The sequence below is a fragment of the Flavobacterium zubiriense genome (assembly GCF_041729725.1).
Classification (GTDB): Bacteria; Bacteroidota; Bacteroidia; order Flavobacteriales; family Flavobacteriaceae; genus Flavobacterium; species Flavobacterium zubiriense.
In genome coordinates this window covers 57,672-115,342 of sequence record NZ_JBCFQL010000003.1, presented here as the reverse complement: position 1 = coordinate 115,342, position 57,671 = coordinate 57,672, and the positions used below count along the sequence as shown (strand labels likewise).

The window sequence follows — 57,671 nt, the reverse complement described above, 5'->3', positions numbered from 1 at the left end:
AAATGATGAACCAGTTGAGGGCTATGGATCAATTCAGTCAACTAAAATGGTTGAAAATGATAATGGTGACTTAGTTCCTGGAACTGATTTAATTCGTCAAAAGTGGTTAGACAATGATTTTTATGGAACTACTTTTTCTGTAAAATATAAAGAGGAGAAATTAGATGTTATCGTTGGCGGAGGCTGGAATAAGTACGAAGGAGATCATTTTGGCAAAGTGATTTGGGCAAGAAATTCTGGTCCAACAGAATTAGGAGATCATTATTATGATGATTTTTCGTCAAAAACGGATGGAAATATTTTTGCCAAAGCCAATTATCAAATCACACAACAATTAAGTTTTTATGGCGATTTGCAATATCGAAATGTAACTTACAAAGCCAATGGTGCGGATACAGGACTAGTTGATGATTCTTTCAATTTCTTTAATCCAAAGGCTGGTTTAAATTTCGAAATAAATCAAAAAAACAATCTTTACTTTTCTTATGCTAGAGCCAATCGTGAACCAAACAGAACTGATTACGAAGGCGGAAACGTAAAACCTGAAAAGCTAAATGATTTTGAATTAGGATGGAGATTCAATTCAGATAAATTCCAGTTGAATTCTAATTTCTATTATATGGGTTATAGAGATCAGTTGATTTTAACGGGAAGATTAGATGATGTAGGAGCGCCAATTCGTTCCAATACAGATAAAAGTTACCGTTTAGGTTTTGAAGTTGATGCAACAATTGCAGTTTCAGAAAAATTTATTCTTCGCCCTAATTTTACTTTAAGTAGTAACAAAAATGTTGATTTGGCTGTTGAAGGTCAAAATTACGGAACTACTAAAATTGCCTATTCTCCAGAAATTATTGCAGGAAATATTATTGTTTACAGTCCGATTCAAAATTTACACATTTCGTTATTGCAGAAATTTGTTGGCGAGCAATTCATGAACAACATCGAATTGCCAGAAGCAAAGTTAGCGGATTATTTTGTTAACGATTTGAATGTTTCTTTCGAAATAAAACCAAAATCCATTTTCAAATCTATAATGATAACTGGTTTAGTGAATAACTTTCTAGATAAAAAATACGTTTCAAATGGCTATATGTGGGATGTTTATCCGTACTATTATCCGCAAGCAGGAATTAACTTTTTAGCGGGACTAACATTGAAGTTTTAATTTGTAGTTTTTTATATTTAAAAAAGCTTGAAAATTTAATTTTTTCAGGCTTTTTTGCTTTAATTGTATACTCGAAGGAGGTTTCCGTTTACTTCTACCCGATATTGTTTTAAAGGATATTGTAGTTTTCCCTGACCGGTAAATAAGCTGTATTCTTCTTTATCGCAAGGGCAAACAACAGTTGTTTTATCAACTTTTAACGGATCTGATGAGTCGAGCTTTTTGAAAGCCACTGTAGAACAATCACTCAAAGTCTGGTTTGGACAGGTGGCATCAAAAGCATTGTAGCCACTACCTGTGTTAAACACATAAATTCCTTTCACCCCTACGCCAGGTTGGCCAATATAAACAGCATTACTTACAAACTTAAGATCTGAAAATTGGGCTAAATTAAGATTGATGGTTGTGCTAAAAGTATAGTTAGGAATGTAAGGATTATTATTGCTAAAATTATCGCTACAGCTATAAAGCAAAATTGTAAGAAGGAGTATCAGGCTTGTTTTTTTCATTTTAAAAAATATCAAAAGAATTGTTTAAACAAATTTAATTTATTTACATTTGAAATATTATATGGTTAACATATAATTATAGACTATAAAAAAATATATTATCTTTGTGGAAAGAAATCCCGTTCCGATGGGATTTTTTCTATTTTATAAAATGATGAAGTTATGAGTACAGTATCTTATTACACGGCAGAAGGATTAAAGAAATTAAGAGAAGAATTAGATTATTTAAAAACGGTGATGCGTCCTAAAGCATCTCAAGATATAGCAGATGCAAGAGATAAAGGTGATTTATCTGAAAATGCAGAATATGATGCTGCCAAAGAAGCACAAGGAATGTTAGAAATGAGAATTGCCAAACTAGAGGAAGTTCATGCCAATGCTCGTTTGATTGATGAAACACATTTGGATTTGTCTAAAGTGTTGGTATTATCTAATGTAAAAATTAAGAATCAGGCTAATGGTATGGAAATGAAATACACCTTAGTTGCCGAAAGTGAAGCCGATTTGAAAACAGGAAAAATATCGGTTACTTCTCCTATTGGAAAAGGACTGTTAGGGAAATCAATAGGTGAAGTTGCTGAAATTAATGTGCCTAATGGTGTTTTGAAATTTGAAATTTTAGAAATTTCCCGAGACTAAGTCAATGCGAGGAACGAAGCAATCTCACGATATAGATTTTTTAAAATTAAACTATGAGTTCGATATTTACCAAAATAGTAAACGGAGAAATTCCATGTTATAAAATTGCTGAAGATGATAACTATTTTGCTTTTTTAGATATTAATCCTAATGCAAAAGGACATACTTTGTGTATTCCAAAATTTGAAGTCGATAAGATTTTTGATATGGATGAAGCCCATTATTTAGGATTAATGCACTTTTCACGAAAGGTGGCACTTGCTTTAGAAAAAACCATTCCCTGCAACCGAATTGCAGTATCCGTTATTGGCATTGAAGTTCCGCATGCTCACGTTCATTTGATTCCATTAAATACAATGGATGACATTCGTTTTCAGAAAAAAGAAGTTTTAAGCAAAGAAGAATTTGAAAACTTAGCTCAGGAAATTCGATCTAATCTATAATCTGTTAAATGGCATAAAATAAAAGCACGAATTTTTTTCGTGTTTTTTTATATAAAAAACTCAACTAATATGAGAAAAATTGTTCCTTTTATATTTTTGTTTTTATCTGTTTTTAGTGTTGCTCAAACTAAAACAATTTATACTGATATTGATAATAAGATTTCCAAAATTCCAGTGGATTTGACTACTTCAACAACAGGAATTGCAAAATATATAACGGATAATTTTAAAACAGATACTGAAAAAATCAGAGCAGTTTTCTATTGGACAGCTACTAATATCAGTTATGATGTGCCCAATATGCTTGCGCCAAATCAATTCGAATCAGCACAGCAAAAAATAGATAATACATTAAAATCCAAGAAAGGAGTTTGTATTCATTATGCTGAGGTTTTCAACGATATTTCAAATAAAATTGGAATTAAATGTCGAATAATTGAAGGCTATACCAAACAAAACGGAAAGATTGATAACTTATCTCATGCCTGGTGTGCGGCTCAAATTGACAATAAATGGTTTGTGTTTGATCCTACCTGGGGAGCTGGTGGTGTAACCAATGGCAAGTTTATAAAGAAATTAAATAATGCTTATTTTAAAGTCGAACCTTCTAAAATAATTGCTTCGCACATGCCATTTGATTATTTATGGCAATTTTCGAATTATCCTGTTACCAATGCAGAGTTTTATGCAGGGAAAATACAAGTAGATAAAACTAAAAAGTATTTTGATTATGAGAAAGAAATAGCTCTTTATTATAAAATATCCGACAACGACCAGTTGTTTGAATCGGCTGTACGAGTAGAAAAAAACGGTTTGAAAAATGCCATGATTATAGAATACCATAACGTTAAAAAGAATCAGTGGAATAATGTAATCCAAAATGCAAATATTGAGAAATTGAATACGATTGTTAATGAACTCAATGAAGCATTGATGCAGTTGAATGATTTTATAATGTATCGAAATAAAAAATTCAAACCTGCTTTTTCGGATGAAGCGATTAGTAAAATGATTCAAACTCCAAGAGAGAAATTGGCAAAATGCCAAAACGATATTTTTAAGATTGGAACTGTTGGAGCAGAAAATGCATCTAATTTAACTTCGGTAAAAAAGACCATTGCACAAGCTTTAGTTCAGGCAGATGAACATGCTGCATTTGTAAAAGACTATTTGAGTAAATCTAAATTGATTAGAAAAACAATGTTCTCAAAAATATCTTGGTTAGGAATACCTTTAAACTAAATTAGTTTTTTGAAACTAATTTGCATGGTGGTTCCTTTGCCAATTTCAGAATGTAAAACTTTGATGTTCCCTTTGTGGTATTCTTTTACAATTCTATTGGTCAAAGAAAGTCCTAATCCCCAACCTCTTTTTTTAGTAGTAAATCCGGGTTCGAAGACAGTTTTGAATTGATTTTTTGGAATCCCAATACCTGTATCGCTAACATTTATTTTTACAAAAAGCGCATCTTCTTCTATCTTGACAGCAATTTTGCCTTTTCCTTTCATGGCATCAATGGCGTTTTTAATCAGGTTTTCTATGGTCCAACTGTGCAAGGTAGGATTCAGCATCGTATAGATTGATGATGTTGGACTTTCAAAAGAAAATTCAATTTGTTTAGAAAACCGCGACTGAAGGTAGTTGTAGGTTTGTAAGGTTTCTTCAATAATATTTCTTTTTTCTAAAACAGGTTCTGAACCAATTTTTGAAAAACGATCGGTAATGGTTTGCAATCGATCAATATCTTTTTCAATTTCGGAAGTCGTTGATTCATCAATGTTTTCAGATTTTAAGATTTCGACCCAACCAATTAATGAAGAAAGGGGCGTGCCTATTTGGTGTGCCGTTTCTTTAGCCATTCCTGCCCAAAGTTTGTTTTGAGTAGCAATTTTTGTACTTCGGTAGAAATAATAAATCAATGCCGAGAACAAGAAAATAATCAACAACAAAGCTATAGGATAATATTTCAGTTTATTGAGCAAAGCCGAATTACCGTAATACCATTTTTGGAATTTTTTTGGAGCATATTCAATGATAATGGGTTCGTTTTCTTTTTCTAAATTCGATAAAAAAACTTTTGCTTTTTCTTTATCGTTTACAATGTTTTCGTCAATATTAATAGTATTAATAATGCTGTCATTTTCGGTAAGAATAACCGGAATAGAAGTGTTGTCTTTGAAAATTTGGAGTGGAAGTTCTACATCGGTATTTTCATCAGCATTGATAAGCGTTTTTTGGGCTTTGGCCAAAAGATTCATTTTCAGACGTTCTTCATTTTTAAAAATCTGAAAAAAAGTATAAGTGTTCCAAAGAATTAAGGAAATGATAAGAAATGAAGCAAAAATTAGAATCCATCGTCCTGTATTTCTTTTGTCAGAAAATTGCATAAATGATATTTTGAGCCATAAATATAACGAAATAGTAGTAGTATTATTTTAGTTTTTTTAAGTTTTTGGGTTGATTTGTTGTCCAAAAAGGATTTAACTTCGCTTGAAACTTCCTTGTTTGACAGCAATTAAAAATTAAAACTGAAATTGTAAAACAAACGTTATTGTCAGATAGAAGAAGTTACTATATTTGTATATTCAATATTTTTCTGTAAAAGAGTTTTGCTTTCTAAGTTAAATGGCTTGAATGAAAATGATGTGTTTCTAAAAGAAATACTATTGGGAAAAATAATAATCAAATAACAATTAAAATAACGAAGATGGAAGTTACAGGAAAAATTAAAGTCGTTAATCCAGAGCAACAAGTTAGTGCCTCATTTAGAAAAAGAGAATTAGTTGTTACTACAGAGGAGCAATATCCTCAACATATTTTAGTTGAGTTTACACAAGACAAATGTGATTTGTTGAACAATTACAATATTGGCGAAGCAGTAAAAGTTTCTATCAATTTAAGAGGTAGAGAATGGGTAAATCCACAAGGAGAAACAAGGTATTTTAATAGTATCCAAGGCTGGAGAATCGAGAAAATGGCTGCTGAAGCACCTTCTGCTCCAATGCCAGCTGCTCCTGCTTTTGCTCCAGCAACAAACTTAAACGAAGACGAGCCAGATGATTTGCCTTTCTAAGAATTAAATTCTGAATTTATAAAATTCCAAATTCCAATTAACTATTTTTTAATTGAAATTTGGAATTTCTTTTTTTGATTTGATTTTTGTCATTGCCATTGAAATTTTAAAAATGTTTTACTTATCCGAAGACTTATTTTTTCCGTCAGTTCATTTAGCTCATTCTTCTGGAATTATTGGGATAGGAGGCGATTTATCTCCTGAACGTTTACAATTAGCTTATAAAAGCGGTATATTTCCTTGGTTTGAAGATGCTGAGCCAATAACGTGGTGGTCGCCAAACCCAAGAATGGTTTTGTTTTTAGACGAATTGATTGTTTCTAAAAGCATGCGAAATATTCTGAACAGAAATATTTTTAAGGTAACATTCAATCAGAATTTCAGAGAGGTGATTTCGAATTGTCAGAATGTAAAACGTGACGGTCAAAACGGAACTTGGATTACAAATGATATGATTGAAGCTTATTGTAAATTACACGAATTGGGTATTGCAAAGTCAGTTGAAGTGTGGCAAGATGACATCTTAGTCGGCGGTTTGTATGGCGTTGATTTAGGACATGTTTTTTGTGGTGAAAGTATGTTTTCTTTGGTTTCGAATGCTTCCAAAGTGGCTTTTATTGCTTTAGTTAACCAATTAAAAAAGGAGAATTACAAACTGCTCGATTGTCAGGTTTATAATTCTCATTTAGAAAGTTTAGGTTGTCGCGAAATTGAGCGCGAGGAATTTATGGCGATACTTAAAAATAGTATTTAATCTGTGTTACTTTTTTTACCGCAAAGGGAACAAAGTTTTTTCGCAAAGATTCACAAAGAAATTTTTAAGATTTTTTGAATTTCTTAAATCCGTGTTCTTTTTTAAAGTTACTTCTAGAAATTCAACTTCACAAAACTCCAATCCAAAGTTTTAAACAATACTAATTCATTTTTTAAACTGGGTAAACCAATAATTAATTTCAAAGTTTCGTGCGCCATCATCGTGCCTATCATTCCAGGTAAAGTTCCTAAAACACCATTGAAACTGCAATTAGGTACATCTTTAGGGTTAGGCGGTTCCGGAAATAAATCACGCAAATTTTTACTTCCCTGATGATTGAAAACAGCAATTTGTCCTTCGAAACCTAAAATACTGCCATAAACCAGTGTTTTTTCTAGAGTCACACAAGTATCATTGACTAAATAGCGGGTACTAAAATTATCAGAACCATCGACTACAATATCAAAATCAGCTATTATTTTGGAAGCATTTTCTGTGGTTAGTTTTTCTTCGAAAGCCTGAACTACAATTAACGGATTTAGCTTTTCAACAGTCGCTTTTGCTGTTGTCGCTTTTGGTAATCCTATTTGGTCTTCGGTATACAAAAGCTGGCGATGTAGATTATGAATTTCTATTTTGTCAAAATCAATAATGCCAATAGTTCCCACTCCTGCGGTCGAAATGTATTGTAAAATAGGACAGCCTAAACCGCCTGCACCAATGACTAGAACTTTGGCTTTTTTTAGTTTTTCTTGTCCCTCATCGCCAATTTCAGGTAAAATCACTTGGCGATTGTATCTTAAGAAATCTTGTATTACGCTCATTATATCTGCAATCTAAAATCGTTAATCTAAAATCTAGAATCAAAAGTTCTATCCCAATCTTTCCAAACGGGTTCGTATCCAGTTTTTGAAATAATATTTGCAATTTCAAAAGAAGTGCGTTCGTCACTAATCTCAAATTGTTCCAAAGATTGCGGATCCACTACATAACCGCCAGGATTGGTTTTGGAACCAGCACTCATACTCGTTGTGCCAAGCGGAATAATATTATTTCTGAATTTTTCATTCTCGCGAGTCGATATGGAAATCTCTAAATCCTCATTCCATAACCGATAAGCACAAATCAACTGCGTCAAATCTTTGTCGTCCATGATAAAATTAGGTTCAATAATTCCTTCGGCAGGACGCAATCTCGGGAAAGAAACAGAATATTTGGTTTGCCAATAGGTCTTTTGCAAATAATCCAAGTGTAAAGCATTAAAAAAACTATCGGTGCGCCAATCTTCTAATCCTAACAAAACGCCCAAACCTATTTTGTGAATTCCTGCTTTCCCAATTCGGTCTGGTGTTTCTAAACGAAAATCGAAATTGGATTTTTTTCCTTTAGTATGATATTGTTTGTAAACTTCCTTGTGATAGGTTTCCTGATAAACCAAAACGGAGTACACTCCAGCTTGGTGCAATTGTTCGTATTCTTCTGTGGTTAAAGGCTGGACCTCTACAGAAATAGTCGAAAAATCATTTTTTATTTGTTCAATAGCATTCAAGAAATAATTTATGTTTACAGTATAATTAGCTTCTCCCGTTACCAATAAAACATGATCAAATCCTGCTTTTTTCAAAGCTTCGATTTCTAATTTTATTTCTGAATCCGTAAGGGTTTTTCGTTTGATTTTGTTGTCCAGACTAAAACCACAATAGGTACAAATGTTCTGACATTCGTTACTAAGATACAGTGGAGCATACATTTGGATTGTTTTCCCAAATCTTTTTTTGGTCAATTCATGACTTAGCTGCGCCATTTGTTCCAAATACGGCTGAGCAGCAGGCGAAATCAAAGCTAGAAAATCATCGAGATTTCGTTTGGTTTTCGTTAAAGCATTTTCTACTTCCTTTGCGGACGTTTGAAAGATCTTGGTTTGAATTGTATTCCAGTCGTATTTTTCAAAAACCGATTTGAATGTGTTCATTGGATTTGGTTTTTTACTACAAAGAGTTTTTACCTATAATTTTTTCACCGCAAAGGGAACTAAGATTTACGCAAAGTTTGTTAAGCGGAGGTTTTTATTTCTGACTAAAAAGTTCGCAAAGCTTTGTGAACTTTGCGAAAAAACCTTGCGAACTTTGCGGTAAAAAACTCTTTGTGGTTAAATGATTATTCATATAAAAATGCCGTCAAAGGACTTGAAGCCACCGCTCGATTTACCTTTTGTGCTAATTGGGCTTCGTATGCTTTTCGTCCTGCAATTACCGCTGCTGCAAAAGCTTCAGCCATCAGTTTTGGATTTCCCGCTACAGCAATAGCAGTATTAACTAAAACAGCATCAGCGCCTAATTCCATTGCTTTTGCGGCATCAGAAGGTGCTCCAATTCCTGCGTCGATGATTACAGGGACTTTAGATTGTTCGATAATAATTTCTAAAAAATCGATTGTTTTTAATCCTTTGTTACTTCCAATTGGTGAACCCAAAGGCATTACGGCTGATGTTCCGGCATCTTCCAAACGTTTGCATAAAACAGGATCGGCATGAATGTATGGCAAAACGATAAATCCTAATTTTGCTAATTCTTCGGTGGCTTTTAAGGTTTCAATCGGGTCTGGCAAAAGATATCTTGGATCGGGATGGATTTCTAGTTTAAGCCAATTGGTTTCCAAAGCTTCTCTAGCTAATTGTGCTGCAAAAACAGCTTCTTTCGCATTTCTTGCTCCCGAAGTATTGGGTAATAAATTGATTCTCGGATGTTTTAAATGCGATAAAATAGCATCGGTATCGGTTTCTAAATCGATACGTTTTAGCGCTACGGTAACCAACTCGCTCCCAGATGCCAAAATAGCTTCTTCCATTTGTTGGTTGGAACCGAATTTTCCTGTTCCTAAAAACAAGCGTGATTCAAAGGTTTTATCTCCTATTTTAAACAATGACGTTTCCATATAATTTCTCGTTAAGTGCGGTTATTAATTTTGTTTTATTATCACTTTTTGTAATCAACCCAGAAACGGCAATACCATGAATTCCTGTTTTTATAATCGAATCGACATCGTCAGTCAAAATGCCTCCAATTGCGTAAATTGGTGTTTTTATTTGATGTTCTTTTAATAGTTTCAAAATGTTTTGGTAACCATCTAAACCTAAAATCGGACTTAGTTTTTCTTTGGTTTTTGTAAAACGAAAAGGACCTAAACCTATATAATCACAACCCTTTTGTACATGATTTTGGATGTCTTCGAAGGTGTTGGCTGTTCCGCCGATGATTTTTGAATTTCCTAAAATCTCTCGGGCCTTAGCTATTCCCATATCGTTTAATCCTAAGTGTACGCCGTCAGCATCAATTTCATTTGCTAATGCTACGTTGTCGTTGATGATAAAAGTGGCTAAGTATTCCTGACACAAGATTTTTAAGGCTTCCGCCAAAGTGAAAGTGTCTTCGGAAGTAGCATTTTTGAAACGCATTTGAATCCAATCGCAACCGTGATCCAAAGCTTGATGAATGTTATACAATTGTTCTTCAACTGTATTTCCTTGTGATATGTATTGTAAACGATTAAACATAATGATATCCTATTTGAGTTGGGTTTGACAATAAAAAGTTCTCAGTATAACTTTTCGCATTTTTACAGGCTGTTAAAAGCTCTTGGTCTAATGCCAAATTAGCGGTAATTGCTGCTGATAAAACACAGCCCGAACCGTGTTTTGGGTGAATTTTGGCGTTTTTAGACTCTAGTCTAAAAAATTGATTTGATGTATGTAAATAATCGGTACCAATTTCCGTGGGATGATGTCCTCCTTTTAATAAAATAGTACAGTTTTTGGATAGTTTTTCGGTAATAACCTCGATTGATTTTTCTTTAGAATCTAATTTTAAAATTTCATCATAATTAGGTGTTATTAAATCTATTTCGTTTAAAATAGCAACCAAATCGTTTTGATTTTCAATTTTCAAAAGATCAAATTCAGTGGTGGATTTTAAAACGGTGTCCCAAACTATTTTTGTTTTTGGCGAAAGCTTTTTGATCAAAAAAACAACTGCTTTTAAATAATTTAAAGAAGGAACAATACCAATTTTCACGGCTTTTATGTCGTAAGAACTAAATATTTTTTGAACAGATTGCAAAACAAAATCCAAATCCGTCCATTGTATGGCTACAAATTCATTTTCGGTTTGAATTGTGTTTGCCGTATTAATGGCAAAACCATACACCTGATGTTGTTCGAAAGTTTTAATATCTGCCAAAACTCCAGCGCCAGCCGAAGGATCAAAACCAGCAATGCTTAGTACAAAAGGACGATTTGTTGACATAATTCGAAATTTTTTATGGGTTGGTTGGTGTTCCAAATAGTGCCTAAAAGGGCTACATCATCAAAACCAGCATCTAGTGTTTTTTTTATATTCTGAGCTTCGTTTCCTCCTAGCGCTACGAGTTTTGTGTTGAAATTGGTTCTTTCTTTTATTGCTTCTAATAAATCAATTTTTGAGCTGTAATTTTCTTTTGAAATACTTTTATAAACAGGGCTTAAAAAAGCATATTCGTAGTCGTTTGATAGTGAATTAAATTCATCTATCGAATGAGTTGATGTTGAAAAAGTATTTTTTTGAGGAATAACCCTGTCAGAGTTAAAAACTCTGACAGGGTTCATATGAATTCTATTTATTCCTAATTCTAGCGCTAATTGATGATGGCTGTGTAAAACCATTTTGTAGCTATATTCCAATCCAATTGCAGTGACAAAAGTTTTGATTTCTTCCGCTGAAAAATCAGGTTTTCTGATATGAAGCAACTCCAATCCAGACTCAAAAAGAGCATGAATGGTTTTGATTTCGTTTGCTATTTGAATTGGACTTGTGATTACAATCATTTTTAGATTTAAAGATTTAAACATTTAAAATGGTTTAAATTCAAGAATTTTTAAATTGTTAAATCATTTAATTTTTCAATTATTCTAAATATAAATTTCTTTTCCCTGTTCCACAAACTCTTCTGATTTTGCTGCCATTCCTTTCTCGGCTTCGGCAACGTCACGAATTTCCTGAGAAATTTTCATAGAGCAGAATTTTGGTCCACACATCGAGCAGAAATGCGCTACTTTAGCACCATCCGCAGGTAAGGTTTCATCGTGAAATTCTCGAGCAGTATCTGGATCCAATGATAAGTTGAACTGGTCTTCCCAACGGAATTCGAAACGGGCTTTGCTCAGCGCATTGTCGCGGTATTGTGCTCCTGGGTGACCTTTGGCTAAATCGGCAGCGTGAGCTGAAATTTTATAAGTGATTACTCCGTCTTTAACGTCTTTTTTGTTAGGTAAACCAAGATGCTCTTTTGGTGTAACATAACACAACATCGCACAACCATACCAGCCAATCATTGCTGCTCCAATAGCAGAAGTAATGTGGTCATAACCCGGAGCAATGTCAGTAGTTAATGGACCCAAAGTGTAAAATGGAGCTTCGTCACAATGTTCCAATTGTTTGTCCATATTTTCTTTAATCATGTGCATCGGTACGTGACCTGGACCTTCAATAAATACTTGTACATCATGTTTCCAGGCAATTTTTGTCAGTTCTCCCAGTGTTTCTAATTCGGCGAATTGTGCGGCATCGTTGGCATCTGCAATAGAACCCGGACGTAAACCGTCTCCCAATGAAAAAGCAACGTCGTATTGTTTCATAATTTCGCAAATCTCTTCGAAATGAGTGTACAAAAAGTTTTCTTTATGGTGGAACAAACACCATTTGGCCATAATCGAACCGCCACGAGAGACAATTCCGGTAACACGATTAGCTGTTAAATGAATGTAACGTAATAAAACACCCGCGTGAATAGTGAAATAAGAAACGCCTTGTTCTGCTTGTTCGATTAAGGTATCGCGGAAAATTTCCCAAGTCAAATCTTCGGCTACACCGTTTACTTTTTCTAATGCTTGGTAAATTGGTACTGTTCCAATTGGCACCGGAGAATTACGGATAATCCATTCTCTGGTTTCGTGAATGTTTTTTCCTGTGGATAAATCCATAATGGTATCAGCACCCCAACGACAAGCCCAAACGGCTTTTTCTACCTCTTCTTCGATGCTTGAAGTGACTGCGCTATTCCCAATATTGGCATTAATTTTCACTAAAAAATTACGACCCACAATCATTGGTTCGCTTTCCGGGTGGTTGATGTTGTTGGGGATAATAGCACGTCCTGCTGCAATTTCGCTACGAACAAATTCGGCTGTAATTTTGCTTTTTGGTGTATTCGCTCCAAAACTATGTCCTGCGTGCTGGCATTGCATCGCTTTGGTTTGATTTTCTAATAGTTCAATACGCTGGTTTTCACGAATGGCAATGTATTCCATTTCGGGAGTAATAATTCCTTTTTTTGCATAATGCAATTGGGAAACATTCGCTCCTTTTTTGGCACGCATTGGTTTGTGTAAATATTCAAAACGCAAGTGATTTAGCTTTTCGTCAGTCAAGCGTTCTTTACCATAATTTGAAGTGATTTCGGTTAGTTCTTCTACATCATTACGGTCTAGAATCCATTGTTCACGGATGCGAGGCAATCCTTTGCGAACATCAATTTCGATATTGGGATCGGTGTAGGGACCAGAAGTATCGTAAACAGTTACGGCTGGATTTTTTTCTATTCGGCCATTTGATAGTTTAGTATCTGCAAGCGAAATTTCGCGCATAGCGACTTTTATCGGGTGAATTTCTCCATCGATATACACTTTTGTCGAATTTGGGAAGGGTTGTCTTGATATTTTTTCTTCGTTGTTCATATTTGTGAAGTTATGAGTTATGTGTTGTGAGTTATACGTTTTCGAGTATTCTCTAGTTTCTAGGAATAAATTGGAATTTGGAGTTTATCCCGAGGCTTCGGGATTGGAATTTAAAAATGACTATCCTCCTTGTGTAGCAGAAATAATTAAAATATCGTCAGTTTCGGATAGGAGGTGGCTATTCCAGTTTGATTTTGGAATAACGTTATTGTTGATGGCTACGGCAATACCGTTTTGTTTTTGTGGAATTTCAATATCGAGCAAGGCTTGAATGCTTAGTGCATCTGCTTGAAATTGTTTGATTTTGTTGTTGATTTTTAGTTCCATTCCTTTAATTTTTTAGATAAAAATACTTTAGGAATGGCTACAGAGTGCCCAAAAAATGGGACTATGGAAGTCATCTTACTTTTCCCTACGCTAGTATGAACTAGATCAGGTTCAGAGGGTAAAATCTCAGCCTGCGATTGCAGACACCCCTAAAGTTGTTTGACAAATGTAATGAAAAAGTTAGAAAAAAGATTTTAGAAGTTAGAAGTTTAACAATTTTATACTGAATACTTCTAAACTGAACACCGTTTGCTATTTTCTTGTCCAGCAATCGGCTATATGGTCGTTAACCATTCCAGTGGCTTGCATGTGTGCATAAACTACAGTGGAACCAACAAATTTAAAACCACGCTTTTTTAAATCTTTGCTAATAGCATCCGAAAGTGGTGTAGTGGAAGGAATCTCTTTTAGGCTTTGGAGTTTGTTGTCAATGGGTTTGCCATCTACAAAGTCCCAAATGTATTTCGAAAAGCTTCCAAATTCTTCCTGAATTTTCATAAATGCAATAGCATTAGAAACTGCAGAATAAACTTTGAGTTTGTTTCGAATAATACCTGAATCCAAAAGCAATTCCTGTATTTTGTCCTCAGAATATTGAGCTATTTTTTTGTAATCGAAATTGTTAAAAGCTTTGCGAAAATTTTCTCTTTTGGATAAAATCGTGTACCAACTTAAGCCTGCTTGAAAGGTTTCGAGTATTAAAAATTCGAATAATGTTGGGTCGTCATAAACTGGAATTCCCCATTCTTCATCATGATATTTTCGATATAAATCGTCTTTTTCGCACCAAGGACAACGTGTTTTGTTTTCCATATTATTTACTATGAATGTATTTTTCAATAATTGAACGGCCAAGGTATATTAGTGGCGTGAGTAAAATAGCAATGATTAATTTTACAAAATACCCAGTAAATGCCGAAGCAATGTAATCGGATGTAGAAATTTTTCCGGTCATCCAAAAAGCAATTCCCAATACAATAAAACTATCAAATAATTGTGAGATTACTGTTGAACCAGTACTTCTTAGCCAAATCATTTTGTTTCCTGTTCTGTTTTTTACAAAATGAAAAATGCTAACATCTATAAATTGAGAAACTAAAAATGCAGTAATACTTCCTATAATAATCCACATACTTTGACCAAAAACACCATTGAATTGGGTATCCGTAACAAGTCCTTCGCCTTTTACGGCAGGAATTTGCAGCGCAGCATACAACAGCATAAAACAATAAGCGATAAGACAAGCGGTGATTAGGGATAGTTTTTTTACTCCTTTTTGACCAAAATATTCATTGATTAAATCGGTGGTTAAAAAAACAACGGGCCAGGGTAGAATACCGACACTCATTAAATAAGGTCCTATGTAAATGAGTTTTCCGCCAATTAATTCGGCAACAACGGCATTGGTGATAAATATTCCAGCGAGAATTAGATATACCATGTCTTTTCTGGATTGAAACATACTTCTAGTTTTGGTTCAACCAAATTTAGTTTTTTATTTTTAGAAACTAAATTATTGCATTCTGTAGAAATCAAATAAGTCAGTTCCATTTTAAAGTAATATAAAATGAGACTGACTTATTTAGTTTAAGTTCTATAACCCGTTGGGTGAAATTATCAAAAACGTCAGTTCGAGTTTTTTTTGCGTAATGAATGAAGCGAAAAATGTATCGAGAACCGTTTTCTATTCAATATTTTCTTGTTCTCGATACAAATTTTCCGAAAAAGCTGTCGCGTTTTCTGAAAATTCACTCGAACTGACGAAAATTTAATATCCAAAAACAATTTCACCCAACGAGTTTCTATAGTATTTTTCTACATTATTTTGAACTATTCAAAGGTGATTGGTATTCAATGGTCTTTAAAAAATCATTGTTTTAGTATTTTGGTTTTCGGTATGCTGTATGGTGAATTTATTGGTTTTAAGGTCGGCTTCTAAGTATGCTATGGTAGTATTGTTGCTCCACTTGATAACCATTGAATCCTCATTTGAATCCTCAATTTCTACTTTGCCTAAAAATGCACTTGAAGTGTTTCTTAAACGAATGATCTCCAATTGTTTTTTTACAACATCTGTTTTTAGTCCATGCTCAATGTCTTGTAGACTTAATGTGGTACGGTTGATTTCTTTGTGACCTGCACTGCCACCCTGATCTGCTGCTTCGTAATTATTTTTTCCAGCAAAAATATCGAGATACCAAACTTGAGGTATTCCAGGCATAAACATTTGGATAGCTCTGGCCAACAGTAATTTTTGTTCGTCTTCGCCTAATGCACTAAAAAATGTTGCATTTACCTGATAATAGGATATCTTTTTCCCCGATGGATCATAAAGATTTTTTACACGACCACCACGTTCTATGATGGTACTCATGATGTTTTCTATAGCCTCATCTTCTAATAATCCTTTGTAGTGCACACCGTTTATGTCCTTTCCTTTTAAATCTAGAACAGGAATACCGTCGTGACAACCCAGCATGTTAACGGTCTTGTATCCTTTGGAAATAATTTCTTTTGCCCAGCTGAGTAAAGCTTTGCTGGATTTATTTTCTATGGTGTGTATGGTCAATCCCGGCAGGAAGAAATCATATATAGTATAGCCTTCGTTCGCTACTTCATCGTGTAGATGTAAACCATACTCTGCATGAATTTCAGGCAAGAGGATTAAATTATTTTTGTCTGCAATTTGTTTGATTCGCGCTAAATATTCCCAAGTGCCCGGTTTGTTAAAGAAGTTCGATTCGCCAATTTGCTTGTGTAAATAAGCAAAAGCATCTAAGCGAAGGATATTGCAACCATAGTCGTTTAGTTTTTTTAGGGTTTCTTCGTAAAAATCCCACACTAATGGCGATGCAGCATTTACATCCATTTGTCCTAAATAGGACCGATTTTGTTCAACGATTTCCAGAATTCCCTTTTTAAATGGAGTGTTATTTTCGAAATCAATAGTGCTTATTTCTTGGTTTTGCTCAATGGCATCGTTTATTTTTTTAGCAATAATGATGCGTTCCTCTGCTGTAAGTTGCTCTATGTTTTCTAAATCAGAAACAGCAATTTTATTGTAGCTTATTTGTTGATAAAAGGTATTCCAATAAGGTTGTTCTGTTCCATCTGGAAAGCGTACTTTCAAGATAGGCAAGCCTGATTTTCTCATAAAAAGTTTGTTCAGAAAATCTTCATTTGGAATGATGATACCTTCCTCGTTTTTTTCTCCGTTTCCTTCCCAGAACTCGTTCCAGTTAATGAAGAAATCTTTATACAGAGATTGATTTCCATTTTTAAGCAAATCTTTAAATTGAGGTGATGCAACCGACAGGTGGTTCAATACAATGTCAAATTTTAATTTAACATTGAGTTCGTTTAAGGCATCTAAATCTGCTGACGTAACTAAATCAGTATTAATGTTGTAATCTATAATAGAAAAACCTCTGTCTAAATCGCTATTAAAAAATGTAGGCAACACATAGAATAAAGAAAAAACATCTTTAAACTCTGGTTTTTGAAGCATACTTATAGTGTCACACAGCTTGGTTCCAATACTGTCAGGATAGGCGTTAAGCATAACACCATTAGTTATTGTTTTGTTATTTTGCTCCATGATGCTTTATAATACTTTATAATAGTTGAGATAAGATATTGATATTGTCTGGTAATCTACCTACATTTTGCAGTTTTAGTGCAGCTAATTTTAGAGCAATATCAAGACATTCATTAATTGTTTTTTTCTTAATGTAGGCAAATAGAAATCCGGACCAAAACGCATCTCCTGCACCAGTTGTATCAATCACTTTGTCAATTTTAATTGCTGGTAATTGAATAATTTCTTTTCCTTTTTGAGACAGTTTGACACCTTTGCTTCCTAACGTTAGACAAACGATATCAACACCAGCATTGTGGAAAAAGTTAAATATTTCTTCGTGTGCTAGTTCTTTTTCAAAAAGGCGTAACATATCATCTTCACTAATTTTTATTAATGGATTGAATTTACAATAGTTTTTGATTACTTGAAGTGCTTCTTCTTGACTGTTCCAAAGTTTTTTAGCATAATTGACATCGATGCTCAGTTGACAACCTAAGTTAAACGCTTCTTCTGCTTTTTTTAAAATGGTTTCTTGTGCTGGTTTCTTGCTTAAAGCAAAACATGTGGTATGAAATATCTTAGTTTTAGATAATGTTTCTTTAGATATTTGTTCTTCATCAATACAATAATCGGCCTCTCGATACGGAATAAAATCTGGGGTTCCTTCGGATCTTGATACAAAAATCACGCTGGTAGATTTATTATCAAGGCATTTGATATGATCTGTATTTAAACCAACGCTAGATAGTCTGTCAAAAATGTAAGTTCCAAAACCATCTTTTCCTACCGTTGCTACCATGGTGGCATTTAAACCTAATCTAGAAGAGTTCATAGCGACATTTGTAGGAGAGCCTCCTAAATAACGGTGGTAATCTCTAGTGTTATCAATCATAACTCCAGATTGATGCCCAATGAAGTCGATAAGAACTTCACCCACACAAAGGATATCTATGTTATTCATAATTGTTTTTTTTAATGGTTTTTCTAAGTAATTTTTAAATTGCGTCGTTTTTTTTGTTTTTAATAAAAAGCGTAGCAACTGCACTTAATAATAAAAGTACTCCTGAAAAAGTGATAGCCAAACGTGCATCATTGTTTAAAAAATGTTTTAAAACATAACCAAAAGATATATTTTGAAAAATCATTGGTATTACTATCATCATATTAATAATTCCCATATAAACTCCATAGCGTTCTTTAGGGATATTGGTCACCACCATCAGATAAGGAATTCCCATCATGCTGGCCCACGCTACTCCATAGCCTATAATTACTGGTAGGAATAAATACTGATTTTGTATGTTTGGGAAAAGAAAAAAGGAAACTGCTCCAAACAAAAGACAAACAAAATGTACCATTTTAGGACTATACTTTTTAGCTAATTTTGCTAAATAAAATGCTACTGAAAAAGTTATAATAAATCCAAAAGCGCCAATCAATCCCATCCATTCTACTGCTTTTTCATAGCCTACTTTATTTGCTGGTGTAACGTCCCAAACTGATAGCGCGATACTTTTAGAATTGTTTTGCCAAAAACACATTAAAGCATACCATTGGAATAAATAAACTAAAAAAAGTTGCCACATTACTTTTGGCATTTCTAATACGGCATGATAGATATCTATAAATGGTGAAAAGAGATTTAATGGCTCCGATTTCATTTTTTCAATTTCTTCTTCTGTAGGCGGAATTTCTGCCGTTTTTTTCATGCTCCACCAAATTGAAGATACCGAAAGCACTGCTCCAAGAAAGAAAGAGGCATAGATCCAATTTGGCAATTCGCCTGTGTAACCAACAAAAACGATTGGGAAAAGAAATAAAGAAATGTAAGACAAGAACTGCCCAAATCCAGTAAAAAAACTTTGTGCCTGAAAACCTATAGGTTGCTGTTCTTCATTAAGTTTATCAGCAATAAACGCTCTGTACGGTTCCATTGCTGTGTTGTTACCAACATCCAATATCCAAAGTAAACCTGCGGCCATCCATAGCGAACTACTAAACGGAAAAAGAAATAATGCAATGCTACAGATTATAGCACCTATAAAAAAGTAGGGTTTTCTTCGTCCCCACCTTGGATGCCAGGTTTTATCACTCATTGCTCCAATTATAGGCTGGATTATTAGACCGGTTAATGGTCCTGCTAAATTTAATATCGGAATTTGATCTGGACTAGCGTTTAAAAAATCATAAATAGGATTTACGGCACTTTGTTGCAAACCAAAACTATATTGGATACCAAAAAAACCTACATTCATATTTATAATTTGCCAAAAACTAAGCTTAGGTTTTGAGAAAGTCATAATTGTATTTTTTAAATTTTAAAAATCAATTCCTGTACTATAAAAGTACAGGAATTGGTAACCAACTAACATTTATGAACCAACTTAATTAAAATCGATATGCTAAAGCCATAGATATAGATCTTCCTGTCATTGATCTTGCTCTAACATAATTTACTGTATTTTCGGTGATGCTTGCCTCTTCTGCTTCAGTAATTGCTATGGTATTAAATAAGTTGTTTCCAGAAACATTTAAGGATAAACCTTTCGCAATACCTACTTCAACAAATCCATTTACAATTACAAATCCATTCATTACTAATTGATTAGAATCTTGTGCAAATGCTTTTGTTTGCCCAATAAAACTTAAACCTAATGTGTTTTTATCTGTGAATTTATAGGTTGGTAAAAAACTGTACATTAACTTAGGTTGTCTTCTAGGTTCATTTCCATTGTTGTTTCCTGAAGTAATTTCGGCTTTAGTGTATGTCAAAGAACTTCTCACGTTCAATTGCTCAGTTACATCATAAGCAGATTCTAATTCTAGACCCATGGATTTGTAATTATTTTGGATAATACTGTTTGAAGTTACTTCATAACCACCTTCCTCGTCAGTTTTAGAATGAAAAGCGGTAGCATAAAGATATCCTTTATTGAATTTTTGTTTAAAACCAATTTCTGCTTGTGACAAAAAGTCTAATGCGTTAATTCTATTTCCATTTAAATAATCCAACCCACTAAATAAAATTCTATCTGCTTTAGCCGAAGCACCTCTACTGATTCTAGCAAAAACTGATTGTCTGCTTGCTAAAAGTAAATTGGCTCCTAAAGTGTATGAATAATAATCGTAATCATAGTTTACTGCTGTTGGGTTAGTATTGTCAACTGCATAAACATTTTGTTCAGGTACAGAAATCATTCCGTCATTATTGATATCAAAAGCAGTTGAATTTCCTCCTGCAAACGATCCTGTAACTTTTCCTTTGTCATAACGTAAACCTCCTTCTAAGGATAGATTATCTGTTGCGTCTACAGAGATGTTAATATATGGTGCTGAAACATTGTATTGTGTATCGTAATTTCTAGCTAAATTACCCCATGCAGGTGTTCCGTATGCGTACAATCCGTTATCTGATAAAACATCTCCTGCTGAATTGCTAATATTGATTAATCGAGGATTAGTATCTGAAACTTCTTGAAGGTAGGAATTCCATAACCAAGACATTGAAATATTTTGCATGGACTTGAAGAAACCAGCTGTAATACCTACTTTATCAAACTTTTTAGACAAACGTAGGTCGTTCATAAAGTTACCCATGTTGTTTAATTGCGTGTCGAACATGTGGATTCGGGATATTAACGTATTAGCCTGAACATTATCTCCGTTATTTGCATATTGTAAAGAAACATTTGGATAGTCTATTAATGCATTTCCATTTGTGTCTCTAACTAATCCTGTTGAAAATCCGTTATTTAATATTTGTGTTGAATTTAAAATTTCAGCAGGGAATGGTGAAATGAATCCGCCTGAATTAGAAGAAAATCTAATATTGTTAGTTATTTTCCAATCGTTTTCTAAATTAAAAGTTGCATTAGCACCAATTGATTTTGAAACAGGGTTCATTCCGTCAGAAATTGCTTCACGGCGTACATTACCATCAGGACCAAGACCTACATTGTGAGTCAAGTAAATGGATTGTAAAGAACCTGTTGTAGCATCATAACCGTCAACACTTTTCCAATTAGGATTTGCATTTGTCCCAGAAACTGCTATTGGCATTGGCATGTAAGCTGCTGCTCTATCATTTAAGAATTTAGCATAAACAGTGATAGAACCATTTTCAAATTCTTTTGTAATATTAAATTTCAGTTGTCCACCATTGTTGGTGTTGAATCCTGTTTTTCGAACACCTTCGCCTGTTCTATAAAAACCTCCCATGTGAAAATACAATCCATCACCTATTTTAGTTCCATAATCCAAATCGGTTCTGAAATTTCCATAGTCTAGTCCAAAAGTAGTACTCATATTTCCTCCTTCTGTTTTACCTGTCTTGCTGATAAAGTTAATAATACCCCCAGGTGAATTTGAAGATAAAGTAGATGCCGAACCCCCACGAATGGCTTCTATCTTAGCAATACTTCCGTCAAATCTTGTAAAAATATCTGCTGTTGCAAATGCAATATCACCAAACAATAATACTGGAAGACCATCTTCTTGAAGTTGTAAATATTTAGATCCACCTGAAGAAATAGGTACACCACGCACAGAAATATTTGAATTCCCCTCTCCTCCAGAAGATTCTGAACGTATCCCCGGAATAGTTCTAAAGATTTCAGCGGTAGATCTCGGTGCAGATTGAGTAACTTGTTCTGTTCCAAGAGTGGTAATAGATACACTCGATTTAATTTTTGCTTTTGGATTTACAACCCCTGTAATTACCACATCTTCAAGGACATTTGCATCTTCAAGAAGTGTAATGTTTTGAATGGTATTACCATTGATAGTGATTTTAAATTCTTCTGTTTTAAATCCAATGTATGTAGCAACAACATTGATAGTTCCGTTTTTTAAATTTGCAAATGCATATTTTCCATTTGCATCTGTGGCAATGGCTTTATTGGCATTTTTTATTGCCATATTCACCCCAGCAATTGGGGCTCCTGATACATCAGTTACTGTTCCTGATAAATTAGCATTTTGAGAAAAAGAGATGTTAAATAGCAATAAGGCTACGACTATCCCCCAATTTTCGAATAATGAAATCTTTGTTTTCATGGTTAAATAATTGCTTAGTTAATAATTAATTTGGTATTTTTTTATCAAATGTATATATATTGTTGTTTTATTTTTTAAAAAAAAAATTTCGAAAACGTTTTCGAAACATCGAAAACGTTTTCGATTTCACAAAGTTTTTACGATATTTGTTTTATGAAAGAAGCCACCTTAAAAGAAATAGCAACTACTTTAGGTATATCGATTACCACTGTTTCAAAAGCTTTAAAAAATTATCCAGATGTTAGTGAAAAAACAAGAAAAGCTGTTGTGGCACTTGCTGAAGAGTTGCATTATATGCCCAATAGTTTCGCTGTAAATTTAAGAACTAAGGAGTCTAAGACAATTGGTCTAATTATCCCCGAAGTGGTACATCATTTTTTTTCTGGTGTTGTTAATGGAATTATTGCAGAGGCCGAGAAACATGGTTATTTGGTAATTATTCTTCAGTCTAATGAATCCTTAGAATTAGAAAAAAAACAAGTAGCGCTCCTAATTAACAAAAGAGTAGATGGGATTATCATGTCGCTGTCTAATGAATCAAATAATGATGCTCATATAAAGGATATTCTTTACAAAGAGATTCCTTTTGTGCAATTTGATAAAATTTCGAAATTAATTCCTAGTTCAAAAGTCATTATTAATGATCAAAAAGCTGCCATGGAAGCCGTTCAGCATTTAATTGACATGGGTTGTAAAAAAATTGCTCATATTCGGGGTCTTGAAAATCCGCAAAATTCTATAGATCGTTTTCTGGGATATAAAAAAGCTTTAGAAAAGAATGGAATTCCTTTTGATTCTACATTGGTTTATTCCTGTAAAAGCATCACTTTTGAACAAGGAGTCGAATTTGCCAAACAAATTTTAGAAGAGGATAAGGGGATTGATGGTATTTTTGTTATCACAGATTTGGTTGCAGTTGGTGTTTTGGCTTATTTTAATGAAAAAGGAATTCAAGTGCCTAACCAAATTGCTGTAATTGGTTTTAGTAATTGGCTTGTTTCTCAGGTAATCACACCAAAATTAAGTACTGTTGATCAACCGAGTTATGAAATGGGCGTTGCCGCATTTGCTTTATTGTTAGAAGAGATCCTATGTAGAAAAGAAGGAAAGGTATTTGAACCAAAAATAGTTGAATTAAAAACAGGCGTAATTGTACGAGAATCAAGTATGAGATGATAGTATAAAAAAAGCGATTTGAATTTTTCAAATCGCTTTTAATTTATGATAAAGAGGTTTGGAATTAACCTAAAGCAACTCTTTTGAAACCTGAAATTTCAACATTGAATCCTTTAACATAATCACCTACTTTTTTACTGTCATCTTTGATGAAGTTTTGATCTAGTAAAGCTTTTTCCTGGTCTAAAGTAGTGTTGTCAGAAATGAAACGTTGTACTTTTCCTGGGATAATTTTGTCCCAAATTTGTTCTGGTTTCCCTTCCGCTTTTAATTCAGCTTTAGCATCTTCTTCCGCTTGTTTTAAAACTTCTGGAGTTAATTGAGAGTAAGAAATATATTTAGGAACATTTTTTAAAGTTTTTCCTAAACGTTTTGCTTCTTCATTTTCTTTTTCGATGATAGCAATACGTGCAGCTAGTTCAGAAGCAACGAAAGCAGGGTCAAAATCTTTGTAAGATAATGTATCAGCTCCCATTGATGCTACTTGCATAGAGATATCTTTAGTCAAAACTTCTGCGTTAGCTACAGCAGCAGAGATAGCAGTTAATGCAGCAATTTTGTTTACGTGAACATAAGATCCAACAAAAGCACCTTCTAAAATTTCAAAACCACCGATTTCGATTTTTTCACCAATAACACCGGTTTGCTCGATTAATTTTTCAGCAACAGTGATTCCGTTGAAATCTGAAGCTAAGAATTCCTCTTTAGAAGAGAAATTGATTGCTCTTTCAACTAATTCTTTAGCTAAAGTTACGAAAGTTTCATTCTTACCTACGAAATCTGTTTCGCAGTTTAAAGTAATGATAGCTCCTTTAGTATTGTCAGCATTGATAAAAGAAACAGCAGCTCCTTCAGAAGACTCACGATCAGAACGGTTAGCAGCTACTTTTTGTCCTTTTTCTCTAAGGTTTTGTATCGCTTTATCGAAATCGCCATCCGCTTCAACTAAAGCTTTTTTACAGTCCATCATTCCGGCACCTGTAGTTTGTCTTAATTTATTTACGTCTGCAGCAGTAATTGTTGCCATAATTTTTTATTTAAAGATTAAAAGATTGAAAGATTTAAAAATTAAATTTAGTGCTAATTTTTTTTAGACACTTTAAATAATCTTTAAATCTTTCAATCTTTAAATTGTTTTAATTCTATTATTCTTCAGTTGCTGGAGCAGCAGTTTCAGTTGCTACTGGAGCAGCAGCTTCTTCAGCAACAACCTCAGCAGTTTCTTTTTCAGAACCTCTTTCAGAAAGTCCTTCGATAACTGCAGCAGTTACTAAAGATAAAATTTTGTCAATTGATTTAGAAGCATCATCATTGGCTGGGATAACGTAATCTACTTCACGTGGATCAGAGTTAGTATCAACCATTGCGAAAACTGGAATGTTTAATTTTTGAGCTTCTTTTATTGCGATGTGCTCAGCTTTGATATCTACTACGAACAATGCAGCTGGAAGTCTAGACATATCAGCGATTGAACCTAAGTTTTTTTCTAATTTAGCACGAAGACGATCTACTTGTAAACGCTCTTTTTTAGATAACGTCATGAAAGTACCATCTTTCTTCATTTTATCAATAGTAGCCATTTTTTTTACTGCTTTACGGATAGTAACAAAGTTTGTTAACATTCCACCAGGCCATCTTTCAGTGATGTAAGGCATGTTTGCAGCAGCTGCTTTTTCGGCAACGATGTCTTTTGCTTGTTTTTTGGTAGCAACAAATAATATTTTTCTACCTGATGCAGCAATTTTTTTCAAAGCTTCGTTAGCTTCTTCAATTTTAGCTGCAGTTTTATATAGGTTGATAATGTGAATACCATTACGCTCCATATATATGTAAGGAGCCATGTTTGGATCCCATTTTCTAGTCATGTGTCCAAAGTGAACACCTGCTTCTAGTAATTCTTTTACTTCTACTTTGTTTGACATTTTTTCTTTAGTTTACGTTCTGTTGATTAGCAATGTCCATTTAATTTAAAGATTCAAATGATTTAAAGATTTAAAGATTTGTTGTGTAATTTTTCAATCTTTTAATTTTTCAATCTTTCAATATGTATCATTTAGATGCTAAACTAATTTCTCACCTCAGTGAGACAACAACAACATTGTTTAAATTCAATAATAAATTCAATAAAGTCTTGCTCCTGTGAACAAGACAGGCAATATTAACGTTTAGAGAATTGGAATCTCTTACGAGCTTTCTTCTGACCGAATTTCTTACGTTCAACCATTCTTGGATCTCTTGTCAATAAACCTTCTGGTTTCAAAACTCCTCTGTTTTCTGCATTTACTTCACACATTGCGCGAGCGATTGCCATTCTTACAGCTTCTGCCTGACCAGTTACACCACCTCCGTAAACATTTACTTTTACGTCAAAGTTAGATGCGTTTTCTGTCATAGACATTGGTTGCATTACTTTGTACTGTAAAGTAGCTGTAGGGAAATAAGTTGCAAATTCTTTTTTGTTTACAGTGATTACTCCTGTTCCTTCTGAAACATAAACACGTGCAACAGCGGTTTTTCTTCTACCGATTTTGTGAATAACTCCCATTACTTAAGATCGTTTAGGTTAACAGTTCTTGGTTTTTGGGCAGCTTGTTTGTGCTCAGAACCAACAACAACATTTAAATTTCTGAAAAGTTCAGCTCCTAATTTGTTCTTAGGTAACATTCCTTTTACTGCTTTTTCAACTAAAGCTGCAGGGTTTTTAGATTGCAATACTTTAGCAGTTAAAGTTCTTTGTCCTCCTGGATAACCTGTGTGACGCATGTAAATTTTCTCGTCCATTTTGTTACCTGTAAGGTTGATTTTCTCTGAGTTGATAACAATTACGTTATCTCCACAGTCCACGTGTGGGGTATAGCTTGGTTTGTACTTTCCTCTTAAAATCATAGCGACTTTAGAAGCAAGACGTCCTAAGTTATGACCCTCTGCATCTACAACGATCCACTCTTTAGTAGAGTTTGCCTTTGTAGTTGAAATTGTCTTGTAGCTTAATGCGTTCACAATAAAAATTTTTTAATTAAACATTCCATCCCCAATAAAGGGGTTGCAAAAGTACAATTAATTATTTTAAAACCAAATACCTTAAATGAATAATTTTTTCGGGTTTTTGTGCTGATAATCAATTGGATATTTATCGGGCTTTTGAGAACATCTTTTTTGTAATTACACTTCGTGCTTTGGTTCTAAATTTATCTTACATTTGATTTGAGAAATAATTTGATTATCTTGCAATCTTGTCACGGAAATAAGGGGATAATTACCATTATCTTTTAGATATAAAAAAGTATTTTTTTTTTCAATATTTTCCATATCTCTATTAACAAAATACTAATACTAAGACACTAATTCATTATGAAAGTTAAAGCAACACTGAAGCAAATTGCCAAAGAATTGAATGTTTCTGTTTCTACAGTTTCTAAAGCACTGAATGATAGTCCGGAGATTAGTAGTCAAACTAAAATTAAGATTAAAGAGTATGCTAAACTCAAAAATTACAAACCCAATATCATTGGTTTGAATTTAAAAAACAGAAAGACAAAAACCATAGGAGTTATTATTCCAAATATTTTGAATTCTTTTTTTGCCAAAGTTTTTAGTGGTATTGAAAAAGTAGCGGATGAAAAAGGATATAATGTCATTACTTGTATTTCGAACGAATCCATTGTCAAAGAAATTAATACTTTAGAAATGTTAAGCAATGGAACCACCGATGGTTTTATTTTATCAGTTTCAGAAGAAGCACAAAAGCTACAAGATTACTCTCATTTTACAGATATTATAAACGAAGGAACACCTATTGTCATGTTTGACCGTATTGCTGATGAAGTAGAATGTGATAAAGTAGTGGTAGACGATTACGATTCGGCATTAAATGTTACCCAACGATTAATTGATACAGGTTGCAAAAACATTGCGTTGATTTCTTCGGTTGATGATTTAAGTGTGGGTAAACTAAGAACTGAAGGTTATTTGAAGGCCTTGGCAGATAATGGCATTGCAGTTAATGAAAATATTATTCTTCGTACCAATTCTGAAGAAGATATGAAAAAAAGAATAGATGCTATTTTCGAAAACAATACTATTGATGGTGTTTTTGCTTTAGACGAGCGCGATTCGGTTGCCGCATTGAAAGTCGGAATTAAAAAAGGCTATAAAATTCCTGAAGAGTTATCCATCATTGGTTTTGCTGACGGAATTTTAGCTTCCAGACGATTAACACCAAGTTTAAGTACAGTAAGTCAGCACGGAGTAGAAATTGGTGAAGTAGCTGCCAAATTGCTAATTCAGCGTTTAGAAGCCGATGAAGAAAATGAATTGCCTTATCAAACGGTAGTTATAAAAACCAATCTAAAAGAAAGAGAATCTTCTAAAACGAAAAAAAAATCCATTTCTAAAAAGTAAAGAAATGGATTTTTTGTTTAAAGTTTGATATTATTCCGCTAATGTTACTGCCTACTAAAAATTGAACACTGCTAGCTTTATTAATGCGCTTCCAACCAATTTTTTCCCATTCCTAAATCAACAACCAAAGGGACTTCTAGTTTAAAAGCATTTTCCATTTCGGCTTTAATCATCGGTTGGATTTTTTCTAATTCGGAGTTGTGAACGTCAAACACCAATTCATCATGTACCTGCAATAACATTTTCGATTTCCATCCCGAACCATCGGGATTCGGCGAAATCAATTTATTATGAATATTAATCATCGCAATTTTGATAATATCAGCCGCCGAACCTTGAATAGGAGCGTTAACCGCATTACGTTCGGCACCACTGCGCACAATAGCATTTTGCGAATTGATGTCTTTTAAATACCTGCGACGTCCTAAAACCGTTTGCACATAACCATTATCTCTGGCAAAATCAATTTGCTCGCCGATATACGATTTCAACCTTGGATACGATTTGTAATACGCTTCAATCAAATCGGCGCTTTCAGAACGGGAAAGATTCGTTTGATTCGAAAGACCAAAAGCCGAAACTCCATAGATAATTCCGAAGTTTACTGTTTTTGCATGACTACGTTGTTCACGAGTCACTTCTTCCAGCGGCACATTGAAAACCTTAGAAGCAGTCGATTTGTGAATGTCTTCATTGTTTTGGAACGCTTTAATCATGTTTTCTTCGCCACTTAGTGCAGCAATGACACGTAATTCTATCTGAGAGTAATCGGCAGAAACTAAGGTGTAATTTTCATCACGAGCAATAAAGGCTTTACGAATCAATCGCCCTCTTTCGGTACGAATAGGAATGTTTTGCAAGTTTGGATTATTCGAACTCAAACGTCCTGTTGCCGCTACGGTTTGCATATAATCAGTATGAACGCGTCCTGTTTTTGCGTCAACCTGGTTTGGTAATGCATCAATATAAGTGCTTTGGAGTTTTACCATTTGTCGCCATTCCAGAATATCGCGTACAATTTCGTGTTCATTAGCCAGATAACTCAACACTTCTTCACCAGTGGCATACTGTCCTGTTTTGGTTTTCTTTTGTTTGGCACCTCCAATTTTCATTTTGTCAAATAAAATATCACCGAGTTGTTTTGGCGATGCCAAATTGAATTTCTCTCCAGCCGTTTCGTATATTTTTTGTTCCAAAGCATTGCTTTCAACAGCCATTTCCACTGACATGCTTTTCAAAAACGGAACATCTAAGTTGATTCCTTCGGTTTCCATCGCTGCAAGAACAGGAACAAGTGGGATTTCGATTTCGTCAAATAGTTTTTGAGTGGCTGTTTTTTCTAATTCTACAGCAAATAATTCTTTTAATTGAAAAGTGACATCGGCATCTTCAGCAGCATATTCTTTGATATCTTCCAATGCAACTTCGCGCATCGATTTCTGATTTTTTCCTTTCTTTCCAATTAAGTCTTCAATGGATTTTGGCGAATATTTTAAATAAGTCTCTGATAAAATATCCATATTATGACGCATATCAGGATTAATCAAATAATGCGCAATCATCGTATCGAATAATTTTCCAGCTACGCGAATACCGTAATTAGCGAGTATTTTTAAATCGTATTTGATATTCTGACCAATTTTTTCAATTTCTGCATTTTCGAAAAACGGAATGAATTTCTCCGCCAAAACTTTGGCTTCTTCCTGATTTTCAGGAAACGGAACGTAAAATCCTTTTCCTTTTTCGTAAGAAAATGAGATTCCAACTAATTCTGCATGCAAAGCATCCAGTCCAGTGGTTTCGGTATCAAAGCAAACAGAAGTTTGTTTTTGTAAGTTTTGCAACAATAATCTAATTCCTAAATCGCCTTGAATGATTTGGTACGAATGTGGTGTGTTTTCCAGCTTACTATAAAATTGCAAGTGCGATACTTCGCTATCATGAGTAGGAAGTGTACTTGAAAAAAGGTCGAACTGCTCTTCGTTCTTAGGTTGTGGTTTTTTATACAATTTAGCATCAGGTTCGGGAGCCGTTCTGCCTCCCCCTCCTTCGGAGGTGGCTGGGGGGAGGAATATAGCATCAAACTGTTCTGCCATTCTTCTAAACTCCAATTCGTTGAATAAAGCATCTGTTTTTTCTACATCAGGAGTCGAAAGTTCATAGTCTTCTTCATTGAAAACAACTGGACAATCTAACAGAATAGTAGCTAGTTTTTTCGACAACAATCCCAGTTCGGCATTGGCTTCAATTTTGGTTTTTATTGCGCCTTTAAGTTGGTGTGTATTAGCCAATAAATTTTCGATAGTGCCGTATTCAGCCAGGAATTTTTTAGCTGTTTTTTCTCCTACACCGGGTAATCCAGGGATGTTATCGGCAGAATCACCCATCATTCCCAGATAGTCAATTACTTGCTCTGGTCTTTGGATTTCAAATCTTTCTAATACCTCGGGAATTCCCCAAATCTCAATTCCGTTGCCCATACGAGCGGGTTTGTACATAAAAATATTTTCCGAAACCAATTGGGCAAAATCCTTATCAGGCGTAACCATAAAGACTTTGTAGTTTTGTTTTTCGGCTTGTTTGGCAATCGTTCCTATCAAATCATCGGCTTCATAGCCTGCCACTTCAATAATCGGAATGTGCATGGCGTTCAATAAGGCTTGGATATAAGGAACGGCAATCTTGATGGCTTCGGGTGTCGCATCACGATTGGCTTTGTATTCAGGAAACCATTCGTTACGTAAATCGCTGCCGCCTTTGTCAAAAGCTACCGCCAGATGGTCTGGTTTTTCACGCTTAATTACATCCATCAACGAATTCATAAATCCCATAATGGCCGATGTATCCATACCCTTAGAGTTGATTCTTGGATTTTTAATAAAGGCATAATATCCTCTAAAAATTAAAGCATAGGCATCGAGTAGAAAAAGACGTTTTTGTGACATTGCAGTGTAAATTGAATTTAAAATGTAAAAATATAGAATTCCATTTACTTTATGATTATTTCTAATTGCTTTGTTGAGATTGGTTTATTGGTGAATAAGTGATTTTTCCTCAATCTTGTCATCCCGAAGAATGAGGGATCTCATCAAGTAGCTCCGCAAAGATTAGTTAAACGTACCACACGAAAGGATTCGTGCGGTAGCGGGGGCTGTTATGCGTTCGGGCTTTTTGCATGCTAGTTTATTTCATTAATAATTTGAATTGTCTTTTTGAATTTATCGAGAACAGCTGAATTACTAATGTCTGTATGGATATTGTCTAACATAGTTATGATTTCTCCATGTAAAATTTTATATTCTTGTTTATTTAACGGTGGTTGATTTCCATGTGCGATATCATTTCTATATTTTATTAATTGTTTGTCAATTAGATTTGACTTAAGGTCATAATTAGTAATATCTAAACCAATTGTCGTAAATATTTCTTTTAATATATTTGAGTTTAAGTTTGATTGTGTCTTAATTGAATCGGTTTCGGAAAACGAAGCTTTTTCGTTAAGGTTGTTTTGAAAAAAGTCAATAAACTTAACATGCAATGTTGCTTTATTTGTTATAGAAAATTCCGATATTTTCTGTTTGAGTGATAATGCTAAAATATTTGAATTTACTTGATTGAGATTCAGCTTTTGAAATTTAATATAAGTTAAATAGCTTTCCGCTGAATTTTTCACAAACCCTTCCCAATGAGCATATAACAATACAGACGCACAACGTAATGCAGTTGGTAGATTTTTTGAATTTGCGGTTTCAACATTATTATATAATGTTGTTAATTCTTTTTTTCTCCACGCCAAGTCTGCTGTTAAATTATCAATTAATTCTTCTTTACTTTTAATTTTCATGGGCGCAAAATATTTTCACCTAATGGAAGAAGAGTAGGAACTCTTGAGGTTACATTGACACCAGAACCATATCTTGCTTGAAAACTGCCATCTGCCCAGATTTCTTTTACTTTTGAAATCAGGGATTCCTTAACATCATCATTATAATCAATCGCTATCCATTGTTGGATGTTCTTGCCAAGTCCAATTGCAATTGCCTCGAATGCTGCTACCAAAAATTTACCTTCAAATCGACCCTTAACATCGCTATATTTTTGAAATGTTGAGTCTGCAAAAACATTGTCAAGTAATAAAAAAGTCTGACGGAATTTTGTCTCCATCTCACCTCGATTAAATTGAGGGTTTCCAGCAATATCAACCATTTTGTTTGTAATAAATTCGCTGAAGTCAGTAACACTTTTTACTTCATTTGGGTCTATGATACTTAGAATTATAAATCGAAGAGCTAGTTCCATATTATATTTTTCTCTAACAAGTCTGTCTGTTATTGAAATTGTATTTAGAAAATGTTCGTCATCAGCTAGTGATTTTAGCCATTCATAGAATGTTTTATCTAACATAACCAAAAGGCAGTTTCTTACTTCTTGGTCAGACAATTTTGAACCAAGAGTATTTAATCGTTGAAACAGTTCAAATTTTATAGAATCATCACTTTCTTTTTTTACAATTTTTACATCAATTTTTTCCCTCTTGAATGCAATTCTCATTGCAGAATCTAAAGAATTTTCAGGATCGGCATCATCTTCCCAAACTTTTCCGTCTAACGATGGAAGATAATCTGTTTTAACAAGTCTACTTGCGGGTAATGCTTCTTTGTTTTCATCTTTAAGAATGCCAATGAATTCAAAAATTGTGGAAAGTCTTTGCAATCCATCAACAACGTCCCAAACACCATCTTTTCTTTGTGAAACAAAAATTGATGGAATTGGAATACCTAGTAAAATACTTTCTATGAGCTTTGTTCTTTGGGTTGGTGTCCATCTAAAAAATCTTTGAAACTCTGGATGGATATCAAGTTCATCATCCTTGTATAAGTTTATAAGTTCACCAATCGACATAGGATAACCATCAGTGCTAATGTCTTTTTTCTTGATTACAATTTCATCCTGTAGTGCCATTATTTTTTTGATTATATTGTTAATTTCTGTTTTGAACTCTCATCTTAGATTCAGTGCAGTATAGCCTGACGCATAACTTGTTTATAAGCGAAATAAACCTTCGTATATACACCCAAATTTGGGTAGATTGGCGAAGTTTTGTTTCGTAAAACTATTTCCCAAATATATTAAAATATTCTTACAAAAGTAATTAAGAAATCAAATCGTTATAACTAGCCCTGATCGCAGCGGTATCCTCTTGTTTTGCGATAGCTAAACAAGAGATAGAGCGGAGAGCAGGAGGGAATGGTATTAAATATTTTACCGTTCTGCTCCTAAAATTAATTGTATCAAGTTAAAGTTTATTTAAGATTTTCTAAAATAAGAGTCAGATGTTGTTATTTTGTGTAAAAATGTATTAAGATGGGGTTTAGGTTGCTATTTTTTATAGTGTTTCTTTTGGTGGTGGAGGTCTATGCTTTTCAGGTTTTTAAAACAGTTTTAAAAGAAAAATGGTTTTTAGTAGCATACGGTTTGCTGAGCTTGGCTATTTTGGTTTATATTGTTTTTGGCTTTTTTAGTTTTGATCGTTCGGTGGGTCAAACGCGAGGAATGATGTTTACAATGGGCTTGATGCTGGTGGTGTATGTTCCTAAAATTATCTTGGGAATTGTGTTGTTGTGCGAAGATATATTTAGAGTGATAATGGGTTCAGCTAATTATTTTGTAGAGTATGATAATGAAGATTTTTTAGGTTCGAGACGAAAATTTATAAGTCAGTTGGGTTTAGGCTTGGCTGCGATTCCGTTTTTGTCTTTGTTGTATGGAGTAACTATAGGGAAATACAATTATAAAGTAATCAAACAGCGTATTTTTTTTCCTGATTTGCCAGAGGCTTTTGATGGTTTTACGATTACTCAAATTTCGGACGTGCATTCGGGGAGTTTTGACAATCCGGATAAAATAAATTATGCTATTGATTTGATTAATGAGCAAAATTCAGATATGATTTTATTTACGGGTGATATTGTGAATACGCATGCTAATGAAATGCATCCGTGGATTGAAACTTTTAAACGAATTAAAGAGCATAAATACGGTAAATATTCGGTTCTAGGAAATCATGATTATGGCGAATATGTAAACTGGCCAACGGAAGCGGAGAAAGAACAAAACTTTAAGGAAATTAAAGAGTTGTACGGACAAATTGATTTTAAGTTGATGTTGAATGAACATCAGTTTTTAGAAAAAGGAAACGATAGAATAGCCTTAGTGGGTGTTGAAAACTGGGGAAATAATTTTAAGAAAGCCGGAGATTTGAAAAAAGCTTCGGAAGCAGTAGATGATAAAGATTTTAAAATCTTGATGAGTCACGACCCGAGTCATTGGGATCTTGAGATAAAAGAACATGAGAAGAATTTTCATTTAACCTTTTCGGGACACACACACGGAATGCAATTTGGAATTGAAATTCCGGGATATTTTAAGTGGAGTTTGGCACAATATGTCTATACACAATGGGCAGGTTTGTATGAGCATTTAGGGCGTTATGTGTATGTAAATAGAGGTTTTGGCTTTCATGCTTACCCTGGTAGAGTAGGAATTATGCCTGAAATTACAGTTATCGAACTAAAAAAAGGAGATAAAGTAACATAATTCGTTAAAAATGCTACATTTGTATGTGAAGAAACTTTATTTTTCTTAGATTTAAAAAAATTAATTCTTGGTTTTATGTCAAAATTTGGAGAACTTATAAGTGCACATGTACCTGTGTTAATTGATTTCTACACAGATTGGAATGAATCTTCGGTTGCTATGCATGATGTTATTAGAGATGTTGCGGCTGCTTTAGGAGATAAAGCAAAGGTGATAAAGATTGATGTGGATAAAAATCAAGAACTAGCCGATGCGTTAAGAATTAAAGGTGTACCTACTTTGATGGTTTACAAAAACGGTCAAATGGTTTGGAGACAATCAGGAGAATTAGATGCTAATTCGCTTATTACTATTGTGCAAGAACAACTTTAATTCACTACTTTATTACCCCGAAAGAAAAGTGGTTTTCAGCTAAATGTTGAAGCACTTTAGGTAAGGTATACTGTAGATTTTTAAACGCTTTTTGGCTGTCGTGAAATACGATAATACTACCTGATTGCGTATTGAAAAGCACATTATTCAAACATTCTTCTTTAGTAATGCTTTGGTCAAAATCGGCGCTAAGCACATCCCACATAATTATTTTATAGCCTTGTTGTCGGAGTTTTTTAGCTTGGGCGGCTTTTATTTTGCCATACGGTGGACGGAAAAGTTTATTGTTTTCAAACTGCTTACTGATTTCTGAACACTGCAAACTATTTTCTATATACTCGCTAGTACTTGTTTTCCATCCATTCAAATGATTTTGGGTGTGATTGCCTATGCTGTGTCCTTTTTCTACTATATGATTAAAGATTTCAGGATTTGCTGTAATGTTTTTACCAATGCAAAAAAAAGTAGCTTTGGCGTTGTATTGTTCTAATTGATGTAAAACCCATTGTGTTATTTCGGGTGTTGGTCCGTCATCAAAAGTAAGATAGATTTTGTTGTCATTATTAGGAATATTCCAAACGTAATCTGGAAATAGTTTTTTGATGATACGGTGTGTTTTGACCCAATAGGCTTTCATTTGAAAAACATTTGAATTAAAGATAAAAAAAATGCAGCAATCTTTTTTGATGGGATTGCTACATTTTTTATGAAATCAAGTTTATACTTTACTATTCTTTGTCACGTTCAAAACGTTCGAAAATATCAACATACGTATTGAAAGCAGTCCTGTGTTTTTGAAAAAACGCAGTGTCGTTGTTATTCTTCATTACTTGTAGTAAAGCTCTGTAACGCTCAATATCAGTTACAATATCAATCACAATACCCGATTGATCAACAGCACTCATTTTGCTGTAATAATTCAGGTTTTCTTTGTATTTTCCTGTCAATTTATCAAGAAGTGCATGTGCTTTAGCTGTTTCGCCTACTTGGTAATAACCGTTTGCAAATGGTTCAAGTAAAGAGTAATAACCAAACTTATCTACTGGCATTTTTTCCATAGCCAAATTGATCACTTTCTTCGCTTTTTCTATTTTGCCTTCTACAATTAACTGGTTCATTAATCGGGAAAGATTGGTTCTGTAGGTAATACTCTCACGACGCGTTTCTGGATCGTGATAGATGTCTCCATCACTATTGCCCCAATCCCATTTCATGATAATGTTGTACATTTTTTCAGAATCAATTTGTCCCATTTCCATTGGATTTCCATCCTTAGGAATAGTAGTTCTAATAGGGACTAATTTGTAAACCATACCATCTAGTTGAAGATAATCCTTCATCCATAAGTATTCTTCATCGTCGAATGCTCCACCACTAAAGTAGATTGGTCGTTTCCAATTGTTATTGGCAACCATATCTAACATCATTAAACGATTTTTGTATAAAGCATTTCCTTTAATATCAATATCGATGTAAGGAACAATAGAATCGTAATCTTTCTCAGCAACAATTTTGTTTTTGATGATGGTGTTTTTGTCAACTGGGATTCTAACCTGATTTGTTGGAAAGAAATGAATGGTTTGTCCATTTTGCATTTCAACAGTTGATTTTGGGTTTTTGATAAAATCCATAAGACTTTTTACACTCCAACGGCTTTTTGTCTTTGGAATACTTACCACATAATCCAGTTTATCACCCACATATTGATCGTGTGTAAACGAAATTGGTAATGGGTCTGATTCGTAAGTTTTGGTTTTCATTTGGTCAATATACCAATCGGTCATGAAAAGACTTGTATTTACGATTTTTATATCGGTTCTAATACCTTCGATTTCTTGTGCATACCAAAGCGGGAAGGTGTCGTTATCTCCAATGGTGAATAAAATACCATTAGGATCACAAGAATTCAAATAAGCTTTTGCCATTGCTAAGGCAGTATATTTTCCAGAACGATCGTGGTCATCCCAGTTTTGCGAAGCCATCAAAACAGGTGCACTCAATAAAGTAGCTGCTATAATTACTGGCCCAGCAATTCTAGGAGACAAATATTTTTTGGCGCTTTCATACAAAGAATAAACTCCTAATCCAATCCAAATGGCAAATACATAAAATGAACCTACTAAAGCGTAGTCTCTCTCTCTAGGCTCGAAAGGTCTTTCGTTGAGGTAAATTTTTAATGCTAATCCAGTGAAAAGAAATAAAACAAATAATACATAAAAGCTTTTTAAATCTTTGCTTGCGTGATACATTAATCCAATAAGCCCTAAAATAAAAGGAATGAAATAATACACATTTCGACCTTTGTTGTTTAAGGCATCACTAGGTAAATTGTCTTGTGAACCTAAATGAATGTTATCGATAAAGGAGATTCCGCTCAACCAGTTTCCATCTTGATGGTCGTATCTTCCCTGGTTATCGCTTTGACGCCCCACAAAATTCCACATTAAATACCTCCAGTACATGTAACCAAACTGGTATTCGACCATAAAACTAAGGTTGTCTGTAGTAGTCGGTTTTTCAATGATTAGGTAATCGCCGTAGCTTCTTAAGAATTTTACATAGCCATCATTGTCAATTTGTTTTTGAGCATAAGCTTTTCTGAATTCGCCAATGGTTTTTTCAACCTCGTTTCTTAATTGTGCTGTTGCTCTATTGTAATCTTCTTCAGATAATTGACTAGCGTCAATTCCGTATTTTGCCAAATCATTCTCATAAGGATAATTGGGGTTGATGGTAAATTGAGGCGGATTGGTAAAATTGATATAATTTGCAATGTGCTCCGTGCTCCACATTCTAGGTAAGAATGTTTTTTGAGCATCATCACTGTTTTGTTCAGCGTTTTTGTAGTTGTTTACAATAACGTATTTTCCTGTTTTGTAATCTCTCTCGTAGTTAGGTGCTTTGTCACGATACGGTGTTTTTGGGTCTAATCCTGCAAAAGTTTCGGTGTATTGCGGACCGTAAAACAACGGATTAGAACCGTATTGTTCTCTGTTGTAATAAGCCAAAACCTCACGGGCATCCGATGGTTTGTTCTCGTTGATAATCACATTAGCATTGGCACGGATAGGTAACATCAACCAAGTTGAGAATCCAATTAATATAAATAAGACACAAAGAATAAGGGTGTTGTAAGTCACTAATCCTTTTTCTTTAGTGTATTTTATTCCAAAGTAGAAAGCAGCTATTAAGGCTAATGCAGCTAAAATAGTTCCAGAATCAAAAGGCATTCCGAGGCTGTTCACGGTAAAAACTTCTGTTTTTGCAAAAAACGCCATCGTTAAAGGAAGTAATAATTTGAAAATAAATAATAAAACCGATACCACTACTACATTGGCAATAATGAAATTTTTAATGGTTACCGTTTTATAATTTTTAAAATAATATAAAAATCCGATTGCAGGAATGGTTAACAATGCCATAAAGTGAACTCCAAATGATAGACCAGTTACCAAAGAAATGATTAACAACCATTTGTTTCCTCTTGGTTTGTCCATGTCTTGTTCCCAGCGTAATCCAAGCCAAAAAAGCAATGCAATAAACAAAGATGCCATAGCGTAAACTTCGGCTTCAACAGCATTGTACCAAAAACTATCCGAAAAAGTATAAGCTAAAGCGCCTACAAACGAACTTCCTAAAATGACAATGTCGTTGCTTTTATTCACTTCTTCAGAGTTATTGACGATTCTTCTCAAAATCATAGTAGAAGACCAAAACATAAAAAGAATGGTAAAGGCACTCGAAAAAACGGAAGTCATATTGACCATTAAAGCAACATGTTCTACACTAGTAGCAAACATCGCGAAAAAAGCGCCAATCATTTGAAACAAAGGAGCTCCAGGTGGATGTCCTACTTCTAATTTAGCTGCTGTGGCAATGTATTCTCCACAATCCCAAAAACTCATTGTGGGCTCAACAGTAAGAGAATAGGTTATTAATGCGATTCCAAATGCAATCCATCCTAGAATAGTATTCCATTTTTTGAAATTGAAAGACTCCTTATTCATGTAGTAAATTTTAGTTAATTTTTCGAGTTACAAAGAAAATGTTTTTTTATTTAAGGATATAGCCATTAACAAAATTTTCTACAAAACTATTGGCTTTTTTAAATTGTTGATTATGAGGCGTATTTTTCTTTTTTAAATCTTTTTTTGAAAAAATATATAAAAAAGTTTGTGTAAACTGAAAAAGCTTGTAAATTTGCACTCGCAATAAAGCACTGCTGGTCTATGGTGTAATGGTAACACAACTGTTTTTGGTGCAGTCTTTCAAGGTTCGAGTCCTTGTAGACCAACTAGCAAATTAAAAAGAACCCTGTAAACATAACGTTTACGGGGTTTTGTTTTTTGTGGCCTAGTGAAATGCGTAGGAATAAATTTTTCTCTATTCTAAAATTACCAGAATCTTAACATCAATTACAAATCATAATCTGTATTTTCATAATCTGTTATAAAAATGGATTTCTAAATTGAAATATACTTGTTTATGAAAAACGCCAAATTACAAGCTTTCATTCCGCTGTTCTATATTGTATGGTCAGATGATTTATTGACTAAAAAAGAGTTTGCCACCTTACAAAGTTTTATTGATTCGCAAGATTGGCTTTCGGCAGAAGAGAAAGAATTTTTGTTTTCGAAAATAACAATTACTAATCCGCCGTCTCGTCAGGATATTACCAATTGGAAAAATAAAATTGAACAAAGCATTCAGAAAAAACCTGCTGTAAAATCTATTTTTGAAATTGCGGTAGTGCTTTCTGAGAATGATGCTGTAATTCAGAGTAAGGAAATTGCTTTTGTAAAACTCGAAAATGATTTAGGGATTTTGGGTGAAGAAGCTGTTAGTAATTTCAAAACCAAAGCAAAATCCCATACCGTCAATTCGCATACAGAAACTAGCTTTGATTTTCAAAAAATCACCGCTATTTTAGATGGAGCACAAGCGCCGATAATTAATAAAGTCAAATCGGTTATTTCGAGACCAGAATTTAAATACGAAACTTCAACTGATATAAACGTTTATCGCCAAAAAGTATTGGAGTGGTGTCAAATCCTGGCCGATGAAAACCTCGGGAATATGGCTTATCCTAAAAAATATGGCGGCGGCGAAAACATAGCTGATTATTTTTCGATTATGGAAACGTTGAGTTATCATGATTTGAGCTTGGTGATTAAATTTGGAGTCCAATTTGGACTTTGGGGAATGAGCATTCAGTCATTAGGAACCGAAAAACATTATGCTAAATATCTAAAAGACATTGGTACACTAAAATTGCCAGGTTGTTTTGCTATGACCGAAACGCATCACGGTTCGAATGTAAAAGGATTGGAAACAACGGCTACTTACAATCACGAAAGCCAAACGTTTACCATTCATACGCCGCATGAAAAAGCCCAAAAAGAATACATTGGTAATGCAGCGGTTCATGGACAAATGGCAACTGTTTTTGCGAAACTCATTATTCAAGGACAGGATCATGGCGTGAATGCTTTTGTGGTGCCTTTGCGGGATGAAAATGGCGTGGTTTTAAAAGGAATTACCATCGGAGATTGTGGTCGTAAAATGGGATTGAATGGGGTGGATAATGGTACGATTCGTTTTGATCAAGTGGTAATTCCAAAAGAAAACATGCTAGATCGTTTTGCTTCTGTCAATGATAAAGGGGAATTTGAAAGTCCGATTCCGAGTGATAACAGACGCTTTTTTACCATGTTGGGAACTTTGGTTGGAGGTCGAATTGGAATTCCGCGTTCGGCTTTGGCTGCTGCCAAAAGTGGATTGACTATTGCCATAAAATACAGCGATCAACGCAAGCAATTTGGTCCTGAAGGCGGTGCAGAAGTTCCGATTTTGAATTATCGAATGCACCAACGCAGGTTGTTGATTCCGCTGGCTAAAACGTATGCGGTTCATTTTGCTTTGCAATATTTGACGCAACGTTTTATCAATAAATCGGAAGCTGAAATGCAAGAAATTGAAGCCTTGGCTGCAGGATTGAAATCGTATTCAACCTGGAGTACAACGGCAATTTTGCAAGAATGCCGCGAAGCCTGCGGTGGAAAGGGGTATTTGTCTGAAAATAGAATCGATGATTTGAAAAATGATACCGAAATATATACCACTTTTGAAGGTGATAATACCGTATTGATGCAGTTAGTGGCTAAAAATCGTCTGGCAGAGTTTAGAAAATCTTTTGGTGAAATGGGTTCTTTTGGGATTATTCACTATGTGTATGAAAATGCTAAATCGGCTATTGCAGAGAAAAATCCGTTAGTGATTCGGAAAACTGATGAAGAGCATTTGCTGGATAGTGAATTTCATTTGCAAGCTTTTCAACATCGGGAAAAAACCATTTTGGCTTCGGCTGCTAAGCGTATCAAAAAATTAATTGATAATGGTTTGGAGGCTTACGATGCTTTTAATGTGGTGCAGCACCAAATGATAGATGTGGCAGAGGCTTATTTAGAGCGAGTGGTTTTGGAACAATTCCAAATTGCTATCGCAGCTGTTGAAGATGAAAAAAGTAAAGCAATTTTAACAAAATTGAATCAATTGTATGCGCTTTCGCAAATAGAAAAAAATAAGGCCTGGTATTTAGAAGATGGTTACATGGAAGCAATAAAAACAAAAGCCATTCGAAAAATGGTTAATCAGCTTTGTTGGGATATTCGACCGGATGCAGTTGCCTTAGTCGATGCTTTTGCCATTCCGGATTCTTGTCTTGCAGCGCCAATTGTTGTTGGGGTAGGATAAAAAGTTGTTGTAAATATTCAAAAAGCTCTAAACGTATTAAAAATGTTTAGAGCTTTTTTGTTTTAAGTTTTATGTCTGTTCACTAAGCGGACTAAGAATTTAATAATGGTACAAGGATGATACATATAGAAGGGGTTTTTGCTGATTGTTACATTAAATTTTAAAAACAATAAGTGGTTTTGAGGCGTGATTGGCTAAATCTTCGCTGATACTTCCAGTGAAAAAGTGCGAAAGTCCAGTTCGACCATGTGTGCAAAGACTTATTAAATCGGCATTAATGTGGTTTGAAAAATTAATTATTCCTTTTTCTACATTGGTATCGTTGTAAATGTGTGTAGAATAGTTTTTTATGTCAAAATCACTAATAAACTCCTGTACTATTTTTTCAGTCAAATCTGTGGTTTTAAAGCTGTTCGGTGTGCAGATAGTTACTAAATGAAGATGTGCATTGAAAGCATATACTAGGTCAAGAAGTTTGCCGAACGGTTTTTTTATTTCTTCAGAGAAATCGGAAGCAAAAACAATGTTTTTTGGGTTAAATTCAGTAATTTCTTCTTTGATAATCAATACAGGAGCATTGGATAAGCGAACTACTTTTTCGGTATTGGAACCAATGATGATTTCTTCAATTCCCGAAGTACCATTGGAGCCCATTATTACTAAATCCATTTTGTGTTCTTTGCTGTAGGAAATAATGGCTTGTGAAGCTTTCTCAATTTTGATGGAGTCCATCACAGTGATGCCTTGGAGAAAACTTTTTTCTTTTATAAAACGCATGGTTTCCTTCGCTTTTTGAATAAAAAACATCACTTCGGGTATAGGGGTAGTTCCGGTTATGGCATCGTTCATCTGGCTGGGAATTTCTAAAATGTGCAATAAATGGATTTCCGAATTGTTATTTCGGGCTATTTGAGCGGCAACTTTTAAGGCGTTTTCGGCCTGGGTTGAAAAATCGGTAGGGACTAGTATTTTTTTCATTATTTTCAGGATTTAAGAGTGGTTTAGAATTGTATTTTGCAATAGTAATAAAGGTAAGGAATAATTTTACAGCAATCAATTATTTTTAGTTTATAAAAATAAACACTATATTTGTGCCGTTATTTATTAAAATCTAGATAATGAGGGGACTAAATGTCCCCTCTTTTTATAAAAAATATGACATTTAAAGAAAAAGTAAATACATTATTGCAGGAAGCTCTAGAAGAAAGACCTTCACTTTTTTTGATTGATCTAACTATTACTGATGCTTTTAAGGTAATTGTGACCTTAGATGATGATAATGGAGTGGTTTTGCAGGATTGCATTGATGTGAGTCGCGCAGTTGAAAGCAATTTAGATAGAGAAGAGCAGGATTTCTCACTAGAAGTGGCTTCGGTAGGGGTGGGTTCGCCATTAAAATTGGTTCGTCAATATATAAAAAATATTGGTAGAACTTTGATTGTGACTACAAATACTGAAAAAATTGAAGCTGAATTAGTTGATGCTAATGAAGATTTCATAATTTTGTCTTGGAAAGCAAGAGAGCCTAAAAAAGTAGGAAAAGGAAAAGAAACAGTACAGAAAGAACAACAAATACCTTATACAGAAATTAAAGAGGCAGTTGTTACAGTAACATTTTAATTTAAAGAATTCGCATGGAAAATTTAGCATTAATCGATTCATTTTCAGAGTTTAAAGATGATAAACTTATTGATCGTGTAACGCTTATGGCAATTTTAGAAGATGTATTTAGAAATGCATTGAAGAAAAAATACGGTTCAGATGATAATTTCGATATCATTATCAATCCTGATAAAGGAGATATGGAAATTTGGAGAAGAAGAGTAATCGTTGCCGACGAAGATTTGGATTTCGAAAATGAAGAGATTACTTTGACAGAAGCTAGAAAGATTGAAGCGGATTTTGAAATTGGTGAAGAAGTTTCTGAAGAGGTAAAATTGATTGATTTAGGAAGAAGAGCTATTTTAGCTTTGCGTCAAAATTTGATTTCAAAAATACACGAGCATGATAACACTAATCTTTACAAGCAATTTAAAGATTTAATAGGCGATATTTACACCGCCGAAGTACACCATGTTAGACCAAGAGTAGTAATTCTTGTGGATGATGAAGGAAATGAAATTGTGCTTCCAAAAGAAAAACAAATTCCATCTGATTTTTTCCGTAAAGGAGATAACGTGCGTGGAATTATTGAAAGTGTGGAACTAAAAGGAAATAAACCTCAAATTATTATGTCTAGAACTTCTGAGAAGTTTTTAGAAAAATTGTTTGAACAAGAAATTCCAGAGGTTTTTGACGGTTTAATTACCATCAAAAAAGTAGTAAGAATTCCAGGTGAAAAAGCAAAAGTAGCTGTAGATTCTTATGATGATAGAATTGATCCAGTAGGTGCTTGTGTGGGAATGAAAGGATCTCGTATCCACGGAATTGTTCGTGAATTAGGGAATGAAAACATTGATGTTATCAATTATACAAGCAATATTCAGTTGTTTATCACAAGAGCTTTGAGTCCTGCAAAAGTTTCTTCAATAAAAATTAACGAAGAAACAAAAAGAGCGGATGTCTTCCTGAAATTAGAAGAAGTTTCAAAAGCAATTGGTAGAGGGGGTCATAACATTAAATTAGCTGGTTTGTTAACTGGATATGAATTGGATGTTATTAGAGAAGGAGATGTTGCTGGAGCAACTGCAGATGAGGATGATGTTGAATTAACAGAATTCTCAGATGAAATTGAAGAATGGATTATAGAAGAATTTGCAAAAATTGGATTAGATACAGCTAAAAGTATCTTGAAACAAGATGTAGAAGATTTAGTAAGAAGAACAGATTTAGAAGAAGAAACAATTCTAGATGTAATGAAAATATTGAAAGAAGAGTTCGATAGTTAATTCTATGCTTCTAACAACACAACAAAATAGGTAATAATAAAAAGGTTATATGTCTGAAGAGAGAGTAATAAGAATAAACAAAGTTTTAAGGGAATTGAATATTTCTTTGGAAAGAGCTGTGGATTATCTTAAAGATAAGGGGATTGCAATAGAGTCAAATCCAAACACAAAAATTTCTGATGATGTATACAATGTCTTGTGCGGTCAGTTTGCGGGTGACAGAGGGAAAAAAGAGGCTTCGAAAGAAGTAAGTGAAGAGAAGAGAAAAGAAAAAGAAGCTTTACGTATCGAGCGCGATAGAGAAGCTGAAGATAAACGTAAGCAAGAAGAAGAATTGCAAAGACAACAACAGCAAGTAATTAAGGCGAGAGCTGTAATTTCAGGACCTGTTCAAGTTGGAAAAATAGATTTGAATCCTTCAAAAGCTACACCTCCTCCAGTAGTTGAGGAAAAAGTAGTTGCTCCTAAGCCTGAAGTTGTCGAAGAAAAACCGACTGCTAAAATTAGCTCTCCAGAGAAAATCGAATCAGACAAAAAAGAAGAAAAACCTGTTGCAGCCGAAGTTCCTAAGCCTGTTGTTGTAAACACAGCACCTAAGAAAGAAAAAGAAGTTGTGAAAGAAGTTGTAAAAGAGGAAAAACAGGCAGCTGTTGTTCCCGCAGCTAAAGAAAAAGAAGTTGTTAAGAAAACGGAAGAAGTAGCTAAGACTGAAGAAGCTCCTGCTGAAGAAGCCATTGCAACTCAATATCAAAAACTTTCTGGAGCAAAATTAACAGGACAAACTATTGATTTGTCTCAATTTAATAAGCCTAAAAAGAAAAAGGAGGATCCTAAAATCACTCCTAATAAACCAGGTGCTCCTGGAGCTGCTGGTGCAAATGCTAACAAAAACAAACGTAAAAGAATTGCTCCTAAACCGGGTACTACTAATACGCCAAGCACACCTAGACCTCCTGGAACTCCTAATCCTAACAAAATTACACCTAATACTGGTGGCGGAGGATTTAATGCTAATAGAGGTGCTAGACCTGGATTTGTAAAAGGAAATCGTCCTGCTATTGTGGCTAAAGTAGAGCCAACAGAAGAGGAAGTAAAAAATCAAATTAGAGAGACTTTAGAAAAACTTCAAGGTAAAAAAGGAGGAAAATCTAAAGCGGCTAAATATAGAAGAGATAAAAGAGATACACACCGTCAAAAATCAGACGATGAGCAAAGAGCTTTAGACGAAGGAAGTAAAACTATAAAAGTTACTGAATTTGTTACTGTAGGTGAAATTGCGATCATGATGGATGTTCAAATTAATAAAGTAATTGGAACATGTATGTCTCTTGGTATCATGGTTACACAAAATCAACGTTTGGATGCAGAAACATTAACTATTGTTGCAGATGAATTTGGTTACGATGTTGAATTTATTACTGTAGATATCGAAGAAGCTATCGAAGTAATTGAAGATAGAGAAGAAGATTTAGTAGTAAGAGCACCGATTGTTACTGTAATGGGTCACGTCGATCACGGTAAAACCTCTTTACTAGATTATATTCGTAAAGAAAATGTAATTGCTGGAGAATCTGGAGGTATTACACAGCACATTGGTGCTTATGGAGTAACTTTAGATAATGGTCAAAAAATTGCTTTCTTAGATACACCAGGTCACGAGGCGTTTACCGCAATGCGTGCACGTGGAGCTCAAGTTACTGATATTGCTATTATTGTGGTTGCGGCGGATGATGATATCATGCCACAAACTAAAGAGGCTATTTCTCACGCACAAGCTGCTGGAGTGCCAATTATATTTGCCATCAATAAAATTGATAAACCCAATGCGAATGTTGAAAAAATCAAAGAGCGTTTGGCAGGTATGAATTTATTAGTAGAAGACTGGGGTGGAAAAATCCAATCTCATGATATTTCTGCAAAGGTTGGTACAGGTGTAAAAGAGTTGTTAGAGAAAGTATTATTAGAAGCTGAAGTTTTAGAGTTAAAATCTAATCCAAATAAAGCCGCTCAGGGTACTGTAGTCGAAGCATTTTTAGATAAAGGAAAAGGATATGTTTCTACCATATTAGTACAACACGGAACATTAAAAATTGGAGATTACTTATTAGCAGGTAAACATCATGGTAAAATTAAAGCCATGCATGATGAACGTGGTAATATTGTTACTGTTGCAGGACCTTCAACACCAGTATCTATTTTAGGTCTGGATGGTGCAGCTACGGCAGGAGATAAATTCAATGTATTTGAAGATGAAAAAGAAGCAAAACAAATTGCGGCTAAACGTTCTCAATTAATGCGTGAACAATCAGTACGTACACAACGTCATATTACTCTTGACGAAATTGGTCGTCGTATTGCATTAGGTCAATTTAAAGAATTGAACGTAATTCTTAAAGGAGATGTGGATGGTTCTGTTGAAGCATTATCTGATTCGTTCTCTAAATTGTCTACTGAAGAAATTCAAATTAATATTATCCATAAAGGTGTAGGAGCAATTACTGAAACTGACGTTATGTTGGCTTCTGCTTCTGATGCAATTATTATCGGATTTAATGTTCGTCCTGCTGGAAATGCAAGACAACTGGCTGATAAAGAAGAAATCGATATCCGTTATTACTCAATTATCTACGCGGCAATTGATGACTTAAAAGATGCAATGGAAGGAATGCTTGCTCCGGAAATGAAAGAGGAAGTATTAGGAACTGCTGAAATTAGAGAGTTATTTAAAATTTCTAAAGTGGGAACTATTGCAGGATGTATGGTTATGGATGGTAAAATTACTAGAAATGGTAAAATCAGAATTATTAGAGAGGGCGTAGTAATTCATGAAGGTGAATTAATTGCACTGAAGCGTTTCAAAGACGATGTAAGAGAAGTTGCTAAAGGTTATGATTGTGGTATCCAAGTAAAAGGATTTAATGATATTGAAGAAAGAGATGTTATTGAAGCGTATCATGAAGTAGCAATCAAGAAAAAATTGAAATAGTATTCAAAATATGTTTTTATAAAAAAATCCCGAGCAATCGGGATTTTTGTGTTTTAGGACTTTCCTACAAATAATGGATTTATACTTCTGGAGCTCCTGCTAGGATTTCGTTATTTGCATAAGATTCAAATTGTACAAAATTCCTTTTGAATTTTTGAGCCAATTCAATTGCCTTTGTGTCATATAAATTTGGGTCTTCCCAAGTGTTTCTCGGATTTAAAATCTCGCTCGGTACATTAGGGCAAGATTCCGGAACAGCTATTTTAAAAACAGCATGATTGTGGTAATTTACGTTGTCTAATTCGCCGTTTAAAGCCGCTGTAATCATAGCGCGGCTGTATTTTAATTTCATTCGGTTTCCTGTACCGTAAGGACCGCCCGTCCATCCCGTGTTAATTAACCAAACTTTTATATCGGTATCTTTCATTTTTTTGCTCAACATTTCGGCATATCTTGTGGGGTGCAAAGGCATAAATGGTGCACCAAAACAAGCTGAAAAATTAGGCTGAGGTTCAGTTATACCTGCTTCGGTTCCAGCTACTTTTGCTGTATACCCTGATATAAAATGGTACGCTGCTTGTCCGGGTGTTAATCGAGCAATAGGAGGCAGGATTCCAAAGGAATCGGCAGTCAGGAAAAAGATGTTTTTTGGATTTTGACCAATAGAACCTGGTTGTATGTTGTTAATGTGATCAATAGGATAACTTACTCGAGTGTTTGGAGAGATAGAAATGTCAGTATAATCAACTTCATTTGTGCCTGCTTTGAAAACAATATTTTCAATCATGGCTCCCTTGCGAACTGCTCTATAAATATCGGGTTCGCTTTCTTCGTTCAGGTTAACCACTTTAGCATAACAGCCTCCTTCAAAATTAAAAATCGTATTATCGGCAGTCCAACCGTGTTCGTCGTCACCGATTAATTTTCGAGTTGGGTCGGCAGAAAGTGTGGTTTTTCCAGTACCTGATAAACCAAAGAAAATAGCGGTTGTTCCGTCTTCGCCCACATTAGCACTTGCGTGCATTGAAAGAATATTTTGTGTGGAAGGAAGAATAAAATTCAATACATAAAATAAACCTTTCTTTAATTCGCCAGTATATCCTGTACCTCCAATCATTATAATTTTTCGGCTAAAGTTTAAAGCAGTAAAATTTCCTTGACGCGTTCCGTCGGTTTCGGGATTAGCTAAGAAACTCGGAGCACATAGCACAGTCCAATCGGCAACGAAACTTGTTAGTTCTTTAATCTCGGGTCTCAGAAACATATTGGAACAAAATAAATTAGCCCAAGGAGTTTCAGTAATCACACGCACATTTAATCTATAATTGGGATCGGCACATACATACGCATCTCTCACAAAGAGTTCTTTATTGGATAAATAGGCTGTTATTTTGTTGTAAAGCGCATCAAATTTTGCCGGTTCAAAAGGAATGTTGATATCGCCCCACCACACTTCGTTTTCAGTAACGCTGTCTTTTACAATAAAGCGATCCTGTGGCGAGCGACCCGAAAATTTCCCCGTGTTGATGGCTAGGGCTCCCGTAGATGTTTCTCTTCCTTCTCCACGATTCAAGGTCATTTCGTGCAATTGATCTGGTGTTAATTGATAGTGAATTTTTGCGTTTTTAATTCCGATATTTTCAAGAGAAAACAAGTTGTTGACAATCATAAGGTGGCTTATTTAGTAGTTCTTAGGTTTCTAAATTAAAGATAAAACATATATTTTAGTTCCTCTTTTGAATTCCTAATTTTTATCTGACTTTTTTGTGATATTATACAACAAAACCGCCCAGGCACAAATTAACAATAGTCCGCCAATAGGCGTTACAAAGCCAATTACTCTAAAATCAATAGGAGTAAGCGCGTTGGTTGCCAATAGATAAATCGAACCTGAGAATAATAACACACCCGAAAGCACCAAATTGTAAATGTTGTTTTTTGCTTTCGAACTTAAATCAGGGATTAATCCAATGAATAATAGAAACAAAGCATGATACATTTGGTAGCGAACTCCCGTTTCAAAGGTGGCTAATTGTTCGATGCTGAGTACTTTTTTTAAGGCATGAGCGCCAAAAGCACCTAGAATTATGGCAATCATTCCGAGTAAAGCCGCTGTTGAAATTGTTTTCTTATCCATTTTTTTTTCTGTTTAGGTTCTATACAAAAGTATTCGAAATCAAAGGAATCCAAAAGCTTTTTGGAGGATAGTTTACTGTTTGTTGTGCTAAAGTTTTGTGAATTTTGTTAAGAAAGTAGATTGATTTTTACCGCAAAGTTGGCAAAGTTTTTTCGCAAAGATTTGCAAAAGTTCCACAGAGTTTCACAAAGATTTTGAAAAAATAATTGGCATCCCAAGCGATTAATGTCATTAAGTTAAGCTTTTTTAGTCGTCACTTCGAGTGATTTTAAATGATAATGCGATAGCTTTATTATTTAAAATTGTATCGAGAAGCTTTGTGTAAACTAGAGTTCTCGATACTGGCTTACAATTTTCTGTCGCAAATTGTAAGCCAACTCGAACAGGCGGACCCTTAACTTAATGTAATTGGCCAAGCGATACAGTACAGACTAAGCAATTTGCGGTTATTTTTATTTAATGGCTACTATTTGTCTTAGCACAAACATTTCCTTATTTTTGAGTTCTATTTTCCAGCTATGAGAGAAATTCTAATTATTGGTGCAGGTCGGTCTGCTTCTTCGCTGATTCAGTATCTTTTGGAAAAATCCCAAGAAGAGCAATTGCATCTTGTAATTGCTGATTTGTCTTTGGAATTAGCTCAAAATAAAACCAATAATCATCCTAATGCCACTCCAATTACTCTAGATATCTTTAATGAAAACGAGCGAAGTGCCGCCATTGAAAAAGCGAATATTGTCATTTCGATGTTGCCTGCTCATTTGCACATTGAAATCGCAAAAGATTGTTTGGCTTTCAAGAAAAGTATGGTTACGGCTTCTTATATCAGTGATGCAATGAAGGCGTTGGATGCAGAGGTGAAACAGAACGGACTCATTTTTATGAACGAAATGGGATTAGATCCCGGAATCGATCACATGAGCGCCATGAAAGTAATTGACGAAATTAGAGAAAAAGGCGGAAAAATGCTTTTGTTCGAATCTTTCTGTGGCGGACTCGTAGCTCCCGAATCGGATACTAATCTTTGGAATTACAAATTTACCTGGGCACCCCGTAATGTGGTTTTGGCGGGTCAGGGTGGTGTGGCCAAATTTATTCAGGAAGGCAGTTATAAATACATTCCGTACACCAGTTTGTTTCGTCGTACCGAATTTCTGGAAGTGGAAGGTTACGGCCGATTTGAGGCGTATTCGAACAGAGATTCTTTAAAATATCGAAGCATTTATGGCTTAGATGACATTCTTACTTTGTATCGCGGAACCATTCGTCGTGTTGGTTTTTCCAAAGCCTGGAATATGTTTGTGCAACTCGGCATGACCGATGATTCTTATGTGATGGAAGATTCCGAAAACATGAGCTATCGCCAGTTTATCAATTCGTTTTTGCCGTATCACCCAACGGATTCCGTAGAGATAAAAACCCGTTTGTTGCTCAAAATTGACCAGGACGACATCATGTGGGACAAATTGCTAGAGTTGGATTTATTCAACGACCAGAAAATTGTCGGACTTAAAAATGCTACTCCAGCCCAAATTTTAGAAAAAATCCTCAATGACAGTTGGACGCTTCAGCCCGATGACAAAGACATGATTGTGATGTATCATAAATTTGGCTACGAAATCAACGGCAAAAAAGTCCAAATGGATTCCCAAATGGTTTGCATAGGACAAGACCAAACTTACACTGCTATGGCAAAAACCGTTGGACTGCCTGTTGCCATGGCTACCTTGTTAATCCTTAACGGAAAGATTACAACTCCAGGCGTTCAAATTCCAATCCTGAAAGAAGTGTATTTACCCGTTTTAAAAGAATTGGAACAATATGGAGTTGTTTTTAAGGAACAAATGCTGCCGTATTTGGGGTATAAGTATAGTTGATAATAATTTGGGCGTTCCCTCGTTGAAAAAATAATATTTAATTCCAGATTTTTCAACGAGGTCAGGCTGTACGCTCTATCTTTTGCTTTTTAAAGAAAAAAGCAAAAGGATGCCGCTTCCATCCTTAACGCAAATTCAGAGGGATTTACCAGTTTGTTAATTCCGACAGAGGAGGAATCTCAGCCAAGTATTTAAAAAATTAAGTAGTTTTATTTCTGAAAACTACCTATTAGAGTTTTTCTAAAACTATTTTTATTTAAAACTAATGATTAAACTGTAAGAAAATAATTTATATTTGAATGACGAAATAATATAAAGCTTGTCAAATGTATTTTGATAAAGGAAGAGGTAGATTTGGAGAAATAAAAATTCAGTTTTATAGGAGACAAATAAATATAAATTAATGACAATATAATTATGAATGATAAAGAGTTAGAAAAGATTGAAAAAATAATTGAAAGTTGTCATATAAATTTCATGATTGGTTCGGGTGCTTCAAGAGATTATTTGGAAACACTAAATAATATTGAAGAACTTTTAACAAAATTGGAAGGAGAAAATAGTACTGAAGTTCTTGAAACTTCTATTAAATATGAATATTTTGATAAATGTATCAGGGGAAATCTTCGTCTTTTGAGCAATATATCTGTAAAAAAAGAAATTGATTATCAGAATACTAAAAACAATTATAATGAATTTATAAAAGCTTTAAATATTGTTCTTTTAAAAAGAAAAACAAGCCTTTTAAATAGACAAGTTAATTTGTTTACCACAAATATGGATTTGTTTCTTGATAAAACTTTAGATGAGTCAGGAGTAGAATTTAATGATGGTTTTAGTGGGAAATTCGAACCCGTTTTTAGCACAAGTAATTATCAAAAAACTTTTTTTAAATCAAGTGCTCAATATGATTTCAAATCAGAATTACCATTATTTAATCTTTTTAAACTTCACGGTTCCGTTACCTGGAAACAAGTAAAAGAAGGTAGTGATGAAGTTAAAATCATATATGATTCTTCACTACAAACTTTAAAAAAACTAGATGAAATAAAATTTAATAAAAAAAATGAGATTGTATCTAATATTACAGATTTTGATATAGCAAAAAAACAAGTAATTGAATTAGAGGTTAAAAGTTTAGAAAATCATTTTAAGTTTTTGAAAGAGTATAAAGACTTAGTAATGATTAACCCAAATAAGGAGAAATTTGAATCAACAACATTACGATTAGAATATTACGAACAATTAAGGATGTATTCTAATGCACTTGAAAAAGAAAATTCAGTGTTGTTTGTTTGTGGATTTTCTTTTGCAGATGAACATATTAAACAAATCACATTAAGAGTTGCTAATTCAAATCCAACATTAATTGTTTATGTTTTTTGTTTTAATGATAAAGCAAAGAATGATATTGAAGATAAACTTGGAGAAAGTAAGTTTAATAATTTAAATTGTATTGTTCTTGGAGATTTTTCAAATGTTATAAAAAATGTGTTTGGCAAAATCGCTTCAAGATTGGATAGCAAATCTTATCAACTCAATCAAGGAGAATATGAACTTATCAAAATAAAAAATAAACCAAATAATAATGATGAAGAAGCTAAACAATGATTTAATTTCTGAATCTGTATTAAAAATCGGTTCGGTTAATGAAGTAAGAGGTAATAAAATAATTATCAAAGTCGATAAGGAAAAAAATGCACCACATTTAATTTACGAAGGTGAAATAATTAAAAATGTTTCCGTTGGTTCTTATGTAAAAATCACCAAAGGTTTTAATGAGATAATAGGTAAAATAGAAGGAGAATATATTTCAGATGATAAAAACTTATCTCAAACAGAGTATAAAAATTTTAAAGACAAAATAAAGCGATTTTTAAATGTAACATTAGTTGGTTTTATTGATAGAGAAAGTGATAAAGATGATGTTGTAGTTAAATTTAAACAAGGTTTAAAAGAGCTGCCATTAATTGAAAATGATTGTTTCTTATTGACTCAAGATGAATTTGAGATGATTCATAGTTTTGCAAAAGAAGGAGCTGATTTAATTACTATTGGAACTCTTTTAAATGAAACAAGTGTAAGTATCAAACTGAGTGTCGACAAACTATTTGCTAGTCATATTGGCATTTTTGGAAATACTGGAAGTGGTAAGTCTTATACGTTAGCAAAGTTGTATCATGAATTGATAAACAAATATTCAAAATCATCAAAGTTTCAAAATAATGCGAAGTTTCTATTAATTGACTTTAATGGAGAATATGCTGTAAACAAAAAAGATGAAACGATAATAATTGATAAAGAATATAAGGATAGATATTTTTTATCGACTTCAAAATTAGATGGAGATCGTTTCCCTATTCCAGAGTCAGAGGTTAATGATTTAACTTTTTGGTCTATACTGTTAAAAGCTACAGAGCAAACTCAAAAACCATTTTTGGATAGTTCTCTATCAAAAAAATATTTAATTGAATATACAAAAACAGAAGATGGTCTTAAGAATTTAATTTTCAATAATTTAGCTTTGATTTTAACTCAGGGCTCTAAAAATCTAGAAAAAGATTTTCATGTTTATTTTTTAGATGAATTGTTAAAAGTTAATACTACTGAGTGTGTTATTTTCTCAAATTTAAAAGAGATTAGAAATAGGATTAGAGCTAACTTGATTATTAATTATGGTCAAAACATTTTTTTTGGTATTGATAACTCTAAAGAGCCTCAAAAATTCACAGATAACTTAAAATCGGTTGTTTTTGAACTCGAAATTCATGTTGAAAAAATTTCAATTTTTAGTAAAATTAGACTGCAAATAATTTTTAATTATTTTTATGTGATTTTAAAAGGGTTTTATTCAAGAGAACATATAGGTCCATTGTACAATAGAGTTGAAACAAAATTTAATCAGATTACTAAAGTATTTAAGATAGACAGCGAGGATATTATTAATAATAAAAAACCTTTAACAATAATATCATTGAACGATGTTAATGTGGAAATGAAAAAGATAATTCCATTAGTCGTATGCAAATATTATTACGAATATTTTAAAAAAAATAATCTATCAAGAGATAAATATCTTAATATAATTATTGATGAAGCACACAATATTTTATCGAGAAATTCAATAAGAGAAAGCGAAAATTGGAAAGATTATCGCTTAGAAACATTTGAAGAGATCATTAAAGAAGGTAGAAAATTCGGGGTATTTTTATCTTTATCAAGCCAAAGACCATCTGATATTTCAGATACAATAATATCACAATTGCATAATTATTTTTTGCATCGTTTAATCAACAACAAAGATATTGAAGCGATTGGCAGAACCGTTTCTTATTTAGATAAAGTATCATTTGATAGTTTATCAATTTTACCACAAGGAGCATGTATTCTTGCGGGTCTTTCAGCTGATTTGCCAGTAGTCATAAAAGTTGATAAAATAAATGAAGGATATGAGCCTTATAATGAAACAATTGTGTTAACTAATAATTGGAAATAATGAAGATTGAGTTGTCTAAAAATGAATGGTTTTTAATTGTATTTTTTGGAGTCCTAATTTTGTTCACTCCTTATTTAATAACAAGAAATCTGGGTTTAGTTTCTTTTGTGGGTACTGGAGAAATTGGAGATACAATTGGAGGTATAACGGCACCTTTTCTCGGTTTTTTTGGTTCTGTTTTGGTGTATTTGGCTTTAAAAGCACAAATTGATGCAAATGAACAAGTAAGAAAACAATTTGAAAAACAAGAAGAAGAAGGATTAATAAATAATAGGATTGAGTTCTTAAAAACAAAAGTTTCAATTTTAAGAGAAGAAATTAATAGTTTTTATTTTTCTTACATGGATGATACTCAAAAAGGAAATGTACAAAAATTTAATTATCAAGGATCACAGGCAATTCATAAATTATTAGTTAATTCTAAGAATAGTTTTTATGGTAACAAAATAAGAACACCATATGAATTAGAACCAAAACTTTTAGAATTGAAATCTCTTTTAATTTATTTTAAACAAACAGTTTCAGAAGTTTTAAATGATACTGTTATAAATCAAAATGTGAAGGATGAATATGTAAATATTTTAGCGTTTTTATTTGATTCAAAATTAAAGGGTTATTTTAATGTAATGGAAGGATATAAGTCCGAACACAATGAAGCTTGTTCTGAAAACTGCGGTAATTTTCATGGAATTCCCTCAGATTTGTTTGAAGTTGTAAAGGATATTGAAAGCTTATTAAATAATTAAAATCTTTAAGAACCTGACACTAATGTGTTTTTTTACTCATTAATCCATTCATTTGCGTTAGGGATAGAAGCGGCATCCTTTTTATTTTTTTAAATAAAAAGATACAGCGGATAGCCCGCCCGCCGCGGCGGAAACGCCCAAAAAAAATCCGCCCATTACTGAACGGATTTCATTTGTTTCAACTTAGAGAACTTTGCGAAAAACTTAGCTTACTTTGCGGTTAGCTTACTTCGACAACTCCACAAAATATTTATAAAACAACGGAATGGTTTCAATTCCTTTTAGGTAATTAAAAATCCCAAAATGTTCGTTGGGAGAGTGAATCGCATCGCTGTCGAGTCCAAATCCCATCAGGATGGTTTTGCTTTTTAGTTCTTTTTCGAATAAAGCGACAATAGGAATACTTCCGCCTGAACGCACCGGAATGGCAGGAATACCAAAGGTTTCGGTGTAGGCCATATTAGCGGCTTTATAACCAATGCTGTCAATAGGGGTTACATATCCTTGACCGCCATGATGCGGAGTTACTTTTACAGTAACCGCTTTGGGAGCAATCGCGATGAAATGTTTGGTAAATAACTCGGTGATTTCCTCCCAGTCTTGATTGGGAACCAGTCGCATCGAAATTTTGGCGAAAGCCTTACTAGGAATAACGGTTTTGGCTCCCTGACCCGTATAGCCTCCCCAAATTCCGTTGACATCCAGTGTAGGACGGATGGCATTTCTTTCATTGGTAACATAGCCTTCTTCGCCATAGACATCCTTTAAATCGAGTGCTTTTTTGTAGTTTTCGATATCAAAAGGCGCTTTGGCCATTTCGGCTCGTTCTTCAAGCGATAATTCTTCTACCTCGTCATAAAATCCAGGAATTGTTATGCGATTGTTTTCGTCGTGTAGCGAAGCAATCATTTTGCTCAGAATGTTAATTGGATTAGCTACTGCACCTCCGTACAATCCAGAATGTAAGTCTCTGTTAGGGCCTGTAACTTCGACTTCAACATAACTCAACCCGCGTAATCCTGTAGTTATCGATGGCTGCTGATTAGAAATCATTCCAGTATCTGAAATTAAAATCACATCGTTTTTTAGTTTTGCTGCGTTGTTTTCGACAAAGCTTTTTAGGTTCACGCTGCCCACTTCTTCCTCGCCTTCAATCATGAATTTGACGTTGCAAGGTAGGGTGTTGCTCTGAATCATGTATTCGAATGCTTTGACGTGCATGTACATTTGGCCTTTGTCATCACAAGCACCACGGGCAAAAATAGCGCCTTCGGGATGAATGTTGGTTTTTTTGATTACGGGTTCGAATGGAGGAGAAGTCCAGAGTTCAATTGGGTCAGGTGGCTGTACATCATAATGACCGTAAACTAAAACCGTTGGCAAATTAGGGTCAATTATTTTTTCGGCGTAAACAATAGGGTAGCCGTTGGTTTCGCAGATTTCGACTTTGTCACAACCTGCTTTTTCAAGACTAAGTTTTACGGCTTCAGAAGTATCGATTACATCCTGTGAATAAGCAGAATCAGCACTTACAGAAGGGATTTTTAATATTTCAATTAATTCGTTGATGAAGCGATCTTTGTTTTGTTGTATGTAATTTGTGATGTTTTCCATTGATTGTGCTGGGTTTTGATACTTTCAAAAATACAAAAAACTGAATTATAATTTTTTTTAATTTTTTACTTTGAATATTGGAAAGTATGCTTATATTTGCACCCACAATTACATGCGGATATGGTGAAATTGGTAGACATGCCAGACTTAGGATCTGGTGCCGCAAGGCGTGTAGGTTCGAGTCCTATTATCCGCACTAAAAGCTTCTCAATCGAGAAGCTTTTTTTATGCCTTTATTTTTGATGGATTACGCAATCTGTAATGATAATCCAAATGCATTAATTATTTGCACAAAATTAGAAATTTGTAAATCA

48 protein-coding genes, 2 tRNA genes and 1 riboswitch (2 of these 51 cut by a window edge) are annotated in these 57,671 nt (G+C 34.0%); of the genes, 20 read left to right on the top strand and 30 right to left on the bottom strand.

What is annotated here, in order from left to right; all coding sequences use genetic code 11:
• Window positions 1-1,168, top strand: partial view of a TonB-dependent receptor gene (locus AAGV28_RS03735; protein WP_373405480.1) — the 3' portion only. 1,016 nt of this gene lie to the left of the window's left edge; only the last 1,168 of its 2,184 coding nucleotides appear in the window; its start codon lies off the left edge, out of view; it ends in the stop codon at window positions 1,166-1,168.
• A 59-nt stretch (window positions 1,169-1,227) separates the two neighbouring features.
• Here AAGV28_RS03735 and AAGV28_RS03730 read toward each other — a convergent pair whose 3' ends face one another.
• A complete protein-coding gene (locus tag AAGV28_RS03730) occupies window positions 1,228-1,677 on the bottom strand; it encodes a Rieske (2Fe-2S) protein (protein ID WP_373405479.1) in 450 nt (149 codons plus the stop codon).
• Window positions 1,678-1,839: 162 nt separating this feature from the next.
• Between AAGV28_RS03730 and greA the strand changes: the two genes are divergently transcribed.
• From greA to AAGV28_RS03715, 3 genes are all read left to right on the top strand, one after another.
• Window positions 1,840-2,316, top strand: coding sequence for a transcription elongation factor GreA (greA, locus tag AAGV28_RS03725; protein ID WP_373405478.1), 477 nt, complete (start codon window positions 1,840-1,842; stop codon window positions 2,314-2,316).
• Between the two features lie 53 nt (window positions 2,317-2,369).
• A complete protein-coding gene (locus tag AAGV28_RS03720; RefSeq protein WP_373405477.1) occupies window positions 2,370-2,759 on the top strand; it encodes an HIT family protein in 390 nt (129 codons plus the stop codon).
• A gap of 69 nt (window positions 2,760-2,828) precedes the next feature.
• Entirely contained in the window at window positions 2,829-4,001 is a 1,173-nt protein-coding gene (locus AAGV28_RS03715) for a transglutaminase domain-containing protein (protein ID WP_373405476.1), read from the top strand.
• Here the strand turns inward: AAGV28_RS03715 and AAGV28_RS03710 are convergent.
• Entirely contained in the window at window positions 3,998-5,146 is a 1,149-nt protein-coding gene (locus tag AAGV28_RS03710; protein WP_373405475.1) for an ATP-binding protein, read from the bottom strand. The two genes, AAGV28_RS03715 and AAGV28_RS03710, sit on opposite strands and share 4 nt — an antisense overlap.
• A 320-nt stretch (window positions 5,147-5,466) precedes the next feature.
• On the opposite strand from AAGV28_RS03710, the gene AAGV28_RS03705 reads away from it, so the two are divergent.
• Both AAGV28_RS03705 and aat read left to right on the top strand, forming a co-directional pair.
• Window positions 5,467-5,832, top strand: a complete 366-nt coding sequence (locus tag AAGV28_RS03705; RefSeq protein WP_373405474.1) for a DUF3127 domain-containing protein — start codon at window positions 5,467-5,469, stop codon at window positions 5,830-5,832.
• 112 nt (window positions 5,833-5,944) lie between these two features.
• A complete protein-coding gene (aat, locus tag AAGV28_RS03700) occupies window positions 5,945-6,586 on the top strand; it encodes a leucyl/phenylalanyl-tRNA--protein transferase (RefSeq protein WP_373405473.1) in 642 nt (213 codons plus the stop codon).
• A 113-nt stretch (window positions 6,587-6,699) separates the two neighbouring features.
• On the opposite strand, the gene AAGV28_RS03695 is transcribed toward aat, so the two are convergent.
• From AAGV28_RS03695 to AAGV28_RS03630, 14 genes are all read right to left on the bottom strand, one after another.
• On the bottom strand, window positions 6,700-7,410 hold the full coding sequence (locus AAGV28_RS03695; protein ID WP_373405472.1) for a HesA/MoeB/ThiF family protein: 711 nt from the start codon (window positions 7,408-7,410) through the stop codon (window positions 6,700-6,702).
• 26 nt (window positions 7,411-7,436) lie between these two features.
• Window positions 7,437-8,558: a 2-iminoacetate synthase ThiH gene (thiH, locus tag AAGV28_RS03690; protein WP_373405471.1), complete on the bottom strand. Its 1,122-nt coding sequence runs from the start codon at window positions 8,556-8,558 to the stop codon at window positions 7,437-7,439.
• A gap of 185 nt (window positions 8,559-8,743) precedes the next feature.
• The gene (locus AAGV28_RS03685; protein WP_373405470.1) at window positions 8,744-9,520 is read right to left on the bottom strand and encodes a thiazole synthase; all 777 of its coding nucleotides are present in this window, start codon (window positions 9,518-9,520) and stop codon (window positions 8,744-8,746) included.
• A complete protein-coding gene (locus AAGV28_RS03680) occupies window positions 9,501-10,139 on the bottom strand; it encodes a thiamine phosphate synthase (RefSeq protein ID WP_373405469.1) in 639 nt (212 codons plus the stop codon). The genes AAGV28_RS03685 and AAGV28_RS03680 overlap by 20 nt, the downstream gene beginning before the upstream one ends.
• On the bottom strand, window positions 10,132-10,887 hold the full coding sequence (locus AAGV28_RS03675) for a hydroxymethylpyrimidine/phosphomethylpyrimidine kinase (RefSeq protein ID WP_373405468.1): 756 nt from the start codon (window positions 10,885-10,887) through the stop codon (window positions 10,132-10,134). The genes AAGV28_RS03680 and AAGV28_RS03675 overlap by 8 nt, the downstream gene beginning before the upstream one ends.
• On the bottom strand, window positions 10,860-11,468 hold the full coding sequence (locus tag AAGV28_RS03670; RefSeq protein WP_373405467.1) for a thiamine phosphate synthase: 609 nt from the start codon (window positions 11,466-11,468) through the stop codon (window positions 10,860-10,862). The genes AAGV28_RS03675 and AAGV28_RS03670 overlap by 28 nt, the downstream gene beginning before the upstream one ends.
• Window positions 11,469-11,528: 60 nt before the next feature.
• Window positions 11,529-13,352, bottom strand: a complete 1,824-nt coding sequence (gene thiC / locus AAGV28_RS03665; RefSeq protein ID WP_373405466.1) for a phosphomethylpyrimidine synthase ThiC — start codon at window positions 13,350-13,352, stop codon at window positions 11,529-11,531.
• A 120-nt stretch (window positions 13,353-13,472) separates the two neighbouring features.
• Window positions 13,473-13,679 carry a sulfur carrier protein ThiS gene (gene thiS, locus AAGV28_RS03660; RefSeq protein ID WP_373405465.1) on the bottom strand — a complete coding sequence of 69 codons (207 nt, stop codon included), beginning with the start codon at window positions 13,677-13,679 and terminating at the stop codon, window positions 13,473-13,475.
• Window positions 13,680-13,744: 65 nt separating this feature from the next.
• Window positions 13,745-13,840: riboswitch (TPP riboswitch) on the bottom strand.
• 91 nt (window positions 13,841-13,931) lie between these two features.
• A complete protein-coding gene (locus tag AAGV28_RS03655; protein ID WP_373405464.1) occupies window positions 13,932-14,492 on the bottom strand; it encodes a DNA-3-methyladenine glycosylase I in 561 nt (186 codons plus the stop codon).
• Window position 14,493: 1 nt separating this feature from the next.
• The gene (locus AAGV28_RS03650) at window positions 14,494-15,141 is read right to left on the bottom strand and encodes a queuosine precursor transporter (RefSeq protein WP_373405463.1); all 648 of its coding nucleotides are present in this window, start codon (window positions 15,139-15,141) and stop codon (window positions 14,494-14,496) included.
• Between the two features lie 399 nt (window positions 15,142-15,540).
• Entirely contained in the window at window positions 15,541-17,277 is a 1,737-nt protein-coding gene (locus AAGV28_RS03645) for an alpha-amylase family glycosyl hydrolase (RefSeq protein ID WP_373405462.1), read from the bottom strand.
• A gap of 16 nt (window positions 17,278-17,293) precedes the next feature.
• On the bottom strand, window positions 17,294-18,220 hold the full coding sequence (locus AAGV28_RS03640) for a carbohydrate kinase family protein (protein ID WP_373405461.1): 927 nt from the start codon (window positions 18,218-18,220) through the stop codon (window positions 17,294-17,296).
• 34 nt (window positions 18,221-18,254) lie between these two features.
• Window positions 18,255-19,559 carry an MFS transporter gene (locus tag AAGV28_RS03635; RefSeq protein ID WP_373405460.1) on the bottom strand — a complete coding sequence of 435 codons (1,305 nt, stop codon included), beginning with the start codon at window positions 19,557-19,559 and terminating at the stop codon, window positions 18,255-18,257.
• A gap of 88 nt (window positions 19,560-19,647) precedes the next feature.
• Window positions 19,648-22,314 carry a TonB-dependent receptor domain-containing protein gene (locus AAGV28_RS03630; RefSeq protein WP_373405459.1) on the bottom strand — a complete coding sequence of 889 codons (2,667 nt, stop codon included), beginning with the start codon at window positions 22,312-22,314 and terminating at the stop codon, window positions 19,648-19,650.
• Window positions 22,315-22,467: 153 nt separating this feature from the next.
• Here AAGV28_RS03630 and AAGV28_RS03625 point away from each other — a divergent pair, with 153 nt between their 5' ends.
• Complete coding sequence (locus tag AAGV28_RS03625) at window positions 22,468-23,490, top strand: LacI family DNA-binding transcriptional regulator (RefSeq protein WP_373405458.1); 1,023 nt, start codon at window positions 22,468-22,470, stop codon at window positions 23,488-23,490.
• Window positions 23,491-23,554: 64 nt separating this feature from the next.
• Here the strand turns inward: AAGV28_RS03625 and tsf are convergent, their stop codons facing one another.
• The 4 genes from tsf to rplM form a co-directional block, all read right to left on the bottom strand.
• Window positions 23,555-24,517 (bottom strand): translation elongation factor Ts, encoded by a 963-nt coding sequence (tsf, locus tag AAGV28_RS03620; RefSeq protein ID WP_373405457.1) that lies wholly within the window; start codon window positions 24,515-24,517, stop codon window positions 23,555-23,557.
• A gap of 118 nt (window positions 24,518-24,635) precedes the next feature.
• The gene (gene rpsB, locus AAGV28_RS03615; RefSeq protein ID WP_373405456.1) at window positions 24,636-25,412 is read right to left on the bottom strand and encodes a 30S ribosomal protein S2; all 777 of its coding nucleotides are present in this window, start codon (window positions 25,410-25,412) and stop codon (window positions 24,636-24,638) included.
• A gap of 236 nt (window positions 25,413-25,648) precedes the next feature.
• Complete coding sequence (rpsI, locus tag AAGV28_RS03610; protein ID WP_024980376.1) at window positions 25,649-26,035, bottom strand: 30S ribosomal protein S9; 387 nt, start codon at window positions 26,033-26,035, stop codon at window positions 25,649-25,651.
• On the bottom strand, window positions 26,035-26,490 hold the full coding sequence (gene rplM / locus AAGV28_RS03605) for a 50S ribosomal protein L13 (RefSeq protein WP_373390722.1): 456 nt from the start codon (window positions 26,488-26,490) through the stop codon (window positions 26,035-26,037). The genes rpsI and rplM overlap by 1 nt, the downstream gene beginning before the upstream one ends.
• A gap of 351 nt (window positions 26,491-26,841) precedes the next feature.
• Between rplM and AAGV28_RS03600 the strand changes: the two genes are divergently transcribed.
• The gene (locus tag AAGV28_RS03600; RefSeq protein ID WP_373405455.1) at window positions 26,842-27,891 is read left to right on the top strand and encodes a LacI family DNA-binding transcriptional regulator; all 1,050 of its coding nucleotides are present in this window, start codon (window positions 26,842-26,844) and stop codon (window positions 27,889-27,891) included.
• Between the two features lie 80 nt (window positions 27,892-27,971).
• Here the strand turns inward: AAGV28_RS03600 and polA are convergent, their stop codons facing one another.
• The 3 genes from polA to AAGV28_RS03585 form a co-directional block, all read right to left on the bottom strand.
• Entirely contained in the window at window positions 27,972-30,836 is a 2,865-nt protein-coding gene (polA, locus tag AAGV28_RS03595) for a DNA polymerase I (protein ID WP_373405454.1), read from the bottom strand.
• 233 nt (window positions 30,837-31,069) lie between these two features.
• Window positions 31,070-31,735, bottom strand: a complete 666-nt coding sequence (locus AAGV28_RS03590) for an MAE_28990/MAE_18760 family HEPN-like nuclease (protein ID WP_373405453.1) — start codon at window positions 31,733-31,735, stop codon at window positions 31,070-31,072.
• Entirely contained in the window at window positions 31,732-32,853 is a 1,122-nt protein-coding gene (locus tag AAGV28_RS03585; protein WP_373405452.1) for a DUF262 domain-containing protein, read from the bottom strand. The genes AAGV28_RS03590 and AAGV28_RS03585 overlap by 4 nt, the downstream gene beginning before the upstream one ends.
• Window positions 32,854-33,255: 402 nt before the next feature.
• Here AAGV28_RS03585 and AAGV28_RS03580 point away from each other — a divergent pair, with 402 nt between their 5' ends.
• Both AAGV28_RS03580 and AAGV28_RS03575 read left to right on the top strand, forming a co-directional pair.
• Entirely contained in the window at window positions 33,256-34,488 is a 1,233-nt protein-coding gene (locus AAGV28_RS03580) for a metallophosphoesterase (RefSeq protein ID WP_373405451.1), read from the top strand.
• Between the two features lie 75 nt (window positions 34,489-34,563).
• Window positions 34,564-34,860, top strand: coding sequence for a thioredoxin family protein (locus AAGV28_RS03575; protein ID WP_373405450.1), 297 nt, complete (start codon window positions 34,564-34,566; stop codon window positions 34,858-34,860).
• A 4-nt stretch (window positions 34,861-34,864) separates the two neighbouring features.
• Here the strand turns inward: AAGV28_RS03575 and AAGV28_RS03570 are convergent, their stop codons facing one another.
• Together AAGV28_RS03570 and AAGV28_RS03565 are read right to left on the bottom strand one after the other, a co-directional pair.
• Window positions 34,865-35,497 carry a polysaccharide deacetylase family protein gene (locus tag AAGV28_RS03570; RefSeq protein WP_373405449.1) on the bottom strand — a complete coding sequence of 211 codons (633 nt, stop codon included), beginning with the start codon at window positions 35,495-35,497 and terminating at the stop codon, window positions 34,865-34,867.
• Between the two features lie 91 nt (window positions 35,498-35,588).
• Entirely contained in the window at window positions 35,589-38,867 is a 3,279-nt protein-coding gene (locus tag AAGV28_RS03565) for a glycosyltransferase family 117 protein (RefSeq protein ID WP_373405448.1), read from the bottom strand.
• Window positions 38,868-39,083: 216 nt separating this feature from the next.
• Here AAGV28_RS03565 and AAGV28_RS03560 point away from each other — a divergent pair.
• Window positions 39,084-39,154 (top strand) — tRNA-Gln (locus tag AAGV28_RS03560).
• A 191-nt stretch (window positions 39,155-39,345) separates the two neighbouring features.
• On the top strand, window positions 39,346-41,613 hold the full coding sequence (locus tag AAGV28_RS03555) for an acyl-CoA dehydrogenase family protein (protein ID WP_373405447.1): 2,268 nt from the start codon (window positions 39,346-39,348) through the stop codon (window positions 41,611-41,613).
• Between the two features lie 153 nt (window positions 41,614-41,766).
• On the opposite strand, the gene AAGV28_RS03550 is transcribed toward AAGV28_RS03555, so the two are convergent.
• Window positions 41,767-42,591, bottom strand: a complete 825-nt coding sequence (locus AAGV28_RS03550) for a universal stress protein (RefSeq protein WP_373405446.1) — start codon at window positions 42,589-42,591, stop codon at window positions 41,767-41,769.
• A gap of 177 nt (window positions 42,592-42,768) precedes the next feature.
• Between AAGV28_RS03550 and rimP the strand changes: the two genes are divergently transcribed.
• The 3 genes from rimP to infB are packed head-to-tail and all read left to right on the top strand — an operon-like array spanning window position 42,769 to window position 47,487.
• Entirely contained in the window at window positions 42,769-43,233 is a 465-nt protein-coding gene (gene rimP, locus AAGV28_RS03545) for a ribosome assembly cofactor RimP (RefSeq protein ID WP_373405445.1), read from the top strand.
• A 14-nt stretch (window positions 43,234-43,247) separates the two neighbouring features.
• The gene (nusA, locus tag AAGV28_RS03540; RefSeq protein WP_373405444.1) at window positions 43,248-44,501 is read left to right on the top strand and encodes a transcription termination factor NusA; all 1,254 of its coding nucleotides are present in this window, start codon (window positions 43,248-43,250) and stop codon (window positions 44,499-44,501) included.
• A 49-nt stretch (window positions 44,502-44,550) separates the two neighbouring features.
• The gene (gene infB, locus AAGV28_RS03535; RefSeq protein ID WP_373405443.1) at window positions 44,551-47,487 is read left to right on the top strand and encodes a translation initiation factor IF-2; all 2,937 of its coding nucleotides are present in this window, start codon (window positions 44,551-44,553) and stop codon (window positions 47,485-47,487) included.
• 79 nt (window positions 47,488-47,566) lie between these two features.
• Here infB and pckA read toward each other — a convergent pair whose 3' ends face one another.
• Window positions 47,567-49,156 carry a phosphoenolpyruvate carboxykinase (ATP) gene (gene pckA / locus AAGV28_RS03530; RefSeq protein ID WP_373405442.1) on the bottom strand — a complete coding sequence of 530 codons (1,590 nt, stop codon included), beginning with the start codon at window positions 49,154-49,156 and terminating at the stop codon, window positions 47,567-47,569.
• A gap of 75 nt (window positions 49,157-49,231) precedes the next feature.
• Complete coding sequence (locus tag AAGV28_RS03525) at window positions 49,232-49,624, bottom strand: DUF423 domain-containing protein (protein ID WP_373405441.1); 393 nt, start codon at window positions 49,622-49,624, stop codon at window positions 49,232-49,234.
• A gap of 518 nt (window positions 49,625-50,142) precedes the next feature.
• Between AAGV28_RS03525 and AAGV28_RS03520 the strand changes: the two genes are divergently transcribed.
• The 4 genes from AAGV28_RS03520 to AAGV28_RS03505 all read left to right on the top strand — a co-directional run bounded on the left by AAGV28_RS03520 (window position 50,143) and on the right by AAGV28_RS03505 (window position 55,743).
• Window positions 50,143-51,501 carry a saccharopine dehydrogenase family protein gene (locus AAGV28_RS03520; RefSeq protein ID WP_373405440.1) on the top strand — a complete coding sequence of 453 codons (1,359 nt, stop codon included), beginning with the start codon at window positions 50,143-50,145 and terminating at the stop codon, window positions 51,499-51,501.
• A gap of 417 nt (window positions 51,502-51,918) precedes the next feature.
• Window positions 51,919-53,112: a hypothetical protein gene (locus AAGV28_RS03515; protein WP_373405439.1), complete on the top strand. Its 1,194-nt coding sequence runs from the start codon at window positions 51,919-51,921 to the stop codon at window positions 53,110-53,112.
• Complete coding sequence (locus AAGV28_RS03510; RefSeq protein WP_373405438.1) at window positions 53,090-54,997, top strand: ATP-binding protein; 1,908 nt, start codon at window positions 53,090-53,092, stop codon at window positions 54,995-54,997. Before AAGV28_RS03515 ends, AAGV28_RS03510 begins: the two co-directional genes overlap by 23 nt.
• Window positions 54,997-55,743 carry a DNA translocase FtsK 4TM domain-containing protein gene (locus AAGV28_RS03505; protein ID WP_373405437.1) on the top strand — a complete coding sequence of 249 codons (747 nt, stop codon included), beginning with the start codon at window positions 54,997-54,999 and terminating at the stop codon, window positions 55,741-55,743. Before AAGV28_RS03510 ends, AAGV28_RS03505 begins: the two co-directional genes overlap by 1 nt.
• A 225-nt stretch (window positions 55,744-55,968) precedes the next feature.
• Here AAGV28_RS03505 and AAGV28_RS03500 read toward each other — a convergent pair whose 3' ends face one another.
• Window positions 55,969-57,357 (bottom strand): dipeptidase, encoded by a 1,389-nt coding sequence (locus AAGV28_RS03500; RefSeq protein WP_373405436.1) that lies wholly within the window; start codon window positions 57,355-57,357, stop codon window positions 55,969-55,971.
• 114 nt (window positions 57,358-57,471) lie between these two features.
• Between AAGV28_RS03500 and AAGV28_RS03495 the strand changes: the two genes are divergently transcribed.
• Window positions 57,472-57,553, top strand: a tRNA-Leu gene (locus tag AAGV28_RS03495).
• A gap of 51 nt (window positions 57,554-57,604) precedes the next feature.
• Here AAGV28_RS03495 and AAGV28_RS03490 read toward each other — a convergent pair.
• Window positions 57,605-57,671: the 3' portion of a helix-turn-helix domain-containing protein gene (locus AAGV28_RS03490; RefSeq protein WP_373405435.1), read on the bottom strand. The gene runs 173 nt beyond the window's last position; the window shows 67 of its 240 coding nt (coding positions 174-240); its start codon lies beyond the right edge, outside the window — the gene reads right to left on this strand; the stop codon is at window positions 57,605-57,607.

Bases quoted from the DNA above. Each gene is read 5' to 3' on its own strand.
- infB (WP_373405443.1), top strand. From the start codon at position 44,551: ATGTCTGAAGAGAGAGTAATAAGAATAAACAAAGTTTTAAGGGAATTG.
- nusA (WP_373405444.1), top strand. From the start codon at position 43,248: ATGGAAAATTTAGCATTAATCGATTCATTTTCAGAGTTTAAAGATGAT.
- AAGV28_RS03640 (WP_373405461.1), bottom strand. From the start codon at position 18,220: ATGAATAACATAGATATCCTTTGTGTGGGTGAAGTTCTTATCGACTTC.
- AAGV28_RS03500 (WP_373405436.1), bottom strand. From the start codon at position 57,357: ATGGAAAACATCACAAATTACATACAACAAAACAAAGATCGCTTCATC.
- AAGV28_RS03710 (WP_373405475.1), bottom strand. From the start codon at position 5,146: ATGCAATTTTCTGACAAAAGAAATACAGGACGATGGATTCTAATTTTT.
- AAGV28_RS03685 (WP_373405470.1), bottom strand. From the start codon at position 9,520: ATGGAAACGTCATTGTTTAAAATAGGAGATAAAACCTTTGAATCACGC.
- AAGV28_RS03585 (WP_373405452.1), bottom strand. From the start codon at position 32,853: ATGGCACTACAGGATGAAATTGTAATCAAGAAAAAAGACATTAGCACT.
- AAGV28_RS03630 (WP_373405459.1), bottom strand. From the start codon at position 22,314: ATGAAAACAAAGATTTCATTATTCGAAAATTGGGGGATAGTCGTAGCC.
- AAGV28_RS03520 (WP_373405440.1), top strand. From the start codon at position 50,143: ATGAGAGAAATTCTAATTATTGGTGCAGGTCGGTCTGCTTCTTCGCTG.
- pckA (WP_373405442.1), bottom strand. From the start codon at position 49,156: ATGATTGTCAACAACTTGTTTTCTCTTGAAAATATCGGAATTAAAAAC.
- aat (WP_373405473.1), top strand. From the start codon at position 5,945: ATGTTTTACTTATCCGAAGACTTATTTTTTCCGTCAGTTCATTTAGCT.
- polA (WP_373405454.1), bottom strand. From the start codon at position 30,836: ATGTCACAAAAACGTCTTTTTCTACTCGATGCCTATGCTTTAATTTTT.
- AAGV28_RS03635 (WP_373405460.1), bottom strand. From the start codon at position 19,559: ATGACTTTCTCAAAACCTAAGCTTAGTTTTTGGCAAATTATAAATATG.
- AAGV28_RS03650 (WP_373405463.1), bottom strand. From the start codon at position 15,141: ATGTTTCAATCCAGAAAAGACATGGTATATCTAATTCTCGCTGGAATA.
- AAGV28_RS03720 (WP_373405477.1), top strand. From the start codon at position 2,370: ATGAGTTCGATATTTACCAAAATAGTAAACGGAGAAATTCCATGTTAT.
- rpsB (WP_373405456.1), bottom strand. From the start codon at position 25,412: ATGTCAAACAAAGTAGAAGTAAAAGAATTACTAGAAGCAGGTGTTCAC.
- thiH (WP_373405471.1), bottom strand. From the start codon at position 8,558: ATGAACACATTCAAATCGGTTTTTGAAAAATACGACTGGAATACAATT.
- AAGV28_RS03525 (WP_373405441.1), bottom strand. From the start codon at position 49,624: ATGGATAAGAAAACAATTTCAACAGCGGCTTTACTCGGAATGATTGCC.
- AAGV28_RS03655 (WP_373405464.1), bottom strand. From the start codon at position 14,492: ATGGAAAACAAAACACGTTGTCCTTGGTGCGAAAAAGACGATTTATAT.
- tsf (WP_373405457.1), bottom strand. From the start codon at position 24,517: ATGGCAACAATTACTGCTGCAGACGTAAATAAATTAAGACAAACTACA.
- AAGV28_RS03730 (WP_373405479.1), bottom strand. From the start codon at position 1,677: ATGAAAAAAACAAGCCTGATACTCCTTCTTACAATTTTGCTTTATAGC.
- greA (WP_373405478.1), top strand. From the start codon at position 1,840: ATGAGTACAGTATCTTATTACACGGCAGAAGGATTAAAGAAATTAAGA.
- AAGV28_RS03555 (WP_373405447.1), top strand. From the start codon at position 39,346: ATGAAAAACGCCAAATTACAAGCTTTCATTCCGCTGTTCTATATTGTA.
- AAGV28_RS03515 (WP_373405439.1), top strand. From the start codon at position 51,919: ATGAATGATAAAGAGTTAGAAAAGATTGAAAAAATAATTGAAAGTTGT.
- AAGV28_RS03680 (WP_373405469.1), bottom strand. From the start codon at position 10,139: ATGTTTAATCGTTTACAATACATATCACAAGGAAATACAGTTGAAGAA.
- AAGV28_RS03510 (WP_373405438.1), top strand. From the start codon at position 53,090: ATGATGAAGAAGCTAAACAATGATTTAATTTCTGAATCTGTATTAAAA.
- AAGV28_RS03570 (WP_373405449.1), bottom strand. From the start codon at position 35,497: ATGAAAGCCTATTGGGTCAAAACACACCGTATCATCAAAAAACTATTT.
- AAGV28_RS03705 (WP_373405474.1), top strand. From the start codon at position 5,467: ATGGAAGTTACAGGAAAAATTAAAGTCGTTAATCCAGAGCAACAAGTT.
- AAGV28_RS03590 (WP_373405453.1), bottom strand. From the start codon at position 31,735: ATGAAAATTAAAAGTAAAGAAGAATTAATTGATAATTTAACAGCAGAC.
- rpsI (WP_024980376.1), bottom strand. From the start codon at position 26,035: ATGGGAGTTATTCACAAAATCGGTAGAAGAAAAACCGCTGTTGCACGT.
- rimP (WP_373405445.1), top strand. From the start codon at position 42,769: ATGACATTTAAAGAAAAAGTAAATACATTATTGCAGGAAGCTCTAGAA.
- thiS (WP_373405465.1), bottom strand. From the start codon at position 13,679: ATGGAACTAAAAATCAACAACAAAATCAAACAATTTCAAGCAGATGCA.
- AAGV28_RS03550 (WP_373405446.1), bottom strand. From the start codon at position 42,591: ATGAAAAAAATACTAGTCCCTACCGATTTTTCAACCCAGGCCGAAAAC.
- AAGV28_RS03670 (WP_373405467.1), bottom strand. From the start codon at position 11,468: ATGTTTAAATCTTTAAATCTAAAAATGATTGTAATCACAAGTCCAATT.
- AAGV28_RS03675 (WP_373405468.1), bottom strand. From the start codon at position 10,887: ATGTCAACAAATCGTCCTTTTGTACTAAGCATTGCTGGTTTTGATCCT.
- AAGV28_RS03695 (WP_373405472.1), bottom strand. From the start codon at position 7,410: ATGAGCGTAATACAAGATTTCTTAAGATACAATCGCCAAGTGATTTTA.
- AAGV28_RS03715 (WP_373405476.1), top strand. From the start codon at position 2,829: ATGAGAAAAATTGTTCCTTTTATATTTTTGTTTTTATCTGTTTTTAGT.
- AAGV28_RS03625 (WP_373405458.1), top strand. From the start codon at position 22,468: ATGAAAGAAGCCACCTTAAAAGAAATAGCAACTACTTTAGGTATATCG.
- AAGV28_RS03645 (WP_373405462.1), bottom strand. From the start codon at position 17,277: ATGGAGCAAAATAACAAAACAATAACTAATGGTGTTATGCTTAACGCC.
- AAGV28_RS03600 (WP_373405455.1), top strand. From the start codon at position 26,842: ATGAAAGTTAAAGCAACACTGAAGCAAATTGCCAAAGAATTGAATGTT.
- AAGV28_RS03505 (WP_373405437.1), top strand. From the start codon at position 54,997: ATGAAGATTGAGTTGTCTAAAAATGAATGGTTTTTAATTGTATTTTTT.
- AAGV28_RS03575 (WP_373405450.1), top strand. From the start codon at position 34,564: ATGTCAAAATTTGGAGAACTTATAAGTGCACATGTACCTGTGTTAATT.
- AAGV28_RS03565 (WP_373405448.1), bottom strand. From the start codon at position 38,867: ATGAATAAGGAGTCTTTCAATTTCAAAAAATGGAATACTATTCTAGGA.
- AAGV28_RS03580 (WP_373405451.1), top strand. From the start codon at position 33,256: ATGGGGTTTAGGTTGCTATTTTTTATAGTGTTTCTTTTGGTGGTGGAG.
- thiC (WP_373405466.1), bottom strand. From the start codon at position 13,352: ATGAACAACGAAGAAAAAATATCAAGACAACCCTTCCCAAATTCGACA.